At 61.9% G+C, this 57,671-nt stretch carries 50 protein-coding genes and 1 pseudogene (1 of these 51 only partly in view); 27 read left to right on the forward strand and 24 right to left on the reverse strand.

Annotation, left to right across the window (positions count from 1 at the left end):
* The 6 genes from J2X42_RS12245 to J2X42_RS12270 all read left to right on the forward strand — a co-directional run.
* A protein-coding gene (locus J2X42_RS12245) for a 2Fe-2S iron-sulfur cluster-binding protein (protein WP_310165478.1) crosses the window boundary here: on the forward strand, window positions 1–178 show its 3' portion. The gene continues 146 nt to the left of window position 1, outside the view; only the last 178 of its 324 coding nucleotides appear in the window; its start codon lies beyond the left edge, outside the window; it ends in the stop codon at window positions 176–178.
* A gap of 17 nt (window positions 179–195) precedes the next feature.
* Window positions 196–1,434 (forward strand): FAD-dependent oxidoreductase, encoded by a 1,239-nt coding sequence (locus J2X42_RS12250; RefSeq protein WP_310165479.1) that lies wholly within the window; start codon window positions 196–198, stop codon window positions 1,432–1,434.
* A gap of 90 nt (window positions 1,435–1,524) precedes the next feature.
* Complete coding sequence (locus tag J2X42_RS12255) at window positions 1,525–2,910, forward strand: MFS transporter (protein ID WP_310165480.1); 1,386 nt, start codon at window positions 1,525–1,527, stop codon at window positions 2,908–2,910.
* A 143-nt stretch (window positions 2,911–3,053) separates the two neighbouring features.
* The gene (locus J2X42_RS12260) at window positions 3,054–4,190 is read left to right on the forward strand and encodes an S-(hydroxymethyl)mycothiol dehydrogenase (RefSeq protein ID WP_310165481.1); all 1,137 of its coding nucleotides are present in this window, start codon (window positions 3,054–3,056) and stop codon (window positions 4,188–4,190) included.
* Window positions 4,187–4,807: an MBL fold metallo-hydrolase gene (locus tag J2X42_RS12265; RefSeq protein ID WP_310165482.1), complete on the forward strand. Its 621-nt coding sequence runs from the start codon at window positions 4,187–4,189 to the stop codon at window positions 4,805–4,807. The genes J2X42_RS12260 and J2X42_RS12265 overlap by 4 nt, the downstream gene beginning before the upstream one ends.
* 141 nt (window positions 4,808–4,948) lie before the next feature.
* Entirely contained in the window at window positions 4,949–7,258 is a 2,310-nt protein-coding gene (locus J2X42_RS12270; RefSeq protein WP_310165484.1) for an FdhF/YdeP family oxidoreductase, read from the forward strand.
* On the opposite strand, the pseudogene J2X42_RS12275 reads toward J2X42_RS12270, so the two are convergent.
* Window positions 7,255–7,464: pseudogene (locus tag J2X42_RS12275) on the reverse strand (hypothetical protein); the annotation flags it as partial. The gene J2X42_RS12270 and the pseudogene J2X42_RS12275 overlap by 4 nt on opposite strands.
* Before the next feature lie 39 nt (window positions 7,465–7,503).
* Window positions 7,504–7,842, reverse strand: coding sequence for a DUF2188 domain-containing protein (locus J2X42_RS23400; RefSeq protein WP_396134067.1), 339 nt, complete (start codon window positions 7,840–7,842; stop codon window positions 7,504–7,506).
* 593 nt (window positions 7,843–8,435) lie between these two features.
* Here J2X42_RS23400 and J2X42_RS12280 point away from each other — a divergent pair.
* Window positions 8,436–10,592, forward strand: coding sequence for a glycogen debranching N-terminal domain-containing protein (locus J2X42_RS12280; protein ID WP_310165776.1), 2,157 nt, complete (start codon window positions 8,436–8,438; stop codon window positions 10,590–10,592).
* A gap of 150 nt (window positions 10,593–10,742) precedes the next feature.
* Complete coding sequence (locus tag J2X42_RS12285) at window positions 10,743–10,940, forward strand: hypothetical protein (RefSeq protein WP_310165488.1); 198 nt, start codon at window positions 10,743–10,745, stop codon at window positions 10,938–10,940.
* Between the two features lie 21 nt (window positions 10,941–10,961).
* Here J2X42_RS12285 and J2X42_RS12290 read toward each other — a convergent pair whose 3' ends face one another.
* From J2X42_RS12290 to J2X42_RS12320, 7 genes are read right to left on the reverse strand one after another with little or no spacing between them, the layout of a single operon-like run.
* Window positions 10,962–12,029, reverse strand: a complete 1,068-nt coding sequence (locus J2X42_RS12290) for an LLM class flavin-dependent oxidoreductase (RefSeq protein WP_310165490.1) — start codon at window positions 12,027–12,029, stop codon at window positions 10,962–10,964.
* The gene (locus J2X42_RS12295; RefSeq protein WP_310165492.1) at window positions 12,029–12,286 is read right to left on the reverse strand and encodes a tautomerase family protein; all 258 of its coding nucleotides are present in this window, start codon (window positions 12,284–12,286) and stop codon (window positions 12,029–12,031) included. The genes J2X42_RS12290 and J2X42_RS12295 overlap by 1 nt, the downstream gene beginning before the upstream one ends.
* A gap of 4 nt (window positions 12,287–12,290) precedes the next feature.
* Window positions 12,291–13,778, reverse strand: a complete 1,488-nt coding sequence (locus J2X42_RS12300) for an aldehyde dehydrogenase (RefSeq protein ID WP_310165494.1) — start codon at window positions 13,776–13,778, stop codon at window positions 12,291–12,293.
* Window positions 13,768–14,508 (reverse strand): alpha/beta fold hydrolase, encoded by a 741-nt coding sequence (locus tag J2X42_RS12305; protein WP_310165496.1) that lies wholly within the window; start codon window positions 14,506–14,508, stop codon window positions 13,768–13,770. The genes J2X42_RS12300 and J2X42_RS12305 overlap by 11 nt, the downstream gene beginning before the upstream one ends.
* Before the next feature lie 10 nt (window positions 14,509–14,518).
* Window positions 14,519–15,073: an amino acid synthesis family protein gene (locus tag J2X42_RS12310; protein WP_310165498.1), complete on the reverse strand. Its 555-nt coding sequence runs from the start codon at window positions 15,071–15,073 to the stop codon at window positions 14,519–14,521.
* Window positions 15,070–15,681 carry an amino acid synthesis family protein gene (locus J2X42_RS12315; protein ID WP_310165499.1) on the reverse strand — a complete coding sequence of 204 codons (612 nt, stop codon included), beginning with the start codon at window positions 15,679–15,681 and terminating at the stop codon, window positions 15,070–15,072. The genes J2X42_RS12310 and J2X42_RS12315 overlap by 4 nt, the downstream gene beginning before the upstream one ends.
* 52 nt (window positions 15,682–15,733) lie before the next feature.
* Window positions 15,734–16,435 (reverse strand): GntR family transcriptional regulator, encoded by a 702-nt coding sequence (locus tag J2X42_RS12320; protein WP_396134068.1) that lies wholly within the window; start codon window positions 16,433–16,435, stop codon window positions 15,734–15,736.
* A 119-nt stretch (window positions 16,436–16,554) separates the two neighbouring features.
* On the opposite strand from J2X42_RS12320, the gene J2X42_RS12325 reads away from it, so the two are divergent.
* From J2X42_RS12325 to J2X42_RS12340, 4 genes are all read left to right on the forward strand, one after another.
* On the forward strand, window positions 16,555–17,496 hold the full coding sequence (locus tag J2X42_RS12325) for a flavin reductase (RefSeq protein WP_310165503.1): 942 nt from the start codon (window positions 16,555–16,557) through the stop codon (window positions 17,494–17,496).
* Between the two features lie 101 nt (window positions 17,497–17,597).
* Window positions 17,598–19,028, forward strand: coding sequence for a cytosine permease (locus J2X42_RS12330; RefSeq protein ID WP_310165505.1), 1,431 nt, complete (start codon window positions 17,598–17,600; stop codon window positions 19,026–19,028).
* A gap of 577 nt (window positions 19,029–19,605) precedes the next feature.
* On the forward strand, window positions 19,606–21,117 hold the full coding sequence (locus J2X42_RS12335; protein ID WP_310165507.1) for an NAD-dependent succinate-semialdehyde dehydrogenase: 1,512 nt from the start codon (window positions 19,606–19,608) through the stop codon (window positions 21,115–21,117).
* Window positions 21,114–21,674, forward strand: a complete 561-nt coding sequence (locus tag J2X42_RS12340) for an isochorismatase family cysteine hydrolase (protein ID WP_310165509.1) — start codon at window positions 21,114–21,116, stop codon at window positions 21,672–21,674. The genes J2X42_RS12335 and J2X42_RS12340 overlap by 4 nt, the downstream gene beginning before the upstream one ends.
* Window positions 21,675–22,656: 982 nt before the next feature.
* Here J2X42_RS12340 and J2X42_RS12345 read toward each other — a convergent pair.
* The 7 genes from J2X42_RS12345 to J2X42_RS12375 form a co-directional block, all read right to left on the reverse strand.
* Complete coding sequence (locus J2X42_RS12345) at window positions 22,657–23,139, reverse strand: carboxyl transferase domain-containing protein (protein WP_396134069.1); 483 nt, start codon at window positions 23,137–23,139, stop codon at window positions 22,657–22,659.
* A complete protein-coding gene (locus J2X42_RS12350) occupies window positions 23,087–23,470 on the reverse strand; it encodes a nuclear transport factor 2 family protein (RefSeq protein ID WP_310165510.1) in 384 nt (127 codons plus the stop codon). Before J2X42_RS12350 ends, J2X42_RS12345 begins: the two co-directional genes overlap by 53 nt.
* A gap of 834 nt (window positions 23,471–24,304) precedes the next feature.
* A complete protein-coding gene (locus tag J2X42_RS12355; protein ID WP_310165512.1) occupies window positions 24,305–25,126 on the reverse strand; it encodes a mesaconyl-C4 CoA hydratase in 822 nt (273 codons plus the stop codon).
* A 1-nt stretch (window position 25,127) separates the two neighbouring features.
* Window positions 25,128–26,534, reverse strand: a complete 1,407-nt coding sequence (locus tag J2X42_RS12360; RefSeq protein WP_310165513.1) for an MmgE/PrpD family protein — start codon at window positions 26,532–26,534, stop codon at window positions 25,128–25,130.
* Between the two features lie 8 nt (window positions 26,535–26,542).
* On the reverse strand, window positions 26,543–27,727 hold the full coding sequence (locus tag J2X42_RS12365; protein ID WP_310165515.1) for a cytochrome P450: 1,185 nt from the start codon (window positions 27,725–27,727) through the stop codon (window positions 26,543–26,545).
* Window positions 27,724–27,915, reverse strand: coding sequence for a ferredoxin (locus J2X42_RS12370; RefSeq protein ID WP_310165517.1), 192 nt, complete (start codon window positions 27,913–27,915; stop codon window positions 27,724–27,726). Before J2X42_RS12370 ends, J2X42_RS12365 begins: the two co-directional genes overlap by 4 nt.
* 170 nt (window positions 27,916–28,085) lie before the next feature.
* Window positions 28,086–29,024, reverse strand: coding sequence for a LysR family transcriptional regulator (locus tag J2X42_RS12375; RefSeq protein ID WP_310165519.1), 939 nt, complete (start codon window positions 29,022–29,024; stop codon window positions 28,086–28,088).
* Window positions 29,025–29,142: 118 nt separating this feature from the next.
* Here J2X42_RS12375 and J2X42_RS12380 point away from each other — a divergent pair, with 118 nt between their 5' ends.
* The 11 genes from J2X42_RS12380 (at window position 29,143) to J2X42_RS12430 (ending at window position 40,435) form a co-directional block, all read left to right on the forward strand.
* Window positions 29,143–30,348: an NAD(P)/FAD-dependent oxidoreductase gene (locus J2X42_RS12380; protein ID WP_310165520.1), complete on the forward strand. Its 1,206-nt coding sequence runs from the start codon at window positions 29,143–29,145 to the stop codon at window positions 30,346–30,348.
* A 65-nt stretch (window positions 30,349–30,413) separates the two neighbouring features.
* Window positions 30,414–31,562 carry a CaiB/BaiF CoA-transferase family protein gene (locus J2X42_RS12385; RefSeq protein WP_310165521.1) on the forward strand — a complete coding sequence of 383 codons (1,149 nt, stop codon included), beginning with the start codon at window positions 30,414–30,416 and terminating at the stop codon, window positions 31,560–31,562.
* The gene (locus tag J2X42_RS12390; RefSeq protein ID WP_310165523.1) at window positions 31,559–32,416 is read left to right on the forward strand and encodes a CoA ester lyase; all 858 of its coding nucleotides are present in this window, start codon (window positions 31,559–31,561) and stop codon (window positions 32,414–32,416) included. Before J2X42_RS12385 ends, J2X42_RS12390 begins: the two co-directional genes overlap by 4 nt.
* Window positions 32,417–32,500: 84 nt before the next feature.
* The gene (locus J2X42_RS12395; RefSeq protein ID WP_310165526.1) at window positions 32,501–33,298 is read left to right on the forward strand and encodes an SDR family NAD(P)-dependent oxidoreductase; all 798 of its coding nucleotides are present in this window, start codon (window positions 32,501–32,503) and stop codon (window positions 33,296–33,298) included.
* A gap of 31 nt (window positions 33,299–33,329) precedes the next feature.
* Window positions 33,330–34,067, forward strand: a complete 738-nt coding sequence (locus tag J2X42_RS12400) for an alpha/beta fold hydrolase (RefSeq protein WP_310165528.1) — start codon at window positions 33,330–33,332, stop codon at window positions 34,065–34,067.
* Between the two features lie 233 nt (window positions 34,068–34,300).
* On the forward strand, window positions 34,301–35,215 hold the full coding sequence (locus tag J2X42_RS12405; RefSeq protein ID WP_310165530.1) for a dioxygenase: 915 nt from the start codon (window positions 34,301–34,303) through the stop codon (window positions 35,213–35,215).
* Complete coding sequence (locus J2X42_RS12410; protein WP_310165531.1) at window positions 35,212–36,267, forward strand: maleylacetate reductase; 1,056 nt, start codon at window positions 35,212–35,214, stop codon at window positions 36,265–36,267. Before J2X42_RS12405 ends, J2X42_RS12410 begins: the two co-directional genes overlap by 4 nt.
* Before the next feature lie 402 nt (window positions 36,268–36,669).
* A complete protein-coding gene (locus J2X42_RS12415; protein WP_310165533.1) occupies window positions 36,670–36,861 on the forward strand; it encodes a 4Fe-4S domain-containing protein in 192 nt (63 codons plus the stop codon).
* 43 nt (window positions 36,862–36,904) lie between these two features.
* Window positions 36,905–38,140 carry an FAD-dependent oxidoreductase gene (locus tag J2X42_RS12420; protein ID WP_310165534.1) on the forward strand — a complete coding sequence of 412 codons (1,236 nt, stop codon included), beginning with the start codon at window positions 36,905–36,907 and terminating at the stop codon, window positions 38,138–38,140.
* Between the two features lie 431 nt (window positions 38,141–38,571).
* Entirely contained in the window at window positions 38,572–39,966 is a 1,395-nt protein-coding gene (locus J2X42_RS12425; RefSeq protein WP_310165536.1) for an MFS transporter, read from the forward strand.
* Window positions 39,967–40,108: 142 nt separating this feature from the next.
* Window positions 40,109–40,435: an antibiotic biosynthesis monooxygenase gene (locus J2X42_RS12430; RefSeq protein ID WP_310165538.1), complete on the forward strand. Its 327-nt coding sequence runs from the start codon at window positions 40,109–40,111 to the stop codon at window positions 40,433–40,435.
* Between the two features lie 290 nt (window positions 40,436–40,725).
* Here J2X42_RS12430 and J2X42_RS12435 read toward each other — a convergent pair whose 3' ends face one another.
* The 3 genes from J2X42_RS12435 to J2X42_RS12445 form a co-directional block, all read right to left on the reverse strand.
* A complete protein-coding gene (locus J2X42_RS12435) occupies window positions 40,726–41,301 on the reverse strand; it encodes an NAD(P)-binding domain-containing protein (RefSeq protein WP_310165541.1) in 576 nt (191 codons plus the stop codon).
* A 113-nt stretch (window positions 41,302–41,414) separates the two neighbouring features.
* On the reverse strand, window positions 41,415–42,287 hold the full coding sequence (locus J2X42_RS12440) for a class III extradiol ring-cleavage dioxygenase (RefSeq protein ID WP_310165543.1): 873 nt from the start codon (window positions 42,285–42,287) through the stop codon (window positions 41,415–41,417).
* An 89-nt stretch (window positions 42,288–42,376) separates the two neighbouring features.
* Entirely contained in the window at window positions 42,377–42,751 is a 375-nt protein-coding gene (locus J2X42_RS12445) for a DoxX family protein (RefSeq protein WP_310165546.1), read from the reverse strand.
* A gap of 173 nt (window positions 42,752–42,924) precedes the next feature.
* Here J2X42_RS12445 and J2X42_RS12450 point away from each other — a divergent pair, with 173 nt between their 5' ends.
* Window positions 42,925–43,452, forward strand: a complete 528-nt coding sequence (locus tag J2X42_RS12450) for a MarR family transcriptional regulator (RefSeq protein WP_310165549.1) — start codon at window positions 42,925–42,927, stop codon at window positions 43,450–43,452.
* Window positions 43,453–43,944: 492 nt separating this feature from the next.
* On the opposite strand, the gene J2X42_RS12455 is transcribed toward J2X42_RS12450, so the two are convergent.
* Window positions 43,945–46,359, reverse strand: coding sequence for a LuxR C-terminal-related transcriptional regulator (locus J2X42_RS12455; RefSeq protein ID WP_310165551.1), 2,415 nt, complete (start codon window positions 46,357–46,359; stop codon window positions 43,945–43,947).
* A gap of 470 nt (window positions 46,360–46,829) precedes the next feature.
* Here J2X42_RS12455 and J2X42_RS12460 point away from each other — a divergent pair, with 470 nt between their 5' ends.
* From J2X42_RS12460 to J2X42_RS12470, 3 genes are all read left to right on the forward strand, one after another.
* On the forward strand, window positions 46,830–48,020 hold the full coding sequence (locus J2X42_RS12460; protein WP_310165553.1) for an acyl-CoA dehydrogenase family protein: 1,191 nt from the start codon (window positions 46,830–46,832) through the stop codon (window positions 48,018–48,020).
* 12 nt (window positions 48,021–48,032) lie between these two features.
* Window positions 48,033–48,539 carry a flavin reductase family protein gene (locus J2X42_RS12465; RefSeq protein ID WP_310165555.1) on the forward strand — a complete coding sequence of 169 codons (507 nt, stop codon included), beginning with the start codon at window positions 48,033–48,035 and terminating at the stop codon, window positions 48,537–48,539.
* Window positions 48,540–48,964: 425 nt separating this feature from the next.
* On the forward strand, window positions 48,965–49,906 hold the full coding sequence (locus J2X42_RS12470) for an SDR family oxidoreductase (protein ID WP_310165557.1): 942 nt from the start codon (window positions 48,965–48,967) through the stop codon (window positions 49,904–49,906).
* Between the two features lie 48 nt (window positions 49,907–49,954).
* Here the strand turns inward: J2X42_RS12470 and J2X42_RS12475 are convergent, their stop codons facing one another.
* The 4 genes from J2X42_RS12475 to J2X42_RS12490 form a co-directional block, all read right to left on the reverse strand.
* Entirely contained in the window at window positions 49,955–51,190 is a 1,236-nt protein-coding gene (locus J2X42_RS12475) for an ISL3 family transposase (protein ID WP_310165559.1), read from the reverse strand.
* A 472-nt stretch (window positions 51,191–51,662) separates the two neighbouring features.
* Window positions 51,663–53,066 carry an MFS transporter gene (locus J2X42_RS12480; protein ID WP_396134074.1) on the reverse strand — a complete coding sequence of 468 codons (1,404 nt, stop codon included), beginning with the start codon at window positions 53,064–53,066 and terminating at the stop codon, window positions 51,663–51,665.
* A gap of 545 nt (window positions 53,067–53,611) precedes the next feature.
* On the reverse strand, window positions 53,612–54,799 hold the full coding sequence (locus J2X42_RS12485) for a 12-oxophytodienoate reductase (RefSeq protein ID WP_310165562.1): 1,188 nt from the start codon (window positions 54,797–54,799) through the stop codon (window positions 53,612–53,614).
* Between the two features lie 305 nt (window positions 54,800–55,104).
* On the reverse strand, window positions 55,105–57,549 hold the full coding sequence (locus tag J2X42_RS12490) for a LuxR C-terminal-related transcriptional regulator (protein WP_310165563.1): 2,445 nt from the start codon (window positions 57,547–57,549) through the stop codon (window positions 55,105–55,107).
* Between the last annotated feature and the right edge of the window lie 122 nt (window positions 57,550–57,671).

The raw sequence follows: 57,671 nt of genomic DNA on the forward strand, positions 1-57,671 counted from the left end.
CCACGTCTACGTCCGCCCGGAATACGCGCAGGCGCTGCCCGACATCAGCGACGACGAAGACGAAATGCTTGACTGCGCCACCGCCGAGCGGATGGACAGCTCACGGCTGGCATGCCAGATCAAGATCGACGCAGAGCTGTCAGAGATTGTCGTCGACATCCCTGCCGGCCAGCTCTAGACGCGGGGGACAGCGACATGAACGTTGTCATCATTGGCGGCGGACAGGCCGGTCTGCAGGTTGCCGACACATTGCGGACCGAAGGATACGACGGCAAGATCGACGTGATCGCCGAGGAACCCGGCCTTCCCTACCAGCGCCCACCTCTGTCCAAGGACTACCTCGCCCCGGACAAGGAGGCGGCGCCCCTGCCGCTGCGAGGCCCAACCTTCTTCACGGACAAGAACATCACACTCCATGAAGGCGTCCAGGCAATCGCCATTAACCGGGCCGAACGCAAAGTGAAGACCACCGAAGATTCACTCGGCTATGACCACCTCATCTTCGCGACCGGCGCCAGAAACAGGATGCTGAACTGCCCGGGTGCGTCCCTGCCCGGCATCCATGGACTGAAAACCCTGACGGATGCAGAGGCACTGCACGTGGCGCTGCCCCCCGCCCGCAACATCGTGATCATCGGTGCCGGATTCATCGGACTGGAATTCGCCGCTGCCGCCCTGGCCCACGGATGCAACGTGACCGTCCTGGAATTCGCGCCACGCCCGATGGGGCGGGCGCTGACCCCGGTCATGAGTGAATGGTTCGCGGACGCCCTGCGCTCACAAGGCGTCAACCTGCGCCTGAGCGAAGGCATCGACCGCTTCGAGCCCGGCGCGGGTGGCCGCGTCGGAGCCGCAATCTCCACCACAGGGGCCTCGTACCCGGCAGATCTGGTCCTCGTTGGCATCGGCGTGCAGCCCAACGACACGTTGGCTGCCGAAGCCGGCCTCGAGACCAGCAACGGAATCGTTGTCGACGAAACGCTTCGCACGGCGGATCCCGCTGTTCTGGCCATCGGCGACTGCGCCAGTTTCCCCAGCGCACACGCGCAGGGTCGTCTGCGTCTGGAATCGGTCCAGAACGCCACCGACCAGGCCCGCCACGCCGCACGTACAATCCTGGGAGCTGAGAGCCCCTACACGGACCTGCCGTGGTTCTGGTCCACCCAAGGCCCCTACAAGCTGCAGATGGCAGGGCTCGCACGACCCGATGACGACATGCTGATCCTGGGCGACCAGGGGGCAGCAAAGTTCTCCGTCCTCTGCTTCAGGGACGGCATCCTCGCGGCTGTGGAATCGGTCAACAGCGCCGCGGACCATATGGCGGCCCGCAAACTACTCGCCGCCGGCACCGCCATCACCCGTACGCAGGCGGAAAGCGAGGGGTTCACCCTCAAGGCTGCCGCCAGCAGCCCGGTCATCCCCGTCTCTGTCTGACCCTTCCGTCTCCATCCCAACAGATCTGCAGCACGGGCCAATCCCCGGGGTTTCCCCTGGGGCTATTCCGCTCACACCAACTGGAGAATCATGAGCACATCCACCCACAGTTCGACAGCGAACCAACGTCGTGTCGCCTTTGCCACCGTCATCGGCACCACCGTTGAATGGTACGACTTCTTCATCTACGCCACCGCCGCCGGCCTGGTGTTCGCCCAGCTGTTCTTCGAACCAGCCGGCGCGTCCATCGGTCTGCTGTTGTCCTTCGCCTCCGTCGGCATCAGTTTCCTCTTCCGGCCCCTCGGTGCCTTCCTGGCCGGCCACTACGGCGATAGAATCGGCCGCCGGGCCATGCTCGTGATGACCCTGATCCTCATGGGCGCGGCAACGACCTTGATCGGCTTCCTGCCGACCTATGCGACCGCCGGTGTTATCGCCCCGGTCATGCTCCTGCTGCTGAGGATCCTGCAGGGCATCTCGGCCGGCGGCGAATGGGGAGGGGCGGTCCTGATGGCAGTTGAGCACGCCCCCCGCGACCGCCGCGGACGGGCCGGAGCCTTCCCCCAGCTGGGCGTCCCACTGGGACTGCTCCTGGCCACCGGCATCACAGCGCTCATGACCGGTATCATCTCCCCGGGAGCGGCCTTCCTCGAATGGGGATGGCGCGTACCCTTCCTGCTCAGCATCGTCCTCATCGTCGTCGGCTACTTCGTACGCCGCGCGGTAGACGAATCCCCAGTCTTTCAGGAAATCGCAGCAGCCAAGAAGCAACCCAAGGTACCGATCGTGGAACTGTTCCGCCGCCATGGACTGCTCGTGATCGTCGCCGCCCTGATCTTCGCAGGCAACAACGCCGCAGGGTACATGGCAACCGGCGGTTTCATCCCCAGCTACGCGTCCAGCCCCGCGGTCGGTCACGAACGCACTGACGTGCTCATCGCCGTCGCTTACGGCGCTGGCGTCTGGCTGGCCTTCACCTACCTCGCCGGCTACCTCTCGGACAAAATTGGCCGCAAGTGCACCTACCTCCTGGGCTTCGGCGCCCAGCTGCTGGCCTGCTTCCCACTCTTCTGGATGATTAACACAGGGTCCCTGCCGATGCTCTACCTGGCAATGACCATCTTCACCGTTGGTCTGGGACTGGCCTACGGCCCACAGGCTGCCCTGTACGCGGAAATGTTCCCCGCCTCAGTGCGCTTCTCCGGCGTCTCCATCTCCTACGCCTTGGGGGCGATCCTCGGCGGCGCCTTCGCCCCGACAATCGCCACAGCCCTTGTACAGGCCACAGGCGGAACAGACGCCGTTACCCTGTATCTCGTGGGGATGACGGTCCTCTCCCTTCTGGCCGTCTCCCTCGTGCGGGACCGCTCAGGAATCGACCTTTCGATCCGGAACCAGGCCGAACAGGAAGTCGGTGCATTGGTCTTCGACAAACGCACCGCCGACGTTCCAAATGCGCCCATACGCACCGTCTGATCACGCCGTCATCTGGGGCCGGGGCTGTCTGACAGCGCCTGGGTCACAAGCAGGCGGAAGCCAGCGAACGACGGCGGCAAGAATAGAGCAAAGAATCAAAGACCCACACAGACCTGTTCAGGACGGAAAAGGACAACAATTTCATGGCACACCGGGTTAAGGCAGTCATTGCCAAGGAAAAGAATGCTCCGGTTTCGGTAGAGACCATCCTGGTGCCGGATCCCGGACCCGGAGAGGTGCTCGTGGACATCCTCACCTGCGGTGTTTGCCACACGGACCTGCACTACAAGCAGGGCGGAATCACCGACGATTTCCCCATCCTGCTGGGCCATGAGGCTACCGCTGTGGTGAATGCTGTCGGACCGGCTGTCACGGAGGTGGCGCCGGGGGACCGCGTCATCCTGAACTGGCGGGCCGTCTGCGGTCAGTGCCGGGCGTGCGCCAAGGGGAAGCCGCAGTACTGCTTCAACACCCACAACGCGACGCAGAAGATGACGCTGGAGGACGGCACGGAACTGTCGCCCGCGCTCGGCATCGGCGCCTTCGCTGAGAAGACGCTCGTCGCCGCCGGGCAGTGCACCAAGGTGGACGAGGACGCCGATCCGGCCGCCGTCGGGCTGCTCGGCTGCGGCGTGATGGCCGGCATCGGCGCCGCGATCAACACCGGCGAGGTCAAGCGCGGCGAGTCCGTGGCCGTGATCGGCTGCGGCGGCGTCGGCATTGCCGCGATCGCCGGGGCGAAGCTGGCCGGCGCCACCACGATCATCGCCGTGGACATCGACGAGAACAAGATCGAGATGGCCAAATCCCTGGGCGCCACCCACGGGGTGAACTCCAGCACGGACGACCCGGTCGAGGCCATCCGGGCCCTGAACGGCGGCAACGGTGCCGACCTGGTGATCGACGCCGTCGGACGCCCCGAAACGTACAAGCAGGCTTTCTACGCCCGGGACCTCGCCGGCCGCGTGGTGCTGGTGGGCGTCCCGACGCCGGACATGAAGCTTGAGCTGCCCCTGCTGGACGTCTTTGGCCGCGGCGGGTCCCTGAAGTCCTCCTGGTACGGGGACTGCCTGCCCTCCCGCGACTTCCCGATGCTGGTCCAGCATTACAAGCAGGGCAACCTGGACCTCGACGCCTTCGTGACCGAACGCATCACCATCGACCAAGTCGAAGAGGCCTTCGACAGGATGCATGAGGGCAAGGTCCTCCGCTCAGTCGTCGAAATCACTTCCTCGGTGGATGCCGATGCGTTGAACGTCGCTTCGGTGGTCAGCGCATGAGCGTCACCATTGAGAACCTCGTCACCTCAGGCACTTTTTCGCTCGACGGCGGCACCTGGGACGTGGACAACAACGTCTGGATCGTGGGGAACGACGACGAATGCGTGATCATCGATTCGCCGCACGACGCCTCCGCGATCATCAGCCAGGTCCGCGGCCGGAAGGTCCTTGCCATCCTGCTGACCCACGCGCACAACGACCACATCGGGGCCGCCCATGAGGTCGCCGCGGCAGTGGACGCCCCCATCCACCTGCACCCCGATGACCTGATGCTGTGGGAGCAGGTCTACCCGGACGCCAAGCCGGACCGGGAGATCGCCGACGGCGATGTCTTCCAGGTTGGCGGGGCTACGCTCAGGGCCATCCATACCCCTGGCCACTCACCCGGGTCCACCTGCTTCCTGCTCGAGGAAGAAGGGACGGTCTTCACCGGAGACACCCTCTTCAACGGCGGGCCGGGTGCCACCGGCAGGTCATACAGCGACCACCCCACCATCCTCACCTCGATCCGGGAACGCCTGTTGCCGCTTCCGGCCGAGACGGTGGTCCGCACCGGCCATGGCGACAACACCACAATCGGTGCCGAGCTGGAGACGCTGGCCAAGGTCAACCAGTAGAGCAGGATTTCCCGTATCAAGCAGGACCCGGTAAGGCGCGCCACGAAAGCTGGCGCGCCTTACCGGGCGTTCAAAAAGCACGGCGTTCAACAAGCACGGCGTTCAATAAGCACGACGCTGGCCGGTAAGAAAGTTGGAACAATGAAGTTCGGCAAACAGCCCGCCCCCGTTGCGGACATCAACGAGGACGCCCTCGCCGTCGGGAAACCGAAAACGGAAGCTGCCGGCGTCAAGGCCGTGATGGTGGCCTTGGAGCGGGCCGTGGCGCAGGCCGGTGTCACGCGCACGGCCCAGTCGCTGCTGCGCCTGAACCAGAGAGGCGGCTTCGACTGCCCGGGCTGTGCGTGGCCGGAGTCGGACAAAAAGCGCAAGGCTGCCGAGTTCTGCGAAAACGGGGCCAAGGCCGTGGCCGAGGAGAACACCCTGCGGACAGTGGGTGCGGAGTTCTGGGCGAAGCACTCCATCACGGAGCTGTCGGACAAGACCGAGTACTGGCTGGGCAACCAGGGCCGGCTGAGTGAACCGGTGGTGATCCGGGAAGGGGAGACGCACTATTCGCCGATCTCGTGGGCGGATGCCTTCGAGCTCATCGGTGAACACATCCGGGCCAGCACGCCTGACCGCTGCGTCTTCTACACCTCCGGTCGCACGGCCAACGAGACGGCGTACATGTACCAGCTGTTTGCGCGGTCGCTGGGCACCAACAACCTGCCGGACTGTTCCAACATGTGCCACGAATCCTCAGGTTCGGCGTTGAACCCGACCATCGGCATCGGCAAGGGCACCGTTTCGCTGGATGACATCCACGACGCCGAGCTGATCTTCGTCGTGGGGCAGAACCCGGGCACGAACCACCCGCGGATGCTGTCCGCGCTGAAGGAGTGCAAGGACAAGGGCGGCAAGGTGGTGGCGGTGAACCCGCTACCGGAGGCCGGCCTGTTCAATTTCAAGGACCCGCAGACGGTTTCAGGGGTGGTGGGGGGCGGCACGCCGCTGGCCGACGAATACCTGCAGATCAAGGTGGGCGGGGACCTGGCGCTGTTCCAGGCGCTGGGGCACCTGCTGCTGGCGGCCGAGGAACAGAACCCGGGTACCTTCGTCGACCGTTCCTTCATCGAGGCTCAGACCGACGGCTTTGAGGCATACCGTGAGGCCCGACTCCAGGTGAACTGGGCCGAGACGGAGAAGGCGACCGGGCTGGCCCGGAAGCAGATCGAAGACGTGGCCGGGATGCTCATCCGGTCCAAAGCCAGCATCTTCTGCTGGGCCCTGGGCGTGACGCAGCAGCCGCACTCTGTGGACACCATCAAGGAAATGGTCAACGTCCTGCTGCTGCAGGGCAACTTCGGCAAGCCCGGTGCCGGGGCCTGCCCGGTCCGCGGGCACTCCAACGTCCAGGGCGACCGGACCATGGGCATTTGGGAGAAGCCGAAGGAATGGCTCCTGGAGGCCCTCGACAACGAGTACGGCATCCAATCTCCGCGACACCACGGCTACGACGCCGTCGAGTCCATGGAGGCGTTTGAGCGCGACGAAGTGGACGTCTTCGTGTCCATGGGCGGAAACTTCTCCCTGGCGTGTTCGGACACCGAAACCCTCGAAGCCGGGATGCAGCGGATAGGCCTGACCGTCCACATTTCCACCAAGCCGAACAGGTCCCACGTGGTCCACGGCCGCACGTCGCTAATCCTGCCCACGCTGGGCAGGACGGACAAGGACGACAAGCACCCCACGGGCGCCCAGTTCCTGTCTGTGGAGGACTCCATGTCAGTGGTCCACTCCACCCAGGGCAGACTCCAGCCGGTGTCCGAGCACCTGCTCGCCGAACCGGTGATCGTCGCCCGCATGGCCGATGCCGCCCTCGGTGACGACCACCCTGTGGACTGGAAGGCGCTGGCCGAGGACTACGACGTCATCCGGGACCACATCTCCCGCGTCATCCCGGGCTTCGAGGACTTCAACAAGCGGGTGCGGACGAAGAACGGCTTCGTGCTGCCGAATCCGCCGCGCGACACCCGGTCCTTCAACACGGACATCGGCCGCGGACGCTTCACCGTCAGCCCGCTGGAATACCTCACGCCGCCGGACGGCCATCTTGTCCTGCAGACCATCCGCAGCCACGACCAGTACAACACCACGTTCTACGGCCTGGACGACCGCTACCGGGGGATCTCGGACGGCCGCCGGGTGATCTTGGTGCACCCCGAGGACCTGACGGAGCTCGGGTTCCAGGACCGGGACCTCGTGGACGTCGTCAGCACCTTCCAGGGGCAGGACCGGCAGGCGGACAAATTCCGGCTGGTCGCCTACCCCACGGCGAAGGGCTGCGCCGCCGCGTACTTCCCCGAAGCCAACGCCCTGGTCCACAAAGACAACGTGGCCCGGGAATCGAACACACCGGGCTTCAAGGCGATGTTTGTCCGCTTCGTCCCGCACGCCGCGGACGCCTAGTCCTTCTCGTCCATCATGGCCTTCCGCGCCAGGTCGGCCATCCAGGGCCGTGTTCCGTGGTGAAGCACCATGCCCTCGGGCAATCCCTGAATGGTCGCCTGCGAGCCGGAAACATCGATCGTAATCCGGCCGCCGGCCATGGGCGCATTGCTGATGTGAAGGTCCCCGTAGGAGTCCGGAAGCACGGGATCCATCCACACCCCGCCCTCGGCAGGTGCAGGGTCCGGGGGAGCGGTTACTCCAGCTCACCTTGGGTGATTGAGTATTGGCGACAGAAGGCCGCGGCGTTCTCCTCCGGGGTGGTGAGAACCGGCGAGGTCATCTTCATTTCTAAGGACTCTAACCCGGAGTGTTCCGGGGATCGTTGCCAGGGTCAATGGTGTCAATAGCCCGGATCCTGTTGTCCTCGCGATGGATTTCGACTCCCCGCCGCCAGGCCTGGAGGGATAGCCACGAGCTGCATCGATTGCCGCAGCCTGAGTGTCGTGAACAGAGGAAGCCAGAGGGGAGCCCTCCCGCTCGCCCTTCCACCCGTCGTCACCAGGAACCACTTGGTAGCTATTGGGTCCAGCCAAATGAATCACCCCCAGACACGTAGCTGATTAATGCAATGCGCCAAACGGGAATGACGGTCAATGAAGCCTCAGAGGTGTCCGTTGCTGAAGTCCCCGCCAATTTGCGAGTTTGGCCGGCGTGTCCTGTCGGAACTCGACTGTTAGTGAACATGTGGTGATCGCAGTGGGAGGGGGCTGTTTGTGCTGATTTAGCAGGGATCTTTCTCCGCGTTATGAGCGAAAAACATATCCCTCACATAGACCCCCGGGGTACGCCCGGGGGTCTATGTGATGAGGGGCCAACAGGCTAAGCCATCTCACTGTGGTCTCCGGCGAAATTTGGGGTATGGGTGTCGCAGCCCTGCCGCGCCGCATGGCTAAGTAAAGCGGCTGTTCAGAGGGAATTTTCGCCACCCACCCCAGAGATAAGAATTGATGCGGACTCTGGCTGTCCTCAGGTTTTGGTACAAGGACTACGACCTCAAACCGCCCACGACTCCGACGTCCGGATCCTATGGCGTAGGAGCGTGAGCAAGCGTAGCGTCGTTTGGAGAATTGATGGCTACCGCAAGCACATGACCCAGAGGATGATTGGGCCGATTCGAATTTGCGAAGGGGCTGAGATGGCTGGGTGGAATGCTGACACGGCGGCAGGACCGCTGGGAGCCGGGACGGTTACCCTGGTCGAAGGGTCTTCGTTCTGCATCTCCTTGCAGAACGGGGACATACAGCCCGAACTTCCACACGGCCTTTTTGTCCAGGACACCCGGATTCTGTCCTGCTGGAGCCTCACAATTAACGGCCAGCCACTTGAGCCGTTGGCCGCGGAGATGAAGGAGCCGTACCGGGCCCTCTTTGCAGCGCGAGTTCCCCGCTTGGACGGGTATGCGGACAGCCCGCTGATTGTGGAGCGGCTGCGAGAAGTCGGGCTGGGCATCCACGAGCAAGTAACCATCTGGAATTACTCTTTGGACCCTGTTGATTGCGTGGTCTCCCTGACGGTTGAGGCGGATTTTGCGGATCTATTCGAGGTGAAGGAGGCGCGGATCCAGCGGCGCTGGGATCAAACCCGCGAGCCGGACGGCGACACACTGAGGATCCGGGCTGTTTGGCAGGATGTCAGGAGGGGCGTTGCCGTCCGGGCGCCTGGAGCAGATATTAATGAGGAGATTCTCACCTACCGTGTGTCGGTGGCACCGCACGGCGAATGGAGCACGGCCTTAGCTGTGGTGCCCGTCGTGGATGGGACGAGTTCTGAAGCCCTATTTGTCCATGCCGATGAGGACGGTTTGTCTCCCCGGGATCGGCGTCGTCGGGAATGGCTGGCCAAGATTCCGGTGGTGCAGATGGGAAATCGCTCCATTGAACGAATTGGGCGCCGCAGCTACGACGACCTGGGTTCCCTTCGCATCGAGGATCCGAACAATCCGGACCGCGTGGTGGTGGCCGCGGGTGCGCCCTGGTTTATGACCCTGTTTGGCCGCGATTCACTGTGGGCGTCGGAGATGTCGATGCCGGTGGATCCCTCACTGGCCCTGGGCACGTTGCGAACGCTGGCAGACCGGCAGGGGAGCGTGGTTAATCCCATGAGCGAGGAGGAGCCGGGCAAGATCCTGCACGAAGTCCGGCTTGACGTGTCCAGCGGTTTGTCCTTGGGCGGAAAATCCGTCTATTACGGAAGTGTCGACGCGACGCCCCTGTTCTTGGTGGTCCTGGGGTCTGTTAGCCGGTGGGGTTACGCCAAGGACACCATCGCCGCCCTCCTACCGCACGCCGACCGGGCGCTGGAGTGGATCAGGGACTACGGAGACAAGGACGGTGACGGATTCGTCGAGTACGAGCGACTCAACCCCAACGGGCTCATCAACCAGGGCTGGAAAGACTCATGGGATGGCATCAACTTCGCCGACGGACGGCTCGCCGAACCCCCCATCGCCCTCTGCGAAGTGCAGGCGTACGTCTACGTCGCATATCTCTCGAGGGCATGGATGGCGTACGAGGCGGGAGACGCGTCTTTAGGGAACGAGTTGGTCGGTCGCGCTGCGCAGTTGAAAGAACAGTTCAACGAGCAGTTCTGGATGCCGGATCGCGGGTACTACGCGGTCGCTTTGGACGGAAAAAAGCGGCAGGTCGATGCCTGCACTTCCAACATGGGCCACTGCCTCTGGGCCGGACTCGTAGACATGAACAAGGCGCCATTGGTGGCGGAACGGCTGATGTCCCCGGAAATGTTCAGCGGCTGGGGAGTGCGGACTCTAGCTAGCGATATGGGGGCCTACAACCCGGCGAGTTACCACAACGGCTCGGTCTGGCCCCATGACAGTGCCATCACTGCGGTCGGCCTGCTGCGCTACGGTTTCGTTGAGGAGGCGCAGCGTATCTCCACTGCCCTGTTGGAGGCGGCAGAGTTTTCCGACGGCCGGCTGCCTGAGTTGTTCTGCGGGTTCAGCCGGGAACGCTACGCTCGGCCCGTGACCTATCCGACAGCTTGTTCACCGCAGGCCTGGGCAGCGACAACACCGATCTTCTTGGTGACCAGCCTGATGCGACTTGACCCCCATGTTTCCCGCGGCGGCTTCTGGATGGATCCCGTACTCCCGGAGTCCTACGGCGACCTGCACGTCACGAATGCACCCATGGCCGGCGGCCGGATCACCATCGACATTAAGGATTCAGTACCCTCAGTCCAGGGACTGCCAGAAGGGATGGTATTCCATCAGGGGCGCAGACCCTGGCTGGCAGAACTCGTGGCGCAAGCCGGTCGGGGCGAAATAGCCTGACATCGCGCGTCAAGGGCCTCTTTTTGTAGTGAGCGCAGAACGTCTCGGCAAAGGGTGGCGGAGGGGTCTTCAAAAGATGCCAACCCTGGTCACGCTGACTGACGCCTCAGATCTCCGCTTTTCCAGCATCCCGGCACAGAATTCATCTACATGCTCGCAGGCAGGATGGTCTTTGGCCATGGAGCGTACGAATACGCCATGGAGGCTGGGGATTCGCTGCTTTTGGATGGCGAAGGACCCCACGGTCCGCTTGAACTGCTGGAACTGCCCAACCGTTTCCTGGCCATATCGGCAAAATCAGCCGGCCGCCCGAAACCGCAACGCCCGGCCGGTGCCCGGCCATCGTAGTGGCTCGGGCACCGGCTGACATTAGCGTGCTGCGGTAGCGGGCTGTTCCTGGAAGGCCGGGACGACGTGCTCGATGAAGAGCTCCAGCGAGCGTTTCTTCTCTTCGTGGGTCAGGCTGTTGTCGGCCCAGAAGCTGAACTCTGTGACGCCGAGGGCCTCGTAGTGGCGGAGCCGCTCGATCACCTCATCGGGCGTCCCGATCATCGCCGTCCGGTGGAAGGACTCCGGCGTGAACTCCGGGCGCTCGGCGAACTTCTCGGCAGGGCTGGGCTCGAGGAAGCCGTTCGTCGGGGTGGTTTTGTTGCCGAACCAGGCGTCAAACGTGCGGTAGAACTTCTGGATGGCCTCGGCCGGACGCCGCCAGCCCTCGGGCTCGTCCGCGGCGTGGACATGCGTGTGGCGCAGCACCATGAGGTCCGGGCGCGGGACTCCGGGGTTGTTCTCCACGGCGGTGTCGAACTTGCGCGCAAGGTCTTCGACCTCCTCGTCGCCCTTCATCAGCGGGGTCACCATCACGTTGCAGCCGTTGGCGACGGCGAACTCATGCGAGGAGATGTCGCGGGCGGCGATCCACATGGGCGGCGTCGGCTTCTGCACGGGCTTGGGAACGCTGGTCGAGGTCGGGAACTGCCAGACCTCGCCGTCGTGTGCATAGTCACCTTCCCACAGCGCCCGCACGGCCGGGACCAGCTCGCGCAGGTGCTTGCCGCCGTCGACTGCGGACATGCCGTCCATAAGCCGGTCGAACTCGAACTGGTAGGCCCCGCGTGCCAGTCCCACTTCCATTCGGCCGTTGCTGATGACATCCAGGAGTGCGGTCTCGCCGGCCACCCGGAGGGGGTTCCAGAAGGGCGCGATGATGGTTCCGGCGCCCAGCCGGATGCGTGACGTGCGCGCTGCGAGGTAGGCGAGCTGCGGCATGGGGCTGGGGGAGATGGTGTATTCCATCGAGTGGTGCTCACCAATCCAGACGGTGCTGAACCCTCCGGCTTCGGCGATCAGGGTGAGTTCCGTCAGGTTCTCGAAGCATTCGCGGTGCGAGACGGTCTCGTCCCAGCGCTCCATGTGGGCGAAGAGGGAAAAGCGCATTAGTGGCTCCTTCGTTCTGCTGCGGCGTTTGCCGGCAATTCCTGGGCGGGTGCTGCGTCCTGTGTTGAGGCGTTGCGTTCGGCGATGGTCTGGTCACCGCGGGACCAGTGTTCGTGTTCAATTTCCCGGATGATGACGGTGGTGTTTTCCGGTGCCGCGCCCACAGAGTTCTCCGCTGCACGGTGAAGCGCGCCAATGAGAGAGCGGAGCTGCTCGGGTGTCCGGCCCCGGGCGATGGAGACTTCGATAAGTGGCAAGGTGTTAGCTCCTCATGATGAAGGGGTCGGCGAGGGGGGATTCGTCGGTGTTGATCCAGACGCTCTTCACCCGTGTGTATTCGCGGATGCTCTCGATGCCGTGTTCGACGCCGACGCCGCTGGTCTTGAAGCCTTCCCGCGGTGACTGGGGGGACATGGTGCGGTAAGTGTTGACCCAGATAGTGCCGGCCTCGAGCCGGCTCGCCATCCGGTGGGCCCTGGCCAGGTTGGTGGTCCAGATGCCGGCGGCCAGCCCGTAGCTGGTGTCGTTTGCCAGTCGGAGCACCTCTTCTTCTGTTTCAAACGGCATGATTGCCGCGACGGGGCCGAAGATTTCCTCGCGGACCACACGCATGGAGTTGTCGACGTCGGTGAGGACGGTGGGTTCGAAGAAGTAGCCGCCGAGGCCGGTATTGGGCCTGCCGCCGCCCGTCAGGACGGTGGCACCTTCGGAGACGCCGAGATCGACGTAGCTGGCGACCTTGTCGCGCTGGTCCTGGAAGGCCAGGGGCCCGAGTTCGGTGGCGTCAAGGAGCGGGTCTCCGATGACGATGCTGCGGGCACGGTTGGCTACCCGCTCAAGAAGTTCGTCGTAAATGGCCTTGTGGGCGAACACGCGGCTGCCGGCGATGCAGGTCTGGCCCGCCGCGGCGAAGATGCCTGCCACCACTCCCATGGAGGCGTTGGCCACGTCGGCGTCAGCGAAGACGATGTTCGGGGATTTGCCGCCGAGTTCCAGTGTCGAGCCGATGAAGCGGGAGGCGGTGGAGGAGGCAATGCGGGCGCCGGTGGCGGTGCTGCCGGTGAACGAGATTTTGGCCAGGCGGCGGTCCTCGACGAGTGCGGCTCCGGCTTCTGCCCCGAAGCCGGTGACCACGTTGATGACGCCGGGCGGGAATCCGGCTTCTTCGGCCAGAGCGGCCAGCCGCAGGACGGTGGCAGAGGTGTATTCGGACGGTTTGATGACGATGGTGTTGCCCGTGGCGAGGGCGGGGGCGAGCTTGCTGGTGGTCAGCGTCAGTGGCGAGTTCCATGGGGTGATGGCGCCGACGACGCCGAGGGGTTCTCGGAGCGTGTAGTTCAGCATGGCGCGGCTGGAGCCCGGGATGGTGTCGCCTTGGATCTTGTCCGCCAGGCCGGCGTAGTAGTAGTAGTACTCGGGGATGGCGGCGAGCTGGGCGCGCATTTCCCGCAGGAGCTTGCCGTTGTCTTCCGATTCCATGCGGGCAAGTTCCTCGGCATGCTCGCCCACGAGGTCGCCCAGACGCCGGAGCAGGTGTCCGCGTTTGGTCTGACTGAGGTCCCTCCAGGCGGGATTCTCGAAGGCTGCCGATGCAGCAGAGACGGCCCGGGTGACGTCGGCCTCATTGCCGCGCGCGGCCCGGTACAGCACGTCCAGTGTGGCCGGGTTGGTGCTTTCAAGGTAATCCCCGTTGGACGGCGCAACCCACTCGCCGTTGATGAAGTGGTCGTAGCGGCGGTCAGTGGACATTCGAATGCTCCTTGATAAAAGCAGTGAGGGTGTTGGCGAGCTCCTGGGGGCGCTCCACAGGCATCATGTGCCGGGCCCCGCTGATGATGGAGTACGTGCAGCCGGGGATGGCTGCTGCGAGTCGGGCGCTCATATCCGGTGTTGAGCCCGGGTCCAGTTCACCCGTTACGGCATGGGACGGGACGGCGATCCGGGGGAGTTCGGGTGCCAGTTCCGCGTCCGCGGTGGCGAACACCCGGTAGCAGGCAATAAAGGATGTGGGGTCGTTGCGAAGCAGCACGTCCCTCGTCGCCTCGACCAGTTCAGTCGGCACCGGGGACCCTTCTGGGTACCAGCGGCGAATTGAAGCTTCCACGGTTGCCAGAAAGTCTGATTCAGCTGACGCCAGTCGCGTCATCACCGAGGCGCGCTCCTCCGGTGTACGGGAGCATACAGAGGCCACGGATACCAGTGAGGCAACTAGGTCCGGGCGGAAACGCGCCAAATACTGTGCAACGAGGGCACCGAGCGAGAACCCCACCAGGTGCGTGCCAGGCCGGAGGCGCTCTGAGACGTCCGCGGCGAGTTCCGCGAGCCCAACGCCCTTGGGCGCGGGCTGCTCCCGGCTTCCGTGGCCCAGGAGTTCAATGGTCTGAACGTCGAATTCGGGTTCGAGGAACCCGCGGAGGGGCCCCCACATCGACCCGTCGAGGCCGACTCCGTGAATGAGTGCGATGCGGGCGCGGCTCACGGGCAGTCGCCTACTTCGTTTCGGTGGAGAAGGCTGCGAGGCGCTGCTGGGGACGTCCCTGGGCGGCGGCGGCAAGGGCGATCACGATTTCATCGGCGTGGGGAGCGTCATTAATCCGGACCTCGATGCTCTGGTGGTGGGACCGGATGGTCGCGTCGGTGATGTGCTTGAGCGGAATATCAAACACCACACCGGCCGGTCCGCGCTTTTCCACCGCAGGCAGGAGCGTGGTGGCGTTCGCGGCGTCGCGGAAGTGATTTCCAAAGGCAAGCGTGTGGATCAGTCCGGAACCGTGCTCGATTTCACCGTTGAGGCCCACGATGGCAGCTTTGCCGTACGCTTCTGCCGGGGCGCCGAGGGCTTCTAGCACGCGGGGGGCCAGCAGGGCGCCGATGTCGGAGGCGTTGCCGTCTATTCCTGCTGAGAGGTCCTCCACGAACCCCTGGCCTGACCAAGGGTTCTTGATAATGGCCGCGACGACGGCGACCCGCGCGTTCGGAGCGACTTCCCGGCCTCCCTCAATGAGGATGTCTTCGGTGAAGGTGACGATTTTGCGGATGCTCATGAAATTAGTTCTCCTAGGGTGTCTGCTTTGACGACGGGGTCCGTGAGCCGGTCTCCGATGCGTGAGTGTGGGCGGGGGCCGGTGGATGCGCCGAGTACGATGACGATCTCGCCGGGACGGGGCGCATCACTGATCCGGGTGGCGATGGTCTGGTAGTGCGTGCGGGTTGCGGCGGCGTTCTTATGCCAGAGCGGCACCACGAGGGAGGCGCCGGCGTCGGCCCGGTCGTCGGCGAAGCAGATGATGGATTCGCCTTCGAAGTATTCCCGGACGAGGTTGCCGAAGAACGGTGTGTGGATGAGGGCTGCGCCATGTTCGATCTCGCCGTCGGTGCCGACGATTGCCGCTTTGCCGAAGGCCTCGATGGCGTCGACGCCGCCGAGTTCCTTGGCGAGTACGTCGGTCAGCCGGCGTGCCAGCACCGGCGCCAGCCGGATGACTTCCTCGTTCAGGTCATCTGTGGGCCTGCCTCCCAGCCAAGGGTTGGTGACCACTGCCGCTGCCGTGGCGCGGACCGCCGGAACGGCGGGGGAGAGGCCGTTTTCGGACAGGATCTCCTCGCTGTAATAGACAATCTTGCGAATGCCGAATCTTTGGTCGTTCAGCATCGGATCTCATCAGCCATAGAGAAGCGCATGGCTTCCTTTCGTCTTGGTTGGTTCAGCTCCGGCGGTCCGGAGCCGGGTCGGTCAGAGCCTCTCTCGATGAGGCGTGAACGTGATTCCTCATGGCGGATTCGGCCCCAAAGGGGTCTTTGTGCTCGATCATGTCCAGCACGGCGCGGTGCTCGCGGGTGGAGGCTTCGAGCCTGCCCGGGTGTTCAACCGTGCGCAGAACAAGCCGTTGGTACGCGAGCTGGTTCATAAGCCGCTCGTAGTGCTCAACAAGCTTGCGGTTATCCGAGCCGCGAACGATCGTCCAGTGAAACTCGTGCACCAGCCGCGCATAGGCTTCAGTGTCATGGGTGAGGGAAGTCATCTCGGACTCCTCAAGGTTCCGCCGCAGTATTGAGAGTTCCTGGACCTCCCCGCGACGGGCGAGCAGGGACGCTGCGAGTCCCTCCAGGGACTCCTTGAGCTGGAAGAGCTCGATGATCTCCCTGCGGCTGGGCTCCCGCACGAAGGTGCCCACCTTCGGGCGGATCTCAACCAGCCCTTCGTGCTGAAGCTGCTTGAGCGCTTCCCGGACAGGGGTCCGGCTCACCTCGAACTCCTGGGCAAGGAAAGCCTCCGGAACAACTGCGCCCGGAGGAAAGTCCCCTCCTAGGACAAGCCGACGGATCCGATCAAGAAGACCGTCACGGTCGGCCGCTTCACCCACTACTTTCAGATTCTCTTGCATACATGAAAGCGTATGTTGCATGCATCAGGAGAGTCAACAGGGTGAAGCATAATTTGTAAAAACGCCGGGATTTAGCGAGATTTACAAATCTCGCTCCATCCTATTGACCTTAGTGTGTGAGCTGGCTTACCGTCATTGGTATGCAACAGACGCTCGAACCGCTTATCACATCAGCCTGGCTCGCCGCCTGGGACAAGGGAGACCTTGATGCCCTGGACGGCCTCGTAGCTGCCGGCTACACGCGCACCAGCAAGGCGACGGGTGCAACTGTCGACCTCTCTGGCCTGAAGTCAGAGATCGCCGCCGTTCGGGAAGCCTTCCCCGACCTGTGCACTACGGTCGATGACGTCGTCGAAGGGGAGGGCACGGTCGCCGTTTTCTGGACCTCCACCGGAACCCACACGCATGAATACCTCGGCGTACCGGCCACCGGACTCACCGTCCAGACACGTGGCTCGAACATCCTGGTCCTTCAGGACGACGGCAAAATCCTGAAAGAAACCGTGACGTGGGACGGCAGCGAACTGCTTGCCGGCCTCGGAATCCGGCCGCTCCGCGGCATCGCTGCCCCGATGGTTCCGGAAGGCGGTGAACTTCCCGAGTTGGACCCGGACCTGATGAAGGCTTTCAACCGCCAGTTCATCACCGGAGTTACCGTCGTCACCACAAAAGAAGGGGATGCTCCGAAGGGGCTGGCCGCCAACTCCTACTGCTCGGTCTCCCTGGAACCGCCGCTGGTGCTGGTTTGCGTCCAAAAGACGTCCAGCACTTACCCGGCACTCTTTTCTTCAAGCCACCTGGGCATCAACATCCTGGGCACGGAGCAGCTTGGCACGGTGACGACTTTCGCTTCGAAGGCCCCGGACAAGTTCGCCGAGCTCAACTGGCACGAAGGGCCCAAGGGAAGTCCGCTGCTGGACGGTTCTGCCGCTTCCCTTGAAGCCGAAATCCAGGAACGTTTCCAAGCCAAGACCCACACGGTCTTCATTTGCAGGGTCCGCCACGCGGAAATCGGCGAGACTGCGCCGATGGCCTACAAGGCCGGGCACTTCTTCGACGGCGCCGAACTCGCCGAACTATAAACGGCCGGCGCGGCCCACCATCCTCGGACAGGAAACGAACCGCGCCGACCGAACTGCTCGTAAGCAGCGCACCAAGGTGCGCCTCCAACATTAGGACAATAATGAGCCCAGAAACCATCCGCGCTGCTGAAAGCAGCGTTTCCGAAGACCGCGGTTACCGCGACAGCCTCACCAAAATCGAGCCCTATGGCATCGAGCACATCCCCGACGTCGAACGACACGGCAAACCCCGCTCCCAGTTCTTCCTCTGGTTTGCCGCCGGCATGAACTTCCCCATCGTCGTACTGGGCTTCAGCGCCACATATTTCGGCCTTCCCTTCTGGGCCGCGGCCCTGGCGATCATCCTTGCCGGCGTGACCTCCTCGGCAGGAATGGGTTACCTGTCGGCGATGGGAGTCCGCCTCGGCGTCCCCCAGCAGATGCAGGGCCGCGGACCGCTTGGGTTCATTGGCAACCTCTTCCCGGTGGCCTACGTGAACGTCTTCGCCGGAATCGGCTGGGCAGCCGTGACCGTCATCCTCGGCGGCCAGGCCATCGCCCTGCTCACCGACATCCCCTTCTGGCTCTCATCGCTGATCCTCATGGGAATCCAGCTTGGCGTGGCCGTCATCGGCTATAACCTGATCCACTTCCTGCAACGAATCCTGTCCTATGTCCTGGTGGTCGGCTTCGTCTTCATCACCATCGTGGCAGCGGCCAACGGACGCATCGAGACTGAGTTCAACTCCGAGGCGACGGGCTTTAACGGCGTCGGAGGGTGGATCATCTTCTTCGGCTGGTTCTTCTCCTTTATCGTCGCCTGGATGCCCTTCGCCTCCGACTACTCCCGCTACCTTCCCAACACGGCCGGGAACAGGCGCGGTGCCGGCTGGGCCACCATGCTCGGAAACTTCATCACCCTTGTCTGGATGGGCATCCTCGGGACCCTCTTGGGAACGACCACCACGGCCTCCGACAGCATCGGTGCGCTGAAGGAACTTATGGGTCCGTGGGCCGCTGTTGGCCTCGGCGTCGTCGCTTTGTCCTCGTTCACGCAGAACTTCCTCAATGTCTATGGCGGTGCCATTTCGATCCAGACCATGGGCGTGCCGGTCAAGCGCCACACGGCGGTCGTCTTTATCTGCATCGCATCGTATCTTGTGGCGCAGTGGGGACAGACAGGGTTCAACGAAGGCTTCACGGCGTTCCTCAACCTGACTGCCTACTGCATCGCGCCCTACGTCGCGGTCCTGGTCTGCGACTACCTGTTCGGAGGCCGGCGGACCGAACGGGGACTGCGTGAACTTTTCGATAAGAGCCGTAAGTTCGAATGGGGGTTCGTGGCCTGGGCGGCCGGCGTAGTACTTTCCTCCCCGTTCTGGATGTCCTCGATCTACACCGGGCCCATAGCCGCTGCTTTCCCTCAAATGGGCGACCTCTCCTACTACATTGGCGCCGCCATCGCAACCGGCATATACCTCGCTACCCACCGCCGCAAGCGCCTCTCAGGACTGGAAATGCTCGACCGCAGCCCCGCAGCACAAACCCTCTAACGTCCAATAGGGCAGAGGTTGGGGAGGGTCCCACCCAGGACCCTCCCCAACCACTGCATGACGAGCAACGAGCGCGGCGAAGGACTGCATCACGGTTCGTCCGCCCCGGGCGGTGGTGGCGGTGGTCGTTGAATGGCGCGGACGGATCGCCCTCTTCAAGCGCAGCCAGTTCGTCGGACACGAGCGCGGCCTCTGGCACTGCATCACCGGATACCTCGAGCCGGGCGTACCCCCCACTGCAGGAAGCCCTGACTGAACTCGAGGAAGAGGCAGGCCTCGCTCTCCAGGATCTCGTTTCCTTCCGGGCCGGGAAGCAGTTGCTGATTTCCGACCCAGCAGGCAATCCTTGGCTGGTCCATACATACACGGCCGTCAGCAACCGCCGCAGATTAGAGATCAACCACGAGCATGCCGCTTTCCGCTGGACAATTCCGGCCAAGATAGGCCGCTTCTCCAACCGGGTTCCCTGGCTGGACACCGTCCTGCACAGCACCCTGTCAGACACCGGCCACCCGCGGATCAGTTTGCCATAGGTGCGCAACACCCAAAATGAGCTACGCATACCAAGGAGCCTGATATGGCCGAAACCGCTACTTTGACGATTGACCGAGAGAAGAGCCTGCTGGCGTCGGTGCCTACCGGCCTGCTGATTAACGGCGAGTGGCGGGACGCGTCCGACGGCGGCACTTTCGACGTGCACGATCCCTCCACCGGCGAGGTCCTCGCCACCCTCGCCTCCGCCACCAGCGAGGACGCCATCGCAGCACTTAATGCGGCTGACGCCGCCCAGGCGTCCTGGGCCCGGACCGCACCCAGGACCCGGGCCGAGATCCTCCGCCGCGCCTTTGACCTGGTCTCCGAACGGGCCGAGGACTTCGCGCTGCTGATGACCTTGGAAATGGGCAAGCCGCTTGCCGAAGCCCGCGGCGAGGTCACGTACGGGGCGGAGTTCCTGCGCTGGTTCTCCGAAGAAACCGTCCGCGACTACGGCCGCTACCTCACCACCCCCGAGGGCAAAAGCAAAATCCTCATCCAGCACAAACCCGTCGGACCCTGCCTGCTCATCACCCCCTGGAACTTTCCCCTGGCCATGGCCACCCGCAAAGTAGCCCCCGCCGTCGCAGCAGGCTGCACCATGGTCCTCAAACCCGCCAAACTCACACCCCTCACGGCCCAGTACTTCGCACAGACCATGCTCGACGCTGGCCTGCCCGCCGGCGTCCTCAACGTCGTCTCCTCCTCCTCAGCCTCAGAGATCTCCGGCCCATTGCTGAAGGACTCCCGGCTGCGCAAGGTGTCCTTCACCGGCTCCACCCCGGTGGGCAAACGCCTGATGGCCGACGCCGCGCAAAACGTGCTCCGCACCTCAATGGAGCTGGGCGGCAACGCCCCGTTCATCGTGTTCGAGGACGCCGACCTGGACGCCGCCGTCGAGGGTGCGATGGCCGCGAAGATGCGGAACATGGGCGAGGCTTGCACCGCTGCCAACCGGTTCCTCGTCCACGAATCCGTCGCCCAGGAATTCACCCGGAAGTTCGCCGCCACGATGCGTACGCTGGTCACCGGCCGCGGCATCGACCCCGCCACCCAGGTCGGACCCCTCATCGACGCTGGCGCCCGCGATGACGTGCACGCCCTGGTGCGTGCCGCCGTCGATGCTGGAGCGGTAGCCGTCACCGGCGGCGCCCCAGTGGACGGACCCGGCTACTTCTATCAGCCCACCGTCCTGGCGAGCGTGCCCAACAATGCGGCGATCCTTGGCCAGGAGATCTTCGGGCCCGTTGCCCCCGTCACCACCTTCGCCACAGAAGCAGACGCCATCAAACTTGCCAACGCCTCCGAGTACGGGCTGGCGTCCTACCTCTACAGCAGTGACTTCAACCGGCTCCTCCGTGTGGCAGAACAGATCGAATTCGGTATGGTCGGTTTCAATGCCGGTATTATCTCCAATGCCGCAGCGCCCTTCGGCGGCGTCAAACAATCAGGCCTGGGACGAGAAGGCGGATCAGAGGGCATCGCCGAGTACACCACAACGCAATACATCGGCATCGCCAACCCTTACGCCGCCCAGGAAGGCAGAAATTCGTGAATAGCCCCAACCCTGAAGCCTCAACCAGCGGAGCGAAGGGCCAGCTGGTCGTAATCGACATGCAGCGGGCCTTCCGTGAAGCGGGAGACTGGCACATCCCGCGGTACGACGAAGCGGCCCGAACCATCGCACGCCTCACAAGCGCAGGATTTCAACCGATAACCACACGATTTGTTCCAGACCCGGCGGAACTGGGTTCGTGGTCCTCCTATTACGACCGCTGGCCAAGCATGCGCCGGGATCCTCTGGATCAGATTTGGGATCTCATGCTTCCAAGTGTCGACGCCCCCAATTCCATTGACCTTCCGACGTTCACTAAGTGGGGCGAGGCGATGGCTGATCGAATCCCCGTCGGCGAAGAACTCATCCTGACAGGTGTGGCAACCGACTGCTGCGTCCTCGCCACCGCTCTTGGCGCCGCGGACGCAGGCCGGTATGTAACTGTTGTCGAGGACGCCTGCGCAGGCCAGAGCGACGCTGCACAGGATCAGGCGCTCAACCTCTTGCGGTTGCTGTCGCCAATGATCAACGTCGTCAAAAGCGAAACCTTGCTTTAGCCTCTCCCATGGAAGGGACCGAGGCTGTCTACTCAAAGGCCCCTTGGCCTCTGGCTCACGGGACACAGTCGAGATTCACCGTCATGGTCCCCTTGTGCGCGTTGGAGGAAGTGGACGACCCTTCTCCCCGTCCCGACGCATTTGCCTAGAACAGGACGGATCGAGGTGCGGAGGGTCTTCGATCGGCTCTCGCCAACCTCTCACGGACGCCTCAAACACGTCACGACCACTTTAGGAAAATTGTGCAGACCCCAAACGCCATCGATGTACACGTAAGCAGTCCGCAAAATCTGGAAGAGCAACTCGAAGCCGCGGTCAAGGAACTTCAGCAAGCGGCAATCTTAATTCGTAGGTGCGGAATCTTGGTTACCCGCAACAAACCTGGAAGATACACCGTCGCCCTCTCGGACCAGGTTCCATTCGGAATGACACGAGAACTCGTTGAGTGACAGTTCTTCGCCCTCGTCAGAATGACTTGCTGGCCGACTGTCTGACCTCTTCGCACGGCCAGACCTAGCATTTCCTGAATGCACTCCCGCCCATCTTGGAACGCCGATAACCGGCCATATGTTCGGCGGCCACTTGAGGGGATGTTTCAGTGCCGTCAGGATTGAATCCGAGACGTCAGGTTGGGGTGTGAAGGCCATATCTGAGCCGAAGACGGGTGGTTTTGCCCGAGGACGCCGGTATGGGGGCGACCCCGACAAGCGTCGTGGAGCATCCGGAACTTGTGGCAGACCGGATTGAACGCTTCGCCAAGCTCGTGGGGCGTGGGGCGTGGGGCCGGTGACCAAGATGCTCAGGGCGCGGTCAACGACGTCGGACAGTTGCGACGGCGGCACCACTGAGTCGATGAGCCCCTTGTCGAAGAGGTGCTCGGCAACCTGGACATTCTTCGGGAACGGGGTGCCGTTGATGGCCTCGTAGACGCGGGGGCCGAGGAAGCTCAGCAGCGCGCCGGGACCTGCGACCGTGATGTGGGCTAGCGATCCCCACGATGCCATGACTCCGCCGGTGGTGGGGTGCCGCAGGTAGACGAGCTAGGGCAGTTCGGCCTGGCGGTGGGCGCGCACGGCCGCACTAATTTTTCACCATTGACAGGAAGGCGATGGTTCCTGCCTGCAGGCGTGATCCTCCCGATGCCAGGCCGGCCAGGTGCGGCAAGTCCTCCCGGGTTTGCCCATTCGACGGCGGTTACGATCCGTTCGGCAGCGGCGAGGCCGATGGAACCGCCGAGGAAGCGGAATTCGCTGACAATGACAGCCACCGGGCGGCCGCGGATGCGGCCTTCGCCGGAGAGAACCGATTCGCCCACACCGGCCTTTGCCCGGGCGGCCGCGAGTTCCTGATGGGGCCCGGATCGGGGTCCACAACGCTTAGATGTCCCGAGGTGCTGTACCTGGTTGGGGGATTCACGCGTGGGGAGTGGGCTGGTAGGCGATGAACTTCCAGGAGCCGGCTTCATTTACCCAAACGGCAAGGGCATTGCACTTCATGGACTTGGGGGATCCATGGACTGAAAGGTCGGCGTTGACCTGGGTAAAGACGAGCGCGGTGTTACCGATGACGGCAATCTGTTCCGTCTTACGGTCTATTCGGAAGTATTGAAGGGCCCCGGTACGGAGCTTGCAAATGTACGAATCTAGGGAGTCTCTATCGCCGCGGGTGTGGGTGTAGACCAGCCTGGGGTCGCATAGCCCCTCGAAGGTTTCCAGATCACCCGTGAGAACCGCGTGGTAGCGCTGGTCCTCGAGCCGCTGAATGTGTACGTCTAGGCTAGCGCTTTCATGGGTCATGGGTTTGTCCTTGAGATGTCGAAGAGGTTGATGTTGTGTTTTCCCTCTCGGGTGGGAGAACGATGTCTTGCGGCGGTAACTAGCCAACGTGTTCTACGTGGCGGTCGAAACGCAGGCCAGCATGACACTGCTTGTGCGGCGGACCCAACAAGGTTCCAGTATCTTGCTGCCCTGCCTCTTCGGTAAGGCGGAATGCAATTGGTCCAAGTGAAACTTTGCGTGGGGAGTCAAGGACTCGTTCATCCATTACGTCCGAGACATTCCCTGACGGTCTTATCTATCCTTGGACGGGCTCCCTCCTGAGCCCCTACTTTCGGACAACCGCTGCCGCCGCGCTGGGTCAATTCTGGTTCTTGGATGAAGGTCTTTTCCGCCCCTTGTAGGGGCACCGCGCTGCTTGGGCAGGGCGATGCCTTCCCCTTTCGTTCCTTGATGAGCGAGCGTTCAAATTCGGCGAAGGCACCCTTGATGTAGATCACATGGGTTGGCCTGGGGAAGCCAGCAGGTGAAGAGGCTCTTTTGACTCGTGGTGAACTCACGCTGAGTACATCGAATCGGTTGCGGCCAAGATCGAACGAGCCATCGTCGTGGACGGCATCATGACGTGCAGGTAACCGTTGCTCCAACGAAGCAAGTGACCATTTCGCACCTGTAATGGAGTCCGATCCAGGGTGACGCGATCACCTCATAGTCGGGGGAGCGTTCAAGTGCTTCTTCTTTTCTGGTGTCACCCGATGCCTCAATCATTGTCTTTGCCTTCCTTGGGGGGAAGCGTTAAAATTTGTGCCTCCCCTCAGTCAACGTTGTGATTGCCGGTAGCACTGAAACGACGTGCTAGATCTCGGACAGGGTGCTCACCGCGCAGACTGCACCTTCCGCGCTGCGGGCCTCGGCACCGTATTCCAGACCATCCGGCCCCGGGACGATGGAGAATGTCTGAGGCTTAGTCATCGGGGAGGCAAGCCGGTAACCGAAGGTCTTCCCAACCAGGTCGATCCCTTCGCGGCGCATATGTTCACCCATCATCAGGGCCAGAAGAGGCCCGTGGATGACCAAACCGTCGTAGCCCTCATTCAGGCACCAGTCACGGTCATAGTGAATCCTGTGTGCGTTGTACGTCAAAGCGGAGAACCGGAACAAAAGTCTTTCGTCGACTGCTTGCCTCAACACGGGTCCAGCGGGCGGGGCCGGCGGGGTCGGGGGGTGGGGAAGGGAGCCGGTATCTGAAGCGCGGTAGACGATGTCCTGTTCTTCACGAATGAGGAGCTCGTCGGCTTGGAAGATGTCATGGCGAACGGTTGTGAACGTCAACGGTCCGGTCCGGCCGACCTTATCGACTGACTTGGCTACGGAAATTTCTTTTCTCGCTCGCGCACCGATCTTGAGCTGCCCGAAGGTCGAGACCCGGCCACCGGCAAACATTCTGCGCCGGTCAGGTCCTGGAGGTGCTGGAATGCCGACTGTGGGGTGGCCGTCCGGTCCGAGCTCACTCGCACGGCTGCGCTCCAGAAGGTAGAGCCAATGCCAAAGTGGAGGGACCGTCGCGCCGTCGCCGAAGGGTATGTCGATGTTTATGGCTGCAGCGAGGGATTCCACCGGTTCCGCTGCGATGTACTCCGTGCGTTCGATGTGGCCTGTCGAGGTATTTGGTGTCATGTTAGGTCTCTATCTTGGTCGCGTAGGCGGTAGCGCTGAGTGCCGCGATGAGGTTGTCGATGGAGGGTGAGGAATCAAGATTTTCCACTGCGTCGATGAGCTTCACGGTCGCTTCTTCGCCGTAGGGGCGGAGGAGGGCACGTGCCTTGGCAACGACCTCGGCGTGTGTCATGGGGTTCTTTTCGGAGCCCTTGGCGTCCGTCGGATTTCCCGCCAGGAGAGTGATTATTTCGCCGTTTATCAGCTCGAACTCAAGGCGGGGGCCGTCCTCGAGCTGGATTGATTCGTCGAGTACCATCGAGATTTTGCCGAAGATCTCCTGGACCCGGGGCTCTGTGATGCGGGGAGGGTCGAATTGCTCCAGCCCGACGGAACGGTTCTCCAGCGCCACGCTGATGGCGTAGGGCAGGCTGAACTGAGCATCGAACACCGTCTCAATGGGGTCGACGCTGAGCATGTTGATCGCTGTCTCTCCGGCGGTCACGGTGATGGAGCGGATGTTGGAGGGCCGCAGATCACGTTCAGCGATCAGTTTCATCACTGCATCAACCGTTGAGTGGCTGCCTCTGCAACATGCGTAGGGCTTCAAATAGGACGTGGAGACATTGAACGTCTCGCCAAGACCGGCAAGGACTCGCTCGGGGAAGCCTTTGCCGTCCCCGTAGGTCGCATAGATTCCGCCCCATGGTGCCTCGAAGATCCGATGGGGGCCGGTGACACCAGCCCTGGCGAGAAGGGCAGCGTCAATTCCTGATTCTCCGGCCTTGCCCGGGTGGACACGCTTGGTCCAGGCGCCATCCTCGATGAAGGCCCAGACTCCTCCCGTGAACGATCCGGCGATGCCAAGGGCATCGGCAAAGGTGGTCGTGTCAAGCTGAAAGATCTTGGCGCAGGCGGCGGCCGCGGCGAAGGTGCCGAAGGTACCGGTGGAATGCCACCCGCGGTCGGTGTGGGCAGCGAAACCGCCGATGCCCTGCAAGAGCCGATAGCTGATGTCGTATCCGGCGCATGCGGCAACAATCAGTTCCTTGCCGCTGGAGCCGCTGAGTTCTGCGGCAGCGATCGCGGCCGGCAGGGTCGCCGAGCCTGCATGTCCCGGCCCGCCGCCGTCGTCGAAGTCACGGGCATGGGCCGAGGTTCCGTTGGCGAGTGCTGCGTGTGCGGGGTTCAGGCGTTCGGACGTTCCCCAGACGAGACTTGGGCCGCCATTCGAGATGCCGGTGAGGGCTTTACGGACGCGGCGTGACTCCTCTGAGGGGATGCCGGCCATAGCGACGGCGAGTGTGTCGAGGATGTGGTCTTTGATCCCGGACACCACCTCGGGTGGGAGGTTATCGTAGCTGATCTTGGACCAGTATTCGGCGAGCTGTTCGGTGAGGGACCGCTGCCGTTCAGGTGTGAGTGACATGGAGTGCCTTAGCGTCGGGGGCCCAGGTCGACGGTGAGTTGATTAATCGTCCACCGCCCGGCGGTCTGGCTTATGGCGGATTCGGAGTCGATTGCGCGGGCCTGAGGGTAGTGGCGGACGAGGTGCCCGACTACTTCTTCGATCTCCACCTTGGCGAGTCCTTGTCCAAGGCAGTTGTGTGGGCCCGTACTAAACGTGAGCGGCTGGTTCCGCTCGCGGCCGAGGATGAATTCACCGGGGTTCTCGAATCTCTCCGGGTCGCGGTTGGCGGACCATACGGCTACATGTACGTCAGTCCCAGCGGGGATGGTGATGCCGCCGACCTCGATGTCTTCCATGGCAATCTTGCTCACAACACCGGTTCGCGGATAAAGACGAAGCGCTTCAATGACTGCGGATGGGATCCAGCTGGGGTCGGCGAGGATTTGTTCCCAGACTTCTCTGTTGCGCAGCAAATTCCACACCACCAGCCCGATCTGGTGACCCGTGTTTACCGAACTCGCTTCGAGCATCGAGGTGGCTTCGTCGAAGAGTTCCTGCTCGGTGAGCTTGCCGTTGTCCGCGAGCGTCATCAGGTGGGAGAGCATGTCGTCGCCGAGACCCTGGGCGCGCTTGCGTTCCATCAGATCCCTCAGATATTCGAATAGTTCGTCGTAGGCGGCCAGGATGTCGGGTTTCAGGCTGGGATCCCTGGCCAGCAGGGCCAGCGTTCGCTCGGAAAGTTCCTGCACTTTGGGGGCGTCGGTTCGCGGAGCACCGGCGAGATGACAGTAGACCAGCGACGGGATGCGGCGATCTACGCCGGCGTGGAAGTCCACTGGCTTCGTGTCATCGAGTTCGCCAACTATGCGGGTCACAATATCAGTGAGCATTTCCCGGGTGTTCTGCACGGTCGCCGGACCCATGAAACGAGCAAGCGGGGTGCGCAGGCGCAACTGTTGCGCTCCGTCCTGCATGATGATGCTTCGAGCTCGAAAACCATGCACGGCACCATCGTTGATGCCGAACTCTTCCATCAGTTTTAGCGCAGAGTTCGCGAACCGTGGATTGCGCAGAACAGCGGTGGCCAGTTGATAGGACAGGACCGCGTAACCTTCGGGACCGGAGGCGATACCTCCGCCTGGAAGCGCCCCGCCGGGGTGATCAGTCGCGTTTGCGGCGAACAGTTCGAATGTAGGCACTGTGTTCATCATGATCGCGAGATCGCTCCCATCGGGCAGCAGAGGATGACTTCTTCGAGATCATCCCCACGCTCCTCCTCGACCTCGAAACGCAGCTGTTCGAGCGTGCCGTCCTGGTCGATCCGGAACACGTCGGGCATCAAGGCAGCGCAGGTGCCATTGGCATCGCAACGTTGCAGGTCCACTTTGACTTTGATCATGGGAAAGGCGCCCTTCGTCAGGATTATCAGGCCGAAAGCCGCCCCTGTGAAAAAGGGACCCTATCGGCCATGTCGTTCATGATCTACCTTGCGGGCGCATGAGACATTTCACAAATACCAAAATTGGGCCCTGCCCATCTATTTCATATATGCCTAAGTCTCCCGCTCTGCTAGGGCTGTGAGCTCGTGTTGAGGTCTACTGGAGTCTGCTCGTCGTCGAAAAACAGCGCAACGAACCGCTCGGCGACTGGAGTCACAACTCCTTCCCGCCGCCTTACGATCGCGATCGGCACGTTCGGCCACCCCCCGGTTACGGGGATTTGGGCGACGTCAGGGTGGAGGCGAGCCATCTCCAGGCTGGATAGAGATACCCCTACGCCGGCACCGACCAACTGCGCCGCAGTCATGACCGTGGGCACCGGAATAACTCCCGTTGGATTTGCCCCCGTCGGCGAGAACTTGTCGGACCAGATCCGCCACAGGATGCGTACCCCCGGGATTCGGGCCGGCAGGATCCAGGTAGCGTCCGCCAGCGTTGCGACATCCAGTGGACTGGTCTCATCGAGTCCCCATGACTTGGGGGCGATGAGCGTCAGTGGAAGCTCGTCGACGATCTGCACGTCGAAGTGCACCCCGTTAATGGGTTGGAGCGGCTCCTCGGTCACGACCGGCATGATCGCCAAGTCCAGGGTGCCATCGGCGAGCCGGTCCAACTGCACCTTGGGATTGGCGTCGGTCAGATCAAGCGTCACATTGCGGTAGATCGAGAGGAATTGCGAGATCTTGGTGCTGCCGATCCGCCACAGGCACATCGGCTCACACCCCAGCTTGAGTTCCCCAGCGAGCCCTTGCCCCATGGATTTCAGGGTGTCCGCTATTCTGCGCTCCTCGGCCAGCAGGCGCTGGCCCGCGTGATGAAGGTACTCGCCGGCCGGCGTTAGTTCGATACCGCGGGGCTTGCGGTCGAACAACGTCACCCCGACCTCCTTCTCCAGTTTGGCCATCGCCATGCTCAACGGCGGCTGCGAGATGCGCAAGGCGTGTGACGCCTCGGTGATAGAGCCGTTCTCAGCGACGGCGATGAAATAGCGAACATTCCGGAGATCCATGCATTTAGCATATGGGAACCGCTACTAATTGGTATTTGATGTATGTCTCGATCTGGGTGACGGTTGATGTGAGGGCGGCCACGCTCGCTTCGCTACGCACGTCCACTATGGAGGCAATATGAAATACCAGCAGCAGGTGGTTGTAGCTGGAGCCGGTCCTACCGGTCTGCTCAACGCGCTGGGACTGGCACAGCAGGGGCTCGACGTCACCGTCGTGGAGCGCGCGTCCGAGCCGCAGGATGCCCCCCGGGCCATCCTCTACCACTGGTCCACGCTGGATGGGCTTGAACGCCTCGGCCTTTTCGAAGACGCTACCCAGGCCGGGTTCCTCAAGCAGGACTATGCCCATTACGTCCGGGACACGGGGGAGACCATCAACTATGGTCTGCAGGCGCTGGAGGGTCGCGTCACACACCCCTATAACCTTCACCTGGGCCAGGGCGCACTGGCTAAGATCATCCTGAGCCACCTTGAGCAGTTCCCAAACGCGCGAGTGCTCTGGGGACACAAGATCACAGGAGTGACGCAGGACGATGCAGCGGTGACCGTCACGGCGGATCACGGGGGAAATCGTGTCGAGCTGCGCGCTCAGTGGCTCATCGGCGCCGATGGCGCGAGCTCAGCTGTCAGGCAGGCCTTGGATCTTCCCTTCGAGGGTTTCACCTGGCCCGAGCGGTTCGTTGCCGCCAATGTCCGGTTCCCCGATGACCGTCCGGGCTGGGCCCAGACCACGTTCTATGTCGACGAGGTTTTGGGAGCGATTATCGTGAAGATCGACAACTCGGGTCCGCATGGACTGTGGCGCTACACCTACATGGAGGACGCCGTCCTCCCCGAAGAAGGGGTCGTCGACCGGCTCCCGCGCTTCCTTGAGCAGATTTTTGGTCCTGAGGTGGCCGCGGGCACGACGCTGGACGCCATTGCCCCCTACCGTATGCATCAGCGCAGCGCGCCGACGTACCGCGTCGGCCGTGTCCTGCTTGCCGGCGATGCCGCCCACGCCACGAATCCCAGTGGTGGCTTTGGTCTGACCATGGGTCTGTTCGACTCGTATGTTCTCAACGAGGCCCTGGGTGCCGTGATCTCCGGGCAGGCGGACGACTCAGTCCTCGACGCGTACGCGGATTTACGCCGCACCGCCTTCATAACAAAAGCCAGTCCCCGCGCAACGGCCAACAAACAGTTGATCTTTCACTCGTCTGATCCGGTCCGCAGGGACAAGGACCTGGAGGTGTTCCGGCGCATGAGCGTTGACCCTGAGCTCGCAGCAGAGGTCCTCTACTTCACCAAAACTCTGGAGACGCCCTCGCTGATGCGGGTCTAGGGAATTCTCCTCCAGCAACACCGAAACAGCCAGCCATTAGGCATCATCACGTCAGGAGTCTTTACATGCTTCCTCTGAGCGGCATCACCGTCGTCTCGCTCGAACAAGCAGTCGCCGCGCCGTTCGCTACGCGCCAACTTGCCGATCTGGGCGCTCGGGTGATCAAGATCGAGCGGCCCGGTCCGGGCGACTTTGCCCGCGGATACGACGAAACCGTCAAAGGCTTGGCAAGCCACTTTGTCTGGTTGAACCGGTCTAAAGAATCGGTGGCACTGGATTTGAAGAGCCCGGAGGGCAATCACGCCGTTCACGCGTTGGTGCGCAGCGCGGATGTGTTCGTGCAGAACCTGGCTCCCGGTGCCGCAGAGCGTCTTGGGCTCGGCGCTGAAGCTCTGCGTGGCGAGCTTCCCGAGCTGATTCACGTCTCGATCTCCGGTTATGGCGCCGACGGCCCGTATTCTTCGAAGAAGGCCTACGACCTGCTTGTGCAGTGCGAAGCTGGCCTAGTCTCCATCACCGGTACAGACCCAACCCCCTCCAAGGTCGGGATTTCGATTGCGGATATTGCCTCTGGCATGTACGCATACTCAGGCATCCTCACTGCGCTGATCCAACGCCAGCAGACCGGGGAGGGCGCGACCATCGAATTATCCATGCTCGAAGCGTTGGGGGAGTGGATGGGCTTCCCGATGAACTATGCCGTGTACGGTGGGGCCGCGCCGAAACGCACAGGTGCCTCCCACGCTGCCATCGCCCCTTACGGTCCCTTTACTTGTGGCGACTCGAAGCAGGTTTTCCTGGGCATCCAAAACGAACGTGAGTGGGCTACTTTTTGCGAGCGGGTCCTCGGCAGTCGAGAAGTGGCTGAGGACGAACGCTTCGTACGCAATTCCCTGCGTGTTGAGCACTCCACGGACCTTACCTCGGTAATCGAGCAGGCCCTGGCCCGGCACACTGCAGATGAGGTCGTGGACCTGCTCGAGGACGCCGGCATCGCGAACGCCTTGCTACGCGATATGCAGGGGTTTGCGGACCATCCCCAGTTGGCGGCGCGCAACAGGTGGCGGGAATATGACTCACCAGCGGGACCTTTGCGGGCACTGATTCCGCCGGCGACCTTCGTGGGGCAGGAGCCGGTAATGAACCGTGTCCCCGACGTGGGAGAGGATACTGAGCGGGTGTTGACCGAGTTTGGGGTGCTGGAAACAACATGAGCCCGCTAACTATACAGAATCCTGTAACTAAGCTTCAGGGCGCTCGTTCGTTTCTCTTCGTTCCGGGGGACCGGCCCGAGCGGTTCTCGAAGGCCGTGGCCTCCGGGGCCGATGTGGTCGTCCTCGACCTGGAAGACGCCGTCAGCGCAGAGAACAAAGACGCGGCCCGGCAAGCGGTCATTGCATGGCTGTCAGGAACGGGTCATGCTCTGGTACGGGTCGGACGGGAGGAGGACGTCGAAGCTTTGACGGGGCTTCCGGGTCTACTCGGAGTGATGGTCCCGAAGGCCGAGAATCCAGAAGCTTTGTCCAGGATTTCCGAGGCGGTGGAGCGGCCCGTGATCGCGCTGATCGAATCGGCTTCCGGCGTCCTGGCGGCCCATTCTTTGGCAAGAGTCCCCGGGGTGGCCCGGTTGGCGTTTGGAGAGCTTGACCTGGCTGCGGACATCGCAGCCCAGCCGAACCGGCGCGCAATGTTGATGGCTCGATCGCTGTTGGTCCTTGCCTCCCGCGCCCAGGGCCTCCCCGGTCCCGTGGACGGCGTGACCTCAAATATCGACGACGACTCCTTGCTAAAGGATGACCTGCACGCCGCTCTGGAGTTGGGGATGTCCGGGAAGCTGCTCATCCACCCTCGTCAGGTGGCCGTGACACACGACGCTTTCCGTCCGAGCGATGAAGAGGTCACGTGGGCACAGCGCGTTGCGGAGTCCACCAAAGGGGGAGAAGCTGTGGTCAAAGTCGACGGACTGATGGTCGATGCCCCCGTGCTGCTTCGTGCACAAGCCATTCTCGCGCGACGGGCTGAAAGCGTAAGCACGGCCCCCACGAGCAGCTTTGCCAGCACACCGTGACCTGCCACTAACGGCAATGCATGCAATCAAAAACTTCGAAGTTAAATCGGATAACGCCGTGAGAATCGCGGCGATGGAGGACACATGAGTAAGCAAATAAACGCGCGACCAGTCGCCGTGATCACCGGCGGCGGGGGTGGTCTCGGCAACGACATCGCGGATCATCTCGCGGATGACGGATTCGACCTTGCACTGCTTGACGTCTCCGAGGCGGCCCTGGAAACCGCAGCTGCCCGGCTTGATGCCAGGTCCCCCGGGCTCAAAGTCCTTACCCTCGCCGGAAACCTGTCCGACGAATCCGTCGTCAACAAAGCATTCAAACGTATCGAAGACGAGTACGGGCGAATCGATGCACTCGTCAGCGCAGCTGGAGGCAGCGGCACTGCCATCGTGCGCGATCTATCCGAACTCAGCGCGGAAATCTGGCGCTCCGTGGTGGAAAGCAACCTCACCAGCACGTTCCTGTGCGCCCAGCACGCCGTCCCGATCATGCTGAAGCGCGGCTATGGGCGCATCGTAAACTTCTCTTCCCTCGTCGCCGACGGCCTCGACGGCCCTTCCGGAACCGTGGGGGCCCGCCTGGCTTACGCTGCCTCCAAGGGGGGCATCGTCAGCCTTACCAAGCAGCTCGGCAAGGACCTCGGCAGTACCGGAATCACCGTCAACGCCATCGCCCCGGGCCTCATTCTCCCGACCACGGGCCGGGTGCGTGACTCGTTCGAATCCATGGGTGCCGAAGACAGAGCGGCCACCGCCGCCGCCATCCCCGTGGGCAGACCTGGAACCGGACACGAGATTGCCGCAGCCGTTGCCTACCTCGTCTCCGAGGCGGCCGCATTCACCTCCGGTGCGGTGCTGCATGTTGACGGCGCCGCATCCTGAGCACCACCCAGCAACCGAACGGAGAATCCCCGTGACACACACCCCGCTAGTTATGCTTCCGGCCCTAGGTGCCGATTCCCGCCTGTGGCAGCCGGTCATTGACGAACTCGGCGCCGAGTTCCGCCCCACCGTCATCCGGGGTGAAGGGAAGACAATCGAGGCAATGGCAGACCATGTCCTGTCCAAAGCACCCAAGGAATTCATCCTCGTCGGGATCTCGATGGGCGGGTACCTCGCCCTTGAAATCGCACTGCGGAACACCGGCAGAGTGAAGGCGCTGGCGTTGTTCAACACCTCGGCCATCGCCGCGCCCGAGGACCGCCGACAAAACTCGGTCGACCTAATCTCGCTCGTCGAATCCGGCGGCTTCCAGACGGCAATCGATCGCACGACTCCGGTAGTATCACGGGGCATTCCCGAGATCCAGCGCCTCGCAGCAGCGATGACCAAAGAACTCGGCCCACAGGTGTTCATTGACCAGCAGCGCGCCGTCCTTGGCCGTTCGGACCGACGTGCGGAACTCAACACCATCACATGCCCCACCCTCGTTGTCGGCAGCACCGAGGACACCATCACCCCGCCGAAGCTGAGCCAAGACCTGGCAAACCGGCTCCCTGGGGGGCGGCTTGTCCTTATCGCGGGCAGTGGGCACTTCACCCCTCTGGAAAAGCCGGCGGAGGCCGCGGCTGCGCTGGCTGATTTCATGCGTGCTCTAACAGAAGATGCAGTTCAGAATGATCAAAGATTGCGATTACATGAGTTTTGGTGACTGGTCGGGCCTGGTACTGGGCGGCCAGTACAACACCGGAAAATATCGGGGACGGCTGGGAGAGCGCCTGGCGGTTCCCCATCCGGAAGGGACGGTCGCCGCTGATCGAGCCCGGGATATCGATGATCCAGGCGTTTGCCGGGGAAGCTGGGGCCCTCGGCCTTTCCCAGCTCCGGTATTCGGCCCCCGGATCCTGACGCACCTACAAAAGCCGACCTAAGGAAACGTCCATCATGACCACAGACCTGGGCCCTGAATCGCTCACTGCCGCTGTCATCGGCAGCTTCAAAAAAACGCCCGATCAACGGCTGAAAGCCGTGCTGGAAAGCCTCACACACCACCTTCACGAGTTCGTCCGCGACGTGGCCCCGAGCATACAGGAGTGGGAAGCAGCCATTGACTTCCTCACTGCCACCGGGCAGAAATGCGACGACGTAAGGCAGGAATTCATCCTGCTCTCCGATGTGCTCGGAGTCTCGATGCTGGTGGAAACGATCAACGACGAAGAAACCCCGGACGCAACGGATTCAACAGTTCTCGGCCCCTTTCACATGGTTCAGTCACCGGAACGGGTTCTAGGCGAGAACATCTCTGCCGAGAGCGAAGGCGACGTCTGCGTCGTCCGAGGACGCATCACTTCAGTGACCGGGGAACCGGTGCCCGGGGCCAGGATCGATGTCTGGCAGGCCAACACCAAAGGCTTCTACGACGTCCAACAGCCCGGCATCCAAACCATCGGCAACGGGCGCGGCCTGTTCACGGCCGACGAGCACGGCGAGTTCTACTTCCGCAGCGTCATCCCCAGCTACTACCCGATCCCAACCGACGGACCCGTGGGCGACCTTTTGCACGCCACCGTCAGGCACCCCTACCGCCCTGCCCATATCCACTTCATCGTAGCGGCAACCGACTACAAGACATTGACCACCCACATCTTCGTCGGCGGCAGCGAATACATCGACTCCGATGCAGTGTTCGCGGTAAAGGAAAGCCTCATCAAGCCCTTCAGCACCAACGCGGATCCCGAAGCGGCCGCGGCCCTTGGAGTGGCCGCGCCCTTCGTCGAAGGCGTCATCGAAATCGTCCTGCACCCCGAAGCCCCTCCCCACGAAGATACCAATGAGACCGTTAAGGAGGTCGTCCGATGAAGGACTTCCAGTACCAGGCCCTGCCGATGCGCGTCACCTTCGGATCCGGCTCGCTCAAGTCACTGCCCGACGAAGTCCGCAGCCTCGGCCTGCAGCGTGTACTGGTCCTTTCCACCTCCTTCCAGGAGGACCTGGCCCGGGAAGTCTCAGAACAGCTCGGGGAGCTCAGCGCCGGGGTGCACCCCGAAGCCGAGATGCACGTTCCGGTCGAATCTGCCCACCGCGCACGCGAGGTCGCCAAGGCCGCCGGGGCTGATGGGTACGTCGCTGTGGGCGGCGGCTCCACCACCGGACTGGGCAAGGCCATCGCACTGGAATTCGGGGCCCCCATCATCGCGGTACCCACCACCTACGCCGGTTCCGAAATGACTCCCATCTGGGGCCTCACCGCCGAGGGAGAGAAAAAGACAGGCCGCGATCCCAAGGTGCTGCCCACAAGCGTCATCTACGACCCCGAACTGACTCTGACGCTGCCCGTGGGCATGTCCGTCACCAGCGGCTTCAACGCCATCGCCCACGCCGTCGAGGCGCTATATGCTCCCGACGGATCCCCGATCATTTCCCTTATGGCAGAGGAAGGCATCCGCGCCCTGGTCGACGCGCTGCCGAAGATCGCAGAGAACCCGGCCGACATTGAGGCCCGCTCGGACGCCCTGTACGGGGCCTGGCTCTGCGGAGCCACCTTGGGAGCCACAACCATGTCCCTCCACCACAAGCTCTGCCATACTCTCGGCGGAACCTTCAACCTGCCGCACGCCGAAACCCATACGGTCGTTCTGCCTTACGCACTGGCGTACAACTCCGCACACGTGCCTGACGCCATCGCCGCCCTGCGACGAGCCACAGGAGCGCAGGAACCCGCCAGTTACCTTCGCCAGCTAAGTCTTGGCCTCGGAGCGCCAGCATCCCTGCGCGAACTCGGGCTCACCGACAACGACGTCGAAACGGTCGTGGAACAGGCCACCCGCAACCCCTACGCCAACCCGCGCCCGGTCACCGGTGACGGCATTCGTGCCCTCCTCACGGCCGCGCTCAACGGCGAAACCGTCTAACAACCGGTCCGAGAGCTGTCTGGACGGGACAGGGCAAGCCGGGGGGTCCTCGGACCTCGCCAGCAGAGCCGCCCGGAAAGGTCCCGCTTGCCATCTCGCTCTGAAACCCAGGTTGGCCTTGACACGTGCTCAGGAACCGGACAAGCAGCTCATCTCACGAGGATGTCGGTTGCAGCCTCCGGGCGACGGGACTTACCCGGCGTTGCTCCACGTGAGTAGCCCCTGCCGTGGGAACTCCGGCGCGACGAGGCATATATCAAATAGATGGGTAGTGCCCATTATTGGTATTTGTGAAATGTCTCATACGGTCGCAAGGTGGAGGGGAGGCACCGACATGGTCGTCGCATTCCTTCTCAATAGGGGCTGCCGCGGCCTGATAATCCTGAAGGAAGGCGCGCTTCCATGATCAAAGTCAACGTGGACCTCCAACGTTGCGATGCCAATGGCACCTGCGCTGCCTTGATGCCCGAGGTGTTCCGGATCGACGAGGTCGGCACGCTCGAACAGCTGCGTTCCGAGGTCGAGGAGGAGCGCGGGGATGATCTCGAAGAAGTCATCCTCTGCTGCCTGATGGGGGCAATCTCGCGGTCATGAACACCCACTCTCAATTCTCAGAATCCAGTTAGGAAGTACGGCTATGCCCCAGACCGCTACGGACGTTGTCATCATAGGTGGTTCCACGGCAGCACTGCGTGCTGCCGAAACCGTTGTTCGGCAGGCCCCGGAACTGGACGTCACCATCATCAGTGATGAGGCGCACCTGCCCTATGAGCTGCCGCCGTTGTCAAAGATTCCCTTGAAGGATCACGTCGATATCGAGTCGCTCGTCTACCCTGTCGCCCGTGAACTGCGGGAGAAGGGCGTCCATTACCGCCTAGGAGAACGTGCCACGGCCATCGATCCGGCGCGCCGGGTCATCACCACTGATACCGGCCAGGTCAGGTACCGGGCCGCTATCATCACGACTGGTTGCGAACCGATAGTGCCCCCCATGTTCCGGGACCAGCAGGACGTGTACGTGTTGCGCCGGTTCGACGATTCGGTGGCGCTGCGCCAAGCCGTCGAAGATCGTCAGCGCTCCGTGGCCATCGTCGGCGCCGGCTTTATCGGTGGCGAATTTGCCTCGACGTTGATCAGCGACGGCCGCGAAGTCTCCCTCATCGACTTGTCTGTGCACCCCTTGATCCGTTTCGGTGAAGAAGTCTCCGGTGTTTACGAAGAGCTTCACCGATACAAGGGAGTCGCAACGTTTTTCGGCGTGGGAGCGACTGGGACGATCGAACGGGAAGGCAGCCGGTTCTTGCAGCTCAGCGATGGCCGCGAGGTCGCAGCCGATGTGATTGTCGTGGGAGTCGGGGTGCGGCCAGCCGTTTCCTGGCTGGATTCCTCGGGAATCCCGCTGGATAACGGCATCACTGCCGACGAGTATCTCCATACCGTTGACGGTGTATTCGCTGCAGGCGACGCCGTCTGCTGGCCCAACGCCCGATTCAACGCCACAATGCGCATCGAGCACTGGACCACCGCAGCGGAGCAGGGGCGCGGAGCTGGGCTGAATGCCGTGAAGTACCTCAAAGATGAGCCGCTCGTTCCGTTCGTAAACGTGCCCTTCTTCTGGTCGGATCAGCACGGTCAAAGAGTGCAGTGGGCCGGTCATCGGTTGGGAGACGAGCAAGTGGTATCCAACCGGAACGAGGGCGGCGAGCTATTTCTCTTCCGCAAGGGTGATCTCGTCACCGGTGTCCTGGCTTTCGAACGGCGCCAGGAGTTTGTGCAATTGCGTGCGAAGCTCCGCCAACCCCTCGCATGGGACGTCGCCCTCGGAATCGCTTCAGGATTCGACTTCGCGGCCCGAGAGGTGGCAGTACCGTGACTGTCCAAAGACGCCGCTATGTTTCCTGCCCGTGCGGCTCCCTGCTGGAAGGCGCCGATGATGACGAGCTCATCAGCTCGGTACGTACACACCTGAGCGAAGCACATCCAGGATTGGACTACAACCGGGACCAAATCCTACTCATGGCCTACTGACTCGAGAACACCCGCGCGCACGTGCGCAGCTTAGCGGGGACAAGGCCAGATGAGCGTCGAGCGATATCTGTCACAGCGACCTCGCCCGGGCCTTCAAAGGATTCTCCTTCTGGAACCTGCAGGCACAACTGCCTCATCCAATGCCATCCAATCGCGTCGGTGAGTGGCTGAAGAGCGGATATCGAAGCGGTCCATAAGTTTTTTCAACAAAAGTTCGAGATCAATAAGGCATCGCATCAGTCCTGCGATGCAGCGACATCAAATTCAGGAGTCTTAATGTCAGTCAACACGCCCACCAGCGGCCGAATGAAATCGGTACTCTTCTCAAGTTTTATGGGAAGCGCGATCGAATTCTACGATTTCCTGCTCTACGGCCTGGCCGCCAGCGTGGTGTTCGCCCCTCTCTACTTCGCAAACCTGTCTCCGGCAATGGGGATGATTGCATCCTTCGCGACGTTGGCCGTTGGATATCTGGCCAGGCCGCTGGGCGGGCTGATCTTCGGCCCCCTCGGAGACCGCGTCGGACGAAAAAAGATGCTCGTCCTGACGATGCTCATGATGGGTGGTGCGAGCTTCTGCATCGGGCTGATCCCGACCCAGGCGGCAATAGGTCAGCTGGCACCCCTGCTGCTGATCGTCCTGCGCGTGATCCAGGGTATAGCCGTCGGTGGAGAGTGGGGCGGAGCAGCACTGATGGCTATGGAGCATTCAACGCGGGAACGCCGAGGCTTTTCGGCCAGTTTCGCCAACATGGGCGGCCCCGCGGGGGCCGCCCTGGCAACAGCCGTGTTCAGCCTGTGCAGCATGATGCCCGACGAAGCGTTCATGAGCTGGGGCTGGCGGGTGCCGTTCCTCCTCAGCGCAGCCCTTGTCGCCATCGGGCTGTTCGTTCGCCTCAAGGTCGCCGAGTCACCGGTTTTCCTCGAAGCTCAGCGCCAGGCAGCCTCGTCTCAGGTGCGCCGACGAAACCCGATCCTCGAGGTGGTCACCAAGTATCCGCGCGCCGTGGTCATCGCTTGCCTGGCAACAATCATGGCCTTTGCCGTGCAGTCCCTGCTCGCTACCTTTGCCGTGCCGTACGCCATCGCTTCAGGCCACAGCCGCTCCGAAGTCCTATGGATCAGCCTCGCGACCCAGGTGATCCATGTATTCACGATCCCGATGTTCGCAGCCCTCTCTGACAGGATCGGCCGTCGAAAGGTCATGGCGGCGGGCGTGATCGGCATGACCCTCATGATTCACCCCATCTGGGTGATGGTCGCCTCAGATAACCTTCTGCTGCTCTTCCTGGCATTCCTGATTGGCAACCCCGTGCTCCAAGCTATGGTTTACGGGCCCACCGCCGCATACATCTCTGAAATGTTCGGCGCTGAATCCCGCTACACCGGCGCCTCCTTGGCCTACCAGTTGTCCTCGACTCTGGGTGGCGGTCTCGTCCCTCTCGCTGCCACCGCCCTGCTGGCAGCCCGGGGTGGAAATGACCCGGTGTATGTGTCGGCCTTGGTCATGGCTATCGGACTGATCAGTCTCCTCGCACTCTTCGCGCCTGCTCGGGGCTACAAGGACAAGGCTCAAGAAGGGGCCAAGGCCGCGGTAACCGCTGGGTCGTCACGACAGAGCGTCGCCGCTGAAACTACACCGGGGCGCGCTGCCAACAATTCAAATGGCTGAAGACCCCACTTCCGGGACCCGGTCAGGGAAGTGTGGCGGCGAGGGCGGTCGTTGCGTCGAGCTCGGGAAAATGGGGCCTTGAAATGCGGGCCGGATACTCACACACCTGCTGGCAGATGCTTGAGTTGATGAGGGAACCTTGATGATCTACGAACACGCTGATCTCCGGATAAATCCAGAAACCGAAACAGAGTTCCTCATCGACTTTGCAGCTGTCAGGCATTTGCTGCTGGAGGCAGAAGGATGCCTTTCCGTTGAGTTGTTGGTAAGTGTCGATACTCCAGCTGCCTATTTGCTTCGCGTGGGTTGGGAAAGAATTGAAGACCATACAGACACTTTTCCTGGCACTCTTCAAGCCGACGAACTAGGCGGAGTGCTGATGGCTCACTGCGCAGCTCCACCGAACGTCATCCATTACAGCGGTCAGGAGGTTACGGTCACGCCAGTCGAATCCCTGGACGGGCCATGATGAACCGATCTAGCTGAATCGGCCACGCCCCATTCAGCCGATGCTCCTATTGTCAAATGACTTCCTCGCCAGGTATGGCTCGTCCTTCAAGGGAGTGGCAGCAACCCGCGAGAGCGGTGGGAGGATTTGCCGGTATCTCGCGGTGAACTATTGATCACATCCCGAGGTGCGACTGGTCCCCGCAGCCGCGCTGAGCACGCCTCGAGCACGGCTTTAGGGTGGGAAGGTGGAACGCCGGCTCCTGCGTGGAGGGCCGGCGTTTTCCCTATTCGGGATGAGGGGAGCGAATGTTAGCTGACGACGGCGAAGCCTCCGGTCCAGCCGACCTTTTCGGTGGCGGCGAGGGTGATCTGGAGGAAACCGAGTGCTTCGAGTTCGCGGGCGCGGCGCAGGGTTCCGGCGTCTACGGCCTGCAGGCCGCCAGCGGTAATTATGCCTGCGAGCTGGGTCTTGGCGTCGGTGTCGTCGCCTGCGATCAGCGCGGTGGTGGGCCGGCCGCCAATAACACCGGCGGCGAGGGTCGGGCCCAAGGTCGTGTTGAAGGCTTTCAGGACCTTGGAGTCCGGCAGGGCAGCGGCGATTTCGGCGGCTGCGGAGGAATCCGCCGGGACGGTGAGGGAGTCGAAGGTTTCGAAGTTCACCGGGTTGGTGATGTCCGCGACGACGCGGCCGGTGAGCTGGTCGGCGCGCTGGGCGAGGACTTCCTTGATGGCCGGGTATGGCACGGCGAGGACGACGATGTCGCCCGTGACGATCTGGTCGGTGTCCTTGCTGCCGAGGAGCTGGACGGTGTTGCCGCCTTTTTCGGCGATGCCGGCGATGGCAGTGCCCATGGTCCCGGTTCCAAGGATGCTGATCCTGGTCATAACTGTCTCCTTCATTGATGTGCACCGGTTTAGTGCACTTGGGGTTTGTGGTTGGTAGGTGTTGGTATCCGCCGCCCGGTCTGCGCTGCCCCTCGTGGTGGAGGGATGGTGGGTTAGGCGATTTGGAGGGAGCGGATGGAGTTGCCGAACCGCATCCGGTCGATCGCGGTGACGGCCGTGGTGGGGTCATTGGCTGCCCCCAGGGTCAGCAGCAGGGGGACGAAGTGGTCCGCGGTGGGGTGGGCAACGGCCGCGCCGGGGCCTTTGGCCTGGTAGTCCGTGAGCGCGTCGATGTCACCGGCGGTCACGGCGTTCAGGGCCCATTCGTCGAAGGCTTTGGTATGCCCAACAAGCTGGGGTTGGCGGTAGACGGCGAAGCTGTGGGTCATGAACCCGGACCCGATGATCAGCACGCCTTCGTCACGGAGCTGCTTGAGGCGCTGGCCGAGCTTCAACAGCGCTTCAGGGTTCAGGCTTGGCATACTCAGCTGCACGACTGGGACGTCCGCTGCAGGGTACATGGCCATCAGCGGAATAAACGCGCCGTGGTCCAGGCCCCGGTTGGCGTAGTGATGAATGGTCGTCGTGTCGGACAGGGTCCCGGCGATCCGGTTGGCCAGGGCGGTCGCGTCAGGGGTTGGGTACTTGAGGGTGTAGTAGCGGGGGTGGAATCCACCGAAGTCGTAGTACAGGGGTGTGCCGGCGGTGATGCCGGCAATTGCCAGCGGAGCGTTTTCCCAGTGCGCGGAGACGACCACGATGGCCCGGGGTTTGGGCATGGTCTGGGACCAGGTGAAGAGGTCGTTGAGCCATTCCGGGTCATCCAGCGTGGGCGGGGCGCCGTGGCTGACGAATAGTGCCGGCAGCGGGCCGTCCTCGGGCTGCCACGTTTTCTGTGCCCTGGCCAGGGGAAGGGCACGGGCGTAGAGGTCGTCGTAGGCCCCGGCAGGGACGGCTGGGTTGAACGGGTCGGTGGTGCTGGTCATGACGGGGGATCTCCCTTTCAAGGTTCCGCTGCCAGGGGGTAACCGGTAGTGCCGGTCGGTGGGGGTTGGCCGGTTGCTGTTGGTGGGGCTTAGAAGGCCCAGATGCCGTAGCGTCCGGCGGCCACGATCAGGGCCAGGGCGGCCAGGACGACGTTGATTACTGCCATCTGCTTTTCGCCCCGCTTGAGGTGGGTGATGACCGCGCCGACCATCACAATGGCCAGGCCCGTGGCGGCCACGGGGACCAGAAAGGTCGCAATCCCGGTGACGGCCGGAAGAATTAGGCCCAGGGCGCCGAGGACTTCGGCCAGGCCAATGGCCTTGATCGCACCGGGGGTGACGTCTTCGGTCCAGCCCATGCCGGACGCGGAAAGCTTCTCCTGCTGCTGGGCCAGCTTCATGGCCCCGGCGGCGAGGAAGGCAAGCGCGAGGAGGGAGGCGATGATCCAAAGGGTGATGTTCATGGCGGGTGTTCCTTTACTGAGGGCGGGTGCTGTTGTGTGGTCTGCGGCGGGCCCGGTTGCCGGACTCGCTTCAATCTTGAACTAAACCGTAGCCCTGATAACTTCAAGATGCAAGCAAGTTGGGGCAGGTTTTACTTAATGTCTTAACTTACTGGGCTGGTATGCTGGTGACCATGGACACCACAGTCACTCACGAAGTAACGGGCCCCAACACGGGAGAGGCTCCCCAGGACGAGGCCCGGTGGCTGAGCGAGGAAGAGCGGGCGATGTGGCTGGCCTTCGCCAGTGTGCTGTTCCGCATGCCCGTTGCCCTTGATAACCAGCTGCGGCGCGACGCCTGTCTTAGCCACTTCGAATACACGGTAATGGCCGCACTGTCCGAGGCGCCGGAGCGCAGGTTGCGGATGAGCCACCTCGCGGCCATGGCCGAATCAGGTCTGCCCCGCTTGTCGCAGGTCGTGGGGAGGCTGGAAAAACGCGGGTGGATTACCCGTGCCGCTGACCCTGGAGACGGGCGTTCCACCCTTGCCACTCTCACCGAACGGGGCTGGGACAAAGTCGTTCAAACAGCACCCGGGCATGTTGAAGAAGTCCGGCGGCTCGTCTTCGACCCCCTTACGAAGGCCCAACAAAAGCGCCTCCACGAGATCAGCCGCCGCATCATGTACACCATCGACCCGGAAGACCGAGGCTTCCGCTAGCAATTACGGCTGCTGGGTACACAGTGGACGGCCGTTCCGCCGGAGAATGAAGGCCTTGTGCCCATTAACGCCACCGTCGATTATGGTCCCGGTTGCCGTGGTGCAACCCAAGGCATTCCGCCTCTGGGGGCAGATCCCTGCTGTTAGGTGCTGCTTGAGGGTCGGTGATCTGGCGGAGAATGTCCGGGCTGCGAAGCGTTTTAGGGATCGTATGACTTCCCTTACGCTCTTGCCCTCCACGCGCGTTTGGCCAAATAGTCTTTCGTCCGCTGGCACGAAGGCAGCGCACAAGGTCGACCTGATGCAAGCATGGTTGGCGCTGGGATCACCGCCCGCCGAACAGCCCATATCCGCCCTCGTCCCACTTTCACCCGTTTGGGGCGTCTGTGTACCTGGCGGCGCACCCATAGCTGGGATCGCACATCGAGGAAAGTGCTTAGCTGACCTGAGGACTGCAACGGTCGGGCGTGGGTGTCAACCTGGGCAGGTTATTCACCCCGCCTTGGTCCGGCTGGCAACCCAGGACGCGATTTGGGTGCGTGAGGTGAAGCCCAATTTGGCCAGTATCCGCTCGATGTGTCGACCGATCGTCCTGTGCGAGAGCACTAGCTCGGCGGCGATTTCCTTATTGCTCCGCCCTTGGGCAACGAGGGCCGCAACCTGCGCTTCCCGTTCGGTAAGGCGCGGGCCGCCGTACTGGGTGTAAGGATCCACAAGCACCGATTTGGCTGTGCGGTGGGCTGCAGAATTTTTGTGACCCGCGGGGGTTGCTGTCCGCGGTGAAACATATGCGGCGTGCGCCGACTTCAACGCGAGTTCCACGGCCTGATCTATTGATAGTGCGGGCCGGCCGTCGATGATTGACAGGTACCGGGCGTCCCCGAGTTCGTTCCGTAATTGGGCCGCAGTCTGCTCGAAGTCAGTTTCAAGGGGACCAAATGCAGAAATCGTGGTGCCAATTCCTTTCCATACCGACTGTGCTGCCTGAAAAAGAATCGCTGCGGATTCATAGCGCCCGTTCGAGGCGGCGGTCCATGACATCTGCTCGATGGTTAGTGCAACGCAGAGCCCATCATGGAAGTCGCGTTGAATTTCCAGCGCGGCGATCTGGGATTGGCGGGCTTCATCGAGTTGGCCCAAGTGCCACTGGCAAAGTCCCATGACAGCGTGCCCGTAAGCTTGGCTCCAGCGCTCACCTTGTTTGCCGCTTTCAGCCAGGACCTGCCGGCACGTTGCGAGGGCCTCCTCCATCTGGCCTGCGTACATTTGCGTCCAGGCCAGAAGGAAAAGCGCAGTAAGTTCGGATGCGAGGTTCTCGTCCCGGCGATGGACAGCCGCAGCCCTACCAAAGAGTTCAATAGCGTGCTCAAGTCGGCCTTTGAAGACTTCGCTGAGGGCTTCCCAATGGTCAACATGACCAGCCAACACCTGATCGTCCAGATCGTCGGCGATGCTGCGGCACTCCGTAAGATATTGTTGCGCCGGTTCACGGTCGCCCTGAAGCAGGGATACCCAGGCGGCTACCCACAGTGCGGTCCCACGTTCTGGTGTGCGGTGCATGTCCAGGCCAAGCATTCGGTCGAGCCATCGGCGGCCATCGCTGAGGTTGCCGCCGGCGATCCAGTGGTACCTGAGTAGAGCCGCAAGATTCATCCCTGCTAGTTCCTCTCCTGGCGTGGTTGCTGACCATTCCAGCGCTGAGAGGATATTCGTGTGATCGCGCCGCGCAGCGGCGAGACGGTTTGCTTGTTCCGGTCCACACCAGAGCGCTACCGTTTGGGACGCCTCGCCGAGGTAGTGGTCCCGCTGGCGGCGACGCAACTCAGGAGACTCTCCGATGCTTTCAAGCAGTTCTGCACCGTACTCCCGGAAGGTCATCAGCTGGCGGTACCTTCTGCCTTGGTCACCACTAATCGGTCCGTCAATGTCGTTTTCGGCAACTACCAGGGACTTCGCGACGAGATGGTCCAACAGGTCGAGAATGTCCCGTTTGTTGATCTGGCCGAAACCGCAAACCTCCTCCACGGCCTTGACGTCGAAGCCGGCCGGAAAGACTGCAAGCCTGGCCCACAAAAGCTGCTCGTCTTGCGTGCAGAGTTCATAGCTCCAATCGATGAGCGCCCTCAGTGTTTTCTGCCGAGGAATTGCTGCCCGGTTTCCGCCGGTGAGGATATCGAAGCGCCGGTCCAACCGTTCGACAAGCTGTACAACTGATACGGAGCGCAGCCGCGCGGCAGCAAGTTCGATCGCGAGCGGGATTCCGTCGAGCATTTGGCATAGCTGGGCCACGGCGAGCCGGTTGCCGTCAGTGATTTCAAATCTGGCGTCCACGCTTTTGGCGCGGTCCACTAGCAACCGAACAGATTCGAAGGCCTCAATCGCGCCCGCATGTCCGTCTAACACAGCGGGGGCACTGAGGGGCGGTACCTGGTAAACCTGCTCTCCTAAGATCCCCAAGGGTTCCCTGCTCGTTGCAATGACACGCAATTCTGGTGCGAAGTCCAACAGCGTGGCTGCCAGCGCTGATACTGCATCCAGAAGATGTTCGCAGTTGTCGAGGACCAGGAGCAGCTGTCGTTCCTCGACGTAGTCCGAAATCCTCTCGATTGGAGAGCGGTTGGACTGGTCGGGGAGTCGGAGGGCGGCGGCGATCTGCGAACCGACCAAGGCGTTGTCATCTAAAGCCGCGAGTTCAACGGTCCACACACCGTCGCGAAAGGCCTTCCGTGTCCGGGAGGACAGCTCCGCGGCGAGGCGGGTCTTGCCGACGCCGCCGGGGCCTGCAAGGGTTAGAAGGCGGGAGCGTGACATCAGCTCACGCGCTTCGGCGAGTTCCCGCCGTCGTCCAATGAAGCTTGTCAGGTTGTGGCCCCCGGTGGGTCGAACAACTGCTGCTTCGGTGCTCATAACCCTCCTGTGATGCAGAAAACAATACACGTAGCGGGTTGGGTCATTTGACCCGTTTTAGATCCGGTCCAGGAGACCAGACTGGGTGGAGTCAGAACGATACTTTGAAGCAAGCGGAAGGCCAGCGCGATGAGGCGCAGAGTAGCAGCGACAACCACCTGCCAGTCCAGCGCGAGCGGGACCCGTCTGGCCAATCGCCGAGCCCGCTCGTCTGATTCACCCCAAGGCTGCATCGCTTCCTTTGCTGTTTCGGATCACTGGACCGCGGAGGATCTCTGGCCCGACTGCCTTGATGCACAAGCAAGCGGATGATCTGCGATCTCCCCGCCAAGTACACCCATTCTTGACACCAGCCCCGGCTACTGTGCTTCTTGCCCTGCACTCAAAGGAGGGCAGGCCAAAAATGGTGTTTCGCCGCCAAGATTCCCGGGCTCCATCCATCAACACAATCCCACTACGAAAGAGGCACCATGACAGCGACGTCGCTCGCCGAATTGTCAGATATCAATGTTCCGGATGCTGGATTGGTGGCTCGTGCTACTGATTTGTTGCCGTTGATCCGGGAATTCGCCGGGCAGGGGTCGGAAGCCAGGCGCGTGGCTCCGGAGGTGGTGTCGGCCTTGGAAGGTGCAGGAATTTTCCGGATGCTGGTTCCTAAGCGATACGGCGGCATGGGTGCTTCGCTGCGTACTGCTGTGGAGGTAACGAAGGAAATTTCCCGCGGTGATGGTTCCACCGGGTGGGTCACAACGCTCATGATGGTCGGGACCGGTTTCGCCTCGACGTTTTCCCGGCAGGCCCAGGAGGATGTGTTCGGGAGCAACCCATTGGCGAAGGTGGCCGGCACGTTCAGCCCGGGCAGCAAGAGTGAGCGGGTAGAGGGCGGCTATCTGATCAGTGGCAGGTGGCCGTATTCCTCCGGTTCCTTTGCTGCTGATTGGGCAACGCTTGGTGTACTGCTTGACGGTGATGAGCCGATGGCGCTGGCCCTCGTCCCGGCCGAGGCGTGGAGCATCGAGCCGACCTGGTTCGTCGCCGGGATGAAGGGCACCGGGAGCGATACGATCGTGGTCGAGAATCACTTCGTGCCTGAGCACCGCGTACAACGCCTCAGCAACATGCTGAGCTCAAACTTTCTCACCCCGTTCAAAGACGACAGGATGGCCAACGTTGCTTTCAACGCCGTTGCAGCCGCAATCCTGGTTGCCCCACAGATCGGCCTGGCCCGGCACGCGCTGGAAATCACCTTGGCAAAACTGCCCGGCAAACCGGTGGCTTACAGCATGTACGACAAGGCCAGGAATTCGCCCACCCACCAGCTCGCCGTTGCCAAGGCGGCCACGAACCTGCACATCTCAGAACTGCTGTTGAACCGAATGTGCCTGGACATCGACACGGCAGCCGACGCCGGCCAACAGCTTGACCTGGCCACCCGGGCCCGGATCCGCAACGACACCGGCATCATCGCTGAACTGATCGGGCAGGCCATCGATGCGCTGATGACCGCCAACGGTGCCGGCTCGTTCGCCGAGGCCAACGTTCTGAACCAGATCTGGCGCGACTCCGAAATCGCCGCCCGGCACGCCTTCGTCACCTCAGAAATCGGCAAAGAAGCCTACGGCCGGGTCCTGATGGGCCTGGAGCCAACCATCAACCTCTAAGGCAGGGCCAAAATGTCCACATCCACAATCCCCCCAGCACCGGCTGAAGACCCGGCGCGAACTTACCGGCGCGTCCTCGGACATGTCCCAACCAGCGTCGCGGTCGTCACCGCCGGCACCAGGTCCGGGCCTGTCGGCATGACCGTAGGCTCCTTCACTTCCGTCTCGCTGGAACCCCCTCTGGTGGCCTTCTTCGTCGACAAGGCCTCCAAAACATGGCCCCGCCTTTATGAGGCCAGCCACTTTGGCGTCAACATCCTCGGCCAGGACCAAACGGCGCTCTGCAAGGCATTCTCCCGCCGCTCGGAAGACCGCTTCGAAGAAGTCGACTGGACCCCCTCGGACCGGGGAGCCCCATTACTGAACGATGCCATCGTCACCCTTGAATGCACCCGCTACAAAATAGATCTCATCGGCGACCATTACCAAGTCGTCGGACGCGTGGAATCCCTTGAACTACGCGCCACTAACCCACCCCTGATCTTCCTCCAAGGCAACTTCCTCAACCTCGCGGATTAGCGGCATGGACGGCGCGCGGGAAGGGTACGGCCGCGCGAAAATGGAGAAACGGGCCAGGTAAAAGCACGGCCAGCAAGCCAATCGGCTGGAGCACGGGGTATCCAAATCAACGTGCCAATTGGATTGCGGACAAGCCGCGAAGCCGGAGAAAGCATCACCCAGAGCGGCAACATCAAATCGATGGCTGAACAATTCCACCATGCTCATTCACTAAGTATTAACAACGGATACGCCCCTGGCCGAACCACAAGGTCCAGCCCAGCGACGCGTTGTCGACCCCGAGGTCTGGCCGAAACGCTGGTCCCTCTGTCCCACACGTATACGGAAAAGACCTCTGGGACCGCTCGGCTGACACCGAGTTCATTCGCAAGACCTTTCCCGCCAAAGAGGCCGGGAACAAAAACACACAGAAAGGAGGCCCTGAATTGGGCCGTATCATCATCAGTGGGGCATCAGGGGATCTTGGCCGCAGAGTTACAGAAATCCTTCTGGCGGCCGACCCGGACATCGAATTAACACTTGTGTCGCGCACACCAGAAAAGCTCTACAAACACAAAACACCCGGCATCCGTGTGGTGCGCGGCGACTACCAGGAACCCGACTCCCTCAACGCTGCATACGCGGGCGGGGAAGTCCTCTTCCTCATCAGCGGACTGAACCTGGGTCGCCGGGTAGCCGAAACGCAAAACGCAATTGCCGCAGCCAAACATGCTGGGATCCACCACATCGTGTACACATCGGTCGGGGGCATACATCCCAACAACCCCGCTCTTTCAGCCAAGGATCACTACCAGAGTGAACTGGACCTCAGGGCTTCCGGCTTAGGCTACACATTCCTCCGTAACGCGCTCTACTCCGAGATCATCAGTAACATCCTGGTTGCACCCGCCTTAGCCAGCGGTTTTATCTCACAGGCAACAGCCGAAGGGCGCTTGGCGCCGGCGGCTAAAGCCGACGTCGCCCGCAGCGCTGCCACGGTCCTGCTTGAGCCTGCGAAGCATCTTGGTGCTGTCTATGAGATCACCGGACCTGAACTGTTGACCTTTGAAGAAATCGCGCACATCGGCTCGGAGGTGCATGGCACTCCCATCAAGTACGTACCAATATCAGCTGATCAGCGTCTCACCTTTTTTGACTCCATTGGTATTCCAAGAACGTACGACCCAAGCATGCCGCCAAGCGCCGATGGACACATGTGGGCAAGCGATGAGTTGGTTACTGCCGAAGTCGCCATAGCTGAGGGTTACCAGACTGTCCTCTCAGGCCACGTGAAGCTGATAACAGGGCGTAATCCCGAATACCTCCGGTCTGTGATGGAGAGCGTCAAGTCCGTTCCCTATGATCAGATCCCAGCAGAGGTTTCATAAGCCCATCAATAATAGACTCGGGCGGAATGACGGCTTCGCTCCAAGCAATTAGGGGCGAAGCCGTCTCCACGCTCGTAACCAAGCTGGTACATACAGTCTCGGCGGAGTTCGCTCAATTCTCAATTGTCCTGAGGAGTCGCGATACGGGGGAGCCGATCCAACACTTAAGATATTTCTGCCTGGTGCCCCCGGACACGAATCCATTGACCTCAGAGCATGCCGTTCCCAGTCGCAATAACAATGAACTTGAACGCGGAAGGCATCGACATTCCGGCTCTTCGCGGTTGTCGCACCGGTGACAATGAGCACTTCGATCTCTTTCCACCACCGGCAGACCGTCCGCCAGAGCCGGTTGGTTTCGGGCTGCGCGGCTTGAAACACCAGTGCCTGAAGCCGGCCTTTCGCGGCGGCCGCGTCGGCGAGGGACCCGGTGGTCAGCAGGGCCCGGAGCTGTTCCTTGACCAGCCATGCCGCCTGCAACTTCCCGGTGGCGTCCTCGGTATCGAACACGTTGCTGAGCCTGTTCCGAGCCCGGTCCGAGAGTGTATCCCCGGCGCGCAGGAGCAGTCGCCGGTTGGCCCAGCCCGGGTCGATGGAGCGTCCGCGCCGACCATGAACCTGCTGGGTGAGGCGCTGCCGGACTTCGGTGAGCATGTCGTTGCCGAGCTTGAACAGGTGAAATGCGTCCACCGAGACAGCGGTGCGTGGCAGCCACATCCGCAAGGCTTTGCGGACTGCGGCGGATGGGTCGATGGCAACGACCTGCACGCCCAGGCGCCACTGAAGCGGACGGGCGAAGAGCCAGTCGCCGACGCCCTCACTGTCGCGGCCGTCAACGATCCCCAGGACTTGTTCGGTGTCCAGATCGACGATGGTGGTCATCCACGGTTCGTAGCGTTTCCAGGCCTTGGTGGCCGGGTCGCGGAAGAACCGCACGGACCGGTAGCGGTGTTCATCGATGCCGAGCATCCGCGGTGCAAGGGCGTCGACATCGGGCAGCGTCAGAGCCGCGGAGTCCAGGGCCTGCTGCACGAGCCACCACGAGACGCCGAAAGAAGCGGCGGCCTCGGCGGCTGCCCTCCCGGATCCGATGACGGCGGCCGCCAGGGCCTCACGGAGCCGATGGGTGGACCGTGCCCGGCGCGGGACCTGGCTTGTTTCGTCGGTGAATGTCTGTCGCGGGCACAGATACTCATCGCAGAAGAATCTCCGCTTGGCCCAGACCACTTCAACCGGCCCGGCGACAGGGATGTCACGCAGCCGTTGTGGCCGGCGGGAATGCACGCGGCTGCTGATCACGCCGCAGGACGGGCAGCCGGCCTCGGCGGTGGCTACGACACGGATCCGCCGCTGCCCGAAAGCAAGGACACCTCAGTATCGGTGACGCGGTAGTCGGGCAGGTTGAAAATCGCGGTGGCAGCATCGGGGGCGCGGGGAAGTAGGCTCGATCAAGGCTCGTAGCTCCTGACTTGATGAATCCGTAGAGAACATCCATCACAGCAGGGCTACGAGCCCTTCAGCTTTCAAGAAACGGAACCTGTTTCACCATCAAACACGAAGCCGACATTCCGGCTGGGCTGAGAATCAACACCGCGAAATCTGGCCCACACTGCCCTGCCGGAACACGGCCCAGCTTGTCCCAGGCTTATCAGGCCCGAAGTTGTTATTGAAGAACGTGGCCTGAGCTACCAGTTAGTCACTTCTGCAATGTGGTGGAACCCAACTTCCCCGCGGCTGCCCTTAGTGCGCTAATGCCTCAGAACTTTTCGCCGCGGGGTGCTGCCACCAAGAAGGAGACTATGCAGGCTGCGGCTGTAATGCCAACGGAAACCCACAATGCGGGAGCATAGCCGAGGGTAGCCGCCTGAGCGGCGAATGGTTGTACTAGCACGACGCCGAGACCGGCACCAGTGCCGAAACTGGCACCGGTAAGGCCGGGCAGCGCCGCAGGGGCCTCCTTGGGGGACAACACGACAGAGAGTCCGTTAAGACTTGTAAAGAGAAAGCCTGTGTAGGAAATGCCAAGGGCGGCAACAGCGAAAATAACCACATAGAGATTGTCGGAGAAAGCCGCTGCGATAATGCCGAAGACCAGACTGAACACTGCTCCGAGCCGCAGGGTTAGAAGCCACCCGCGGCGGTCGGCGATCCAACCGGCCAGGGGGGCCGTGAAAACGCCTAGCAGAGCTGGTGGGGCCAGGAACAGCAGGGCCGCAAGGGAGGGATTTAGTCCGAAGCCATGTTGGAGGTCTTGGCTAAGAACCACCACGGTGAAATTAAGCATGGCGAACATGCCGGCGAGGGCGAGCAGGCTGGTGGCGACAACAGGCCAGAACTGCCGGGAACGCAGGTAGCTCACGGCGATAAGGGGGTGCCTGCGCCTCTTTTCAATAGCCCAGAAGACCCCGAAACTGACCACTGTTCCGACAAGAAGTACCAGTGAGATCGCAGATGTCCAGCCTGCGGAAGAACCCACAGAAACGAAATTTGTAAGGAATATCAGGAACACGGAGAGGGAGCCTGCCCCCCACCAATCCATCCTGCCGCTCACGCCTTGGGGCCGACCCTGAGGGACAACCCTTAGGATGCACACGGCGGCGATCGCTGCGACGACCAGCACCACGACGAAAATTGATTTATAGCCAAAGGCTTCGGTCAGGAGTCCACCCGCGAAACCGTCCAGACCACCGACTCCACCGCTGATCGCTGCCACAATACCCAGCGATACCCCAAAGACTCTGGTGTTCAGGTTCTCGTTGAGGACGATGTAGGCCAGGGTGAACATGGCACCGCCTGCTCCCTGCAGGATTCTTCCCATAACAAGCAGGGGCAACGTCGGAGCCACTATGCACAGGATGGTGCCGGCAACAACGGTGCCGAGGGCTGCAAGCATGGCGGCACGGCGACCGATGAAGTCGCCCCAACGTCCGAAGACGGGCACAGCAATTGCGGCGGAGAGAAAGAACATCGATTGAAGGGGTGCCGCACCGGCCGGCCCCTCACCGAAGGCGGCGGCCATCTGGGGAAGTGCCGGCGTAACCATGCTGGCGGTCAGCTGAAAGGTCACCGTGGCCACGATCAGGGTAAAAATCAACCTTGTCGCACGCCAGCCGTCGATCTTGTGTTGTTCAGAACTTGTGCTGGGATCTGTGGTCGAGATGTTCACATAAAACTCCTTGGTGATGCCGGGGATCCGGCGTGCGGCAGCAGGCCGCTGAATATTGCGATGTCCGGACCTACTTCAAAAGAATCGTCTCCACGGTGGGGCAAGCGCCCTGAGAGCATGCCAGGTTCAAGTCCGGAAGGTTTTCCCGCTCCACCGACTGAGTTGGTCGCTCAAGACTGGTGATCAGGGATGACAACGCGATCTGTGTTGCGATGAGTTCGGCGATAGCCCGAAGGCCGGCCGGCAGAGCGTCGGTGCAGTCCTTGAAACGGTGCTTGTGTCAGCCAAGCCCCTGCTATCTATATCTGCCCTGGACTCGGGCGTAGTCGGCCACCCTGGAAGCCGGTCTTATGGAAGGCGTTGGGGGCGGGCCAGTGAAGGCAGCCCTCTAGGAGAGCGACTACAGGCGGTGCCGGTATTCGCATGGCTTGGGAGCCCGGTCAATGCGGATGAAGCGCGTGGAACGGGCCTTAGAGGTTACCCATGACGAATTGAAGGTTGCCGCGGCTTAGGATGCTCGCCGTCGGAGGGGCTCTGCCTTAGACGGTCTTTCTCGACTGGTCCACGAGTTGGCCTTCGTGCACGTAGGATTCATATGCTTCGCTGAGATCGACATATTTGCGAAAATTCCGGAGATCAGACAACTGGTTGTTACGAACGCGGGCAACGAAGTCATTATTCGCTATTTGCGCCCGGCCTACACCGATAAAGTCGAAGTCACCTGCTGCGAGGCCGCGTCGGACCCGGGCCAGGTCCTGCTCGACCTGAAGTTCGGGTTCCTGATCATCGAAAATGTCTTGGGCGAGGTCAGTACTTAGGCCGACACTGCCGATGGCGATGACCGGGACGGTGGTCATGGTCTTCACCCATGAAGCCAGGCTGCGCTCTGGGTCTAATTCAGGCCATGCCGGTGCATCAAACCGGCGTGTGGATACGTGGAACAGGTTTACTCCGGCTCGCTCAAGGCGCTGGATGAATGGGCGGAGGTCATCTGGATGATCAGCGATCTTGGCACCATAGTCCACTTCCTTCCACTGTGAGAATCGGAATGAAATTATGAAGTCCGGCCCTGTTGCCTCACGAATGGCAGCTACGATTTCCTGAGGAAAGCGTGCGCGCTCTTCTAATGTCAAACCGCCGTATTCATCATCGCGCTTATTCGTTTCATGCCAAAGAAAGAGGTCCAATAGGTATCCGTGGGCGCCATGTACCTCGACGCCGTGCGCTCCTACCTCTTGGGCAATAACGGCGCTCTGCACATATGCTGCCTTTGTGTCTTCGAGATCCTGGCTGGTCATTGCTAAGCCGTTAGTGCGACCCTCCTGGACTAAGCCAGAGGGGCTTAATGAGGGATAATCCGAAAAAGGATTCGGGACTCCATCGATTACCAGCCGCAATGCGCCGGGATGCCACAACTGCATGAGAAATACCGCGCCCGTTGCCGTTACAGCCTTCGCGACCCGACGCCAACCCTCAACGGTTTCCTGGCCGATGATGCCAAACACGGGCTGCCAGTAGGCGGCTGGATGGTCGGGGGCAGCCCCTTCGGCGATTATCAGGCCTGCGCCATCTTCGGCGCACTTCTGCAGGGTCTCCGCCATGCCAGGTGTTGGTGCATAATCACGCGTTTTCCGTTGCATTGCCGGCAGTACAAAACGATTACTAATCGTTTTCCCATTTACCAGGATCGGTGAGAATAGGGGATCCGGATTATACTTTTTTGACATTTGTGACACCTCTCCGTTGAGTGTGGCTGGAATTCCTCACACTTTACTCAGGGCTTCATTGGTCCACAATTAGGCACATTTTTGTTCCTATGCGATGCAAGACTGTCCCTCTGCTCACCTAGCGGAGGTTATGTCCTTCACTTTCACGTCAGCGGGGCAGGCCGTCCCATGGCTAGGTGTCTGGAAGCGCCGGTTCTCGGAGCAGCAAATGCAAACACTCCCTTGTAACGGAGATCTTCGCGGATGGCACCGAGCCATCGCGGATCGAACCCCCAGGCAGGCGGGCTCCGTTTGCTGGTGCTGCCCTAATTTTGGCTGTTCGATGAACCATTCTTTCGGGGTGTCAGTACCGCACCGGCCGGACCAGACATCAGCGATGCAATTTGAGTGCGTGAGTTGAAGCCAAGTTTCGCCAAAATACGCTCAATATGCCCTCCAACCGTTCGGGGTGAGACCACGAGTTGGGCTGCGATCTCCTTATTACTGAGCCCTTGGGAAACCAGACCGGCGATTTGAGCTTCTCGTTGGGTGAGCCCGGTATCCCCATGCTTCCCGTAGCCGTCTGGGGTCTCGGCGGTGCGGTTACTGCGCCTGGTACTTACTTTCGTGGGGGGCTGTGGGGTACCTGCAGAGGCGTACCCTGTGCGGGCTGCGCTCAGTGCAAGCTCGATGGCTTGCTCCTGAGAAGGTTCAGGGCGGGCAGTGAGGACCTTGAATTCCGTTTCCCCGAGCTCGCGGCGCACCTGGGCCGCCATCTGCTCGAAGTCCTTCTCCAGAGGGCCGAACGCCGAGATCGTGGTTCCTATCCCGCTCCAGACGGCGCGGGCTGCGTGGTACAGAACGGCTGCGGATTTGTAGTGTCCGCCCGACGCAGCTGTCCAGGACATTTGTTCAATTGTCAGAGCGATGCAAAGGCCGTCGGGGAAGTCTCGTTGTATTTCAAGTGCTGCGATCTGTGATTGCCTCGCCGCATCCAGTTCCCCAAGGTGCCACTGGCAGAGCCCCATGACCGCATCAGCGTAGGCACGGGCCCATCGTTCTCCGTAACTATCGCTGACCTTCAAGACCTCCCGGCAGGTGTCCAAGGCATCTCCTGTGCGACCGGCGTACATTTGCGTCCAAGCCAGCAGAAATAAGGCGTAGAGGGCCGAGGCGGTATCACCAACTTGGCGGTGAACGGCAACAGCTGCGCCAAAAAGCCCCATGGCGCGCTCCAAGTGATCGTCGAATACCTCACAAAGGGCCTCCCAATGATCAGCATGGGCTGCCAGCGCCCTGTCGTTGAGGCTCTCTGCGATCAGCCTACATTCGGCAATATGCTCCCGCGCCTGTTCCCTGTCACCCTGTACAAGGCAAATCCAAGCTCCAACCCACAGTGCGCCTCCTCGTTCAGGGCTCGGCTCGCTTGCCAACTTAAGTAGGCGGTCCAGCCATCGCCTGCCCTCGGCAAGGTTCCCCCCAGCCGTCCAGTGGTACCTGAGCAGGGCAGTGAGGTGCAGCCCTGCGCGTTCCTCCCCTTGGGTCGACGCCGACCACTCCAGCGCAGACAGAAGGTTTGGATGGTCCCGCCGCGCCGCCATCAGTCGCTCGGCCTGGTGCGGGCCGCACCAATTCTTGACTGTGTCAGCCGCCCGGGTCAGGTAGTGGTCACGCTGGCGGCGCCGCATCTCCGTTGTCTCCCCGATTGAATCGAGAAGCTCGGCGCCATACTCGCGAAAAGTCATAAGTTGGCGGTACCGAACCCGGACGCTGCCTCCTGTTTGAGTGCCGTAAACGTTCTCAGCGACGACGAGCGACTTGGCGACAAGATGGTCAATCAGATCGAGCACGCCGTCGCGTGTCAGCTGGCCAAATCCGCAAACCTCTTCGGCAGCCTCTACGTCAAAGCCACCCGGGAAAACTGAGAGGCGTGCCCACAGCAGCCGCTCATCTGAACTGCAGAGTTCATGGCTCCAATCGATCAGCGCCCTGAGGGTCTGCTGCCTTGGTAGTGCCGCGCGACTGCCGCCAGTCAGAATATCGAAACGCTTGTCAAGCCGCTCGATGAGTTGAACAACTGACACGGAACGCAGCCGGCTCGCCGCAAGTTCGATCGCCAGAGGGATCCCGTCAAGTCTCTGGCATAGTTGCGCCACAGCCAGGCGATTAGCCTCAGTAACTTCAAAGGTAGGATCCACGCTACGAGCCCGGTCTATGAGCAAGCGGACCGAGTCGAAGGACTCGATTGTCACACCTTCCGATGCTTGGACGGGCGCGGCAAGAGGAGGCACGATGTAGACCTGCTCCCCGAAGATGCCCAAAGGCTCCCGGCTCGTGGCGACAATCCTCAATCTCGCAGCTCGATCAAGGAGTCGGGCGGTCAGGACGGAGACTGCATCGAGAAGATGTTCGCAGTTGTCGAGAACGAGAAGGAGATGCCGGTCCTGGACGTAGTCCGCGATCCTCTGCAGGGATGACCGGTTGGACTGGTCCGGCAGCCGCAGGGCGGCGGCTATGTGTGAACCAACCATTGCGCCATCCTCTACCTCGGCGAGCTCCACGATGCAGACACCGTCGCTGAATGCCTTGCGGACCCGAGAAACCAGCTCCAGCGCCAGGCGCGTCTTGCCGACGCCTCCGGGGCCCACCAGAGTCAGAAGCCGGGAGCGAGACATCAGCTCACGGGCTTCAGTTAGCTCGCGGCGCCGTCCGATGAAGCTCGTCAGGTGATGGCCCTCGTGTGAACGGCCGACAACTGCGTCGGTACTCATGTTCCTCCTGTGATGCCTAAAACAATACAGGTATCAGATGGGGTCATCTGACCCGTTTCTGCTGCGCCGAAAAAGACCAGACTGGAAGCCGTTGCAAGGATGCAACACAGGCCTCGATGGGA

It is taken from the genome of Arthrobacter sp. BE255 (assembly GCF_031457335.1).
GTDB lineage: Bacteria > Actinomycetota > Actinomycetes > Actinomycetales > Micrococcaceae > Arthrobacter.

Bases quoted from the DNA above. Each gene is read 5' to 3' on its own strand.
- J2X42_RS12270 (WP_310165484.1), top strand. From the start codon at position 4,949: ATGAAGTTCGGCAAACAGCCCGCCCCCGTTGCGGACATCAACGAGGAC.
- J2X42_RS12430 (WP_310165538.1), top strand. From the start codon at position 40,109: ATGATCTACGAACACGCTGATCTCCGGATAAATCCAGAAACCGAAACA.
- J2X42_RS12455 (WP_310165551.1), bottom strand. From the start codon at position 46,359: ATGAGCACCGAAGCAGCAGTTGTTCGACCCACCGGGGGCCACAACCTG.
- J2X42_RS12385 (WP_310165521.1), top strand. From the start codon at position 30,414: ATGCTTCCTCTGAGCGGCATCACCGTCGTCTCGCTCGAACAAGCAGTC.
- J2X42_RS12325 (WP_310165503.1), top strand. From the start codon at position 16,555: ATGCAACAGACGCTCGAACCGCTTATCACATCAGCCTGGCTCGCCGCC.
- J2X42_RS12335 (WP_310165507.1), top strand. From the start codon at position 19,606: ATGGCCGAAACCGCTACTTTGACGATTGACCGAGAGAAGAGCCTGCTG.
- J2X42_RS12415 (WP_310165533.1), top strand. From the start codon at position 36,670: ATGATCAAAGTCAACGTGGACCTCCAACGTTGCGATGCCAATGGCACC.
- J2X42_RS12260 (WP_310165481.1), top strand. From the start codon at position 3,054: ATGGCACACCGGGTTAAGGCAGTCATTGCCAAGGAAAAGAATGCTCCG.
- J2X42_RS12310 (WP_310165498.1), bottom strand. From the start codon at position 15,073: ATGAGCATCCGCAAAATCGTCACCTTCACCGAAGACATCCTCATTGAG.
- J2X42_RS12370 (WP_310165517.1), bottom strand. From the start codon at position 27,915: ATGATCAAAGTCAAAGTGGACCTGCAACGTTGCGATGCCAATGGCACC.
- J2X42_RS12435 (WP_310165541.1), bottom strand. From the start codon at position 41,301: ATGACCAGGATCAGCATCCTTGGAACCGGGACCATGGGCACTGCCATC.
- J2X42_RS12355 (WP_310165512.1), bottom strand. From the start codon at position 25,126: ATGACACCAAATACCTCGACAGGCCACATCGAACGCACGGAGTACATC.
- J2X42_RS12405 (WP_310165530.1), top strand. From the start codon at position 34,301: ATGACCACAGACCTGGGCCCTGAATCGCTCACTGCCGCTGTCATCGGC.
- J2X42_RS12375 (WP_310165519.1), bottom strand. From the start codon at position 29,024: ATGGATCTCCGGAATGTTCGCTATTTCATCGCCGTCGCTGAGAACGGC.
- J2X42_RS12450 (WP_310165549.1), top strand. From the start codon at position 42,925: ATGGACACCACAGTCACTCACGAAGTAACGGGCCCCAACACGGGAGAG.
- J2X42_RS12440 (WP_310165543.1), bottom strand. From the start codon at position 42,287: ATGACCAGCACCACCGACCCGTTCAACCCAGCCGTCCCTGCCGGGGCC.
- J2X42_RS12445 (WP_310165546.1), bottom strand. From the start codon at position 42,751: ATGAACATCACCCTTTGGATCATCGCCTCCCTCCTCGCGCTTGCCTTC.
- J2X42_RS12425 (WP_310165536.1), top strand. From the start codon at position 38,572: ATGTCAGTCAACACGCCCACCAGCGGCCGAATGAAATCGGTACTCTTC.
- J2X42_RS12365 (WP_310165515.1), bottom strand. From the start codon at position 27,727: ATGATGAACACAGTGCCTACATTCGAACTGTTCGCCGCAAACGCGACT.
- J2X42_RS12320 (WP_396134068.1), bottom strand. From the start codon at position 16,435: ATGCAACATACGCTTTCATGTATGCAAGAGAATCTGAAAGTAGTGGGT.
- J2X42_RS12380 (WP_310165520.1), top strand. From the start codon at position 29,143: ATGAAATACCAGCAGCAGGTGGTTGTAGCTGGAGCCGGTCCTACCGGT.
- J2X42_RS12285 (WP_310165488.1), top strand. From the start codon at position 10,743: ATGCTCGCAGGCAGGATGGTCTTTGGCCATGGAGCGTACGAATACGCC.
- J2X42_RS12345 (WP_396134069.1), bottom strand. From the start codon at position 23,139: ATGAAGCCGGCTCCTGGAAGTTCATCGCCTACCAGCCCACTCCCCACG.
- J2X42_RS12290 (WP_310165490.1), bottom strand. From the start codon at position 12,029: ATGCGCTTTTCCCTCTTCGCCCACATGGAGCGCTGGGACGAGACCGTC.
- J2X42_RS12395 (WP_310165526.1), top strand. From the start codon at position 32,501: ATGAGTAAGCAAATAAACGCGCGACCAGTCGCCGTGATCACCGGCGGC.
- J2X42_RS12460 (WP_310165553.1), top strand. From the start codon at position 46,830: ATGACAGCGACGTCGCTCGCCGAATTGTCAGATATCAATGTTCCGGAT.
- J2X42_RS12485 (WP_310165562.1), bottom strand. From the start codon at position 54,799: ATGTCAAAAAAGTATAATCCGGATCCCCTATTCTCACCGATCCTGGTA.
- J2X42_RS12490 (WP_310165563.1), bottom strand. From the start codon at position 57,549: ATGAGTACCGACGCAGTTGTCGGCCGTTCACACGAGGGCCATCACCTG.
- J2X42_RS12255 (WP_310165480.1), top strand. From the start codon at position 1,525: ATGAGCACATCCACCCACAGTTCGACAGCGAACCAACGTCGTGTCGCC.
- J2X42_RS12390 (WP_310165523.1), top strand. From the start codon at position 31,559: ATGAGCCCGCTAACTATACAGAATCCTGTAACTAAGCTTCAGGGCGCT.
- J2X42_RS12300 (WP_310165494.1), bottom strand. From the start codon at position 13,778: ATGTCCACTGACCGCCGCTACGACCACTTCATCAACGGCGAGTGGGTT.
- J2X42_RS12360 (WP_310165513.1), bottom strand. From the start codon at position 26,534: ATGTCACTCACACCTGAACGGCAGCGGTCCCTCACCGAACAGCTCGCC.
- J2X42_RS12315 (WP_310165499.1), bottom strand. From the start codon at position 15,681: ATGCTGAACGACCAAAGATTCGGCATTCGCAAGATTGTCTATTACAGC.
- J2X42_RS12420 (WP_310165534.1), top strand. From the start codon at position 36,905: ATGCCCCAGACCGCTACGGACGTTGTCATCATAGGTGGTTCCACGGCA.
- J2X42_RS12280 (WP_310165776.1), top strand. From the start codon at position 8,436: ATGGCTGGGTGGAATGCTGACACGGCGGCAGGACCGCTGGGAGCCGGG.
- J2X42_RS12250 (WP_310165479.1), top strand. From the start codon at position 196: ATGAACGTTGTCATCATTGGCGGCGGACAGGCCGGTCTGCAGGTTGCC.
- J2X42_RS12410 (WP_310165531.1), top strand. From the start codon at position 35,212: ATGAAGGACTTCCAGTACCAGGCCCTGCCGATGCGCGTCACCTTCGGA.
- J2X42_RS12330 (WP_310165505.1), top strand. From the start codon at position 17,598: ATGAGCCCAGAAACCATCCGCGCTGCTGAAAGCAGCGTTTCCGAAGAC.
- J2X42_RS12350 (WP_310165510.1), bottom strand. From the start codon at position 23,470: ATGACCCATGAAAGCGCTAGCCTAGACGTACACATTCAGCGGCTCGAG.
- J2X42_RS12265 (WP_310165482.1), top strand. From the start codon at position 4,187: ATGAGCGTCACCATTGAGAACCTCGTCACCTCAGGCACTTTTTCGCTC.
- J2X42_RS12465 (WP_310165555.1), top strand. From the start codon at position 48,033: ATGTCCACATCCACAATCCCCCCAGCACCGGCTGAAGACCCGGCGCGA.